This is a genomic window from Azospirillum sp. ST 5-10, assembly GCF_051225715.1.
GTDB lineage: Bacteria > Pseudomonadota > Alphaproteobacteria > Azospirillales > Azospirillaceae > Azospirillum.
The window spans coordinates 1-56,168 of sequence record NZ_JBPJSP010000009.1; the positions used below are offsets into that span (position 1 = coordinate 1).

Annotated in this window: 47 protein-coding genes (1 of these 47 running past the window's edge); 20 read left to right on the plus strand and 27 right to left on the minus strand. The window is 72.9% G+C overall.

The features are described 5' to 3' along the window. Window positions 1-207 precede the first annotated feature (207 nt). Complete coding sequence (locus ACSBPG_RS12265; RefSeq protein WP_435537453.1) at window positions 208-807, plus strand: TetR/AcrR family transcriptional regulator; 600 nt, start codon at window positions 208-210, stop codon at window positions 805-807. A 10-nt stretch (window positions 808-817) separates the two neighbouring features. On the opposite strand, the gene ACSBPG_RS12270 is transcribed toward ACSBPG_RS12265, so the two are convergent. The 7 genes from ACSBPG_RS12270 to ACSBPG_RS12300 form a co-directional block, all read right to left on the minus strand. Next, a complete protein-coding gene (locus ACSBPG_RS12270; RefSeq protein ID WP_435537454.1) occupies window positions 818-1,792 on the minus strand; it encodes a branched-chain amino acid ABC transporter permease in 975 nt (324 codons plus the stop codon). 3 nt (window positions 1,793-1,795) lie between these two features. After that, complete coding sequence (locus ACSBPG_RS12275; protein ID WP_435537455.1) at window positions 1,796-2,683, minus strand: branched-chain amino acid ABC transporter permease; 888 nt, start codon at window positions 2,681-2,683, stop codon at window positions 1,796-1,798. A 35-nt stretch (window positions 2,684-2,718) separates the two neighbouring features. Further along, entirely contained in the window at window positions 2,719-3,474 is a 756-nt protein-coding gene (locus ACSBPG_RS12280) for an ABC transporter ATP-binding protein (protein ID WP_435537456.1), read from the minus strand. Further along, complete coding sequence (locus ACSBPG_RS12285; RefSeq protein WP_435537457.1) at window positions 3,467-4,228, minus strand: ABC transporter ATP-binding protein; 762 nt, start codon at window positions 4,226-4,228, stop codon at window positions 3,467-3,469. Before ACSBPG_RS12285 ends, ACSBPG_RS12280 begins: the two co-directional genes overlap by 8 nt. A 71-nt stretch (window positions 4,229-4,299) precedes the next feature. Continuing rightward, window positions 4,300-5,517, minus strand: a complete 1,218-nt coding sequence (locus tag ACSBPG_RS12290) for an ABC transporter substrate-binding protein (RefSeq protein WP_435537458.1) — start codon at window positions 5,515-5,517, stop codon at window positions 4,300-4,302. Between the two features lie 52 nt (window positions 5,518-5,569). After that, window positions 5,570-6,349, minus strand: coding sequence for a 3-hydroxybutyrate dehydrogenase (locus ACSBPG_RS12295; protein ID WP_435537459.1), 780 nt, complete (start codon window positions 6,347-6,349; stop codon window positions 5,570-5,572). Window positions 6,350-6,424: 75 nt separating this feature from the next. After that, entirely contained in the window at window positions 6,425-7,336 is a 912-nt protein-coding gene (locus tag ACSBPG_RS12300) for a 3-hydroxyacyl-CoA dehydrogenase family protein (protein ID WP_435537460.1), read from the minus strand. A gap of 287 nt (window positions 7,337-7,623) precedes the next feature. On the opposite strand from ACSBPG_RS12300, the gene ACSBPG_RS12305 reads away from it, so the two are divergent. The 6 genes from ACSBPG_RS12305 to ACSBPG_RS12330 all read left to right on the plus strand — a co-directional run bounded on the left by ACSBPG_RS12305 (window position 7,624) and on the right by ACSBPG_RS12330 (window position 14,898). Then, a complete protein-coding gene (locus ACSBPG_RS12305; RefSeq protein ID WP_435537461.1) occupies window positions 7,624-9,048 on the plus strand; it encodes a sigma-54 interaction domain-containing protein in 1,425 nt (474 codons plus the stop codon). A 126-nt stretch (window positions 9,049-9,174) separates the two neighbouring features. Further along, the gene (locus tag ACSBPG_RS12310; RefSeq protein WP_435537462.1) at window positions 9,175-9,417 is read left to right on the plus strand and encodes a hypothetical protein; all 243 of its coding nucleotides are present in this window, start codon (window positions 9,175-9,177) and stop codon (window positions 9,415-9,417) included. A 212-nt stretch (window positions 9,418-9,629) separates the two neighbouring features. Next, window positions 9,630-11,066 (plus strand): CRISPR-associated endonuclease Cas3'', encoded by a 1,437-nt coding sequence (locus ACSBPG_RS12315; RefSeq protein ID WP_435537463.1) that lies wholly within the window; start codon window positions 9,630-9,632, stop codon window positions 11,064-11,066. Window positions 11,067-11,391: 325 nt separating this feature from the next. Next, on the plus strand, window positions 11,392-12,780 hold the full coding sequence (locus ACSBPG_RS12320) for an ethanolamine ammonia-lyase subunit EutB (RefSeq protein WP_435537464.1): 1,389 nt from the start codon (window positions 11,392-11,394) through the stop codon (window positions 12,778-12,780). Next, window positions 12,777-13,508, plus strand: a complete 732-nt coding sequence (gene eutC / locus ACSBPG_RS12325) for an ethanolamine ammonia-lyase subunit EutC (protein ID WP_435537465.1) — start codon at window positions 12,777-12,779, stop codon at window positions 13,506-13,508. Before ACSBPG_RS12320 ends, eutC begins: the two co-directional genes overlap by 4 nt. Window positions 13,509-13,674: 166 nt before the next feature. Continuing rightward, a complete protein-coding gene (locus ACSBPG_RS12330) occupies window positions 13,675-14,898 on the plus strand; it encodes an iron-containing alcohol dehydrogenase (RefSeq protein WP_435537466.1) in 1,224 nt (407 codons plus the stop codon). Window positions 14,899-14,905: 7 nt separating this feature from the next. Here the strand turns inward: ACSBPG_RS12330 and ACSBPG_RS12335 are convergent, their stop codons facing one another. From ACSBPG_RS12335 to ACSBPG_RS12350, 4 genes are all read right to left on the minus strand, one after another. Then, entirely contained in the window at window positions 14,906-18,145 is a 3,240-nt protein-coding gene (locus ACSBPG_RS12335; protein ID WP_435537467.1) for a bifunctional diguanylate cyclase/phosphodiesterase, read from the minus strand. 184 nt (window positions 18,146-18,329) lie between these two features. Beyond that, window positions 18,330-19,940, minus strand: a complete 1,611-nt coding sequence (locus tag ACSBPG_RS12340; protein ID WP_435537468.1) for a PEP/pyruvate-binding domain-containing protein — start codon at window positions 19,938-19,940, stop codon at window positions 18,330-18,332. Between the two features lie 25 nt (window positions 19,941-19,965). Beyond that, window positions 19,966-21,906: a DUF47 domain-containing protein gene (locus ACSBPG_RS12345; protein WP_435537469.1), complete on the minus strand. Its 1,941-nt coding sequence runs from the start codon at window positions 21,904-21,906 to the stop codon at window positions 19,966-19,968. Window positions 21,907-21,997: 91 nt separating this feature from the next. Continuing rightward, on the minus strand, window positions 21,998-23,170 hold the full coding sequence (locus tag ACSBPG_RS12350) for an aminotransferase class V-fold PLP-dependent enzyme (RefSeq protein ID WP_435537470.1): 1,173 nt from the start codon (window positions 23,168-23,170) through the stop codon (window positions 21,998-22,000). Window positions 23,171-23,245: 75 nt separating this feature from the next. On the opposite strand from ACSBPG_RS12350, the gene ACSBPG_RS12355 reads away from it, so the two are divergent. Further along, window positions 23,246-23,686, plus strand: a complete 441-nt coding sequence (locus ACSBPG_RS12355) for a YccF domain-containing protein (RefSeq protein WP_435537471.1) — start codon at window positions 23,246-23,248, stop codon at window positions 23,684-23,686. A gap of 130 nt (window positions 23,687-23,816) precedes the next feature. On the opposite strand, the gene ACSBPG_RS12360 is transcribed toward ACSBPG_RS12355, so the two are convergent. Further along, window positions 23,817-24,254: a CBS domain-containing protein gene (locus ACSBPG_RS12360; RefSeq protein WP_435537472.1), complete on the minus strand. Its 438-nt coding sequence runs from the start codon at window positions 24,252-24,254 to the stop codon at window positions 23,817-23,819. Window positions 24,255-24,709: 455 nt separating this feature from the next. Between ACSBPG_RS12360 and ACSBPG_RS12365 the strand changes: the two genes are divergently transcribed. Next, complete coding sequence (locus tag ACSBPG_RS12365; RefSeq protein ID WP_435537473.1) at window positions 24,710-25,066, plus strand: hypothetical protein; 357 nt, start codon at window positions 24,710-24,712, stop codon at window positions 25,064-25,066. Between the two features lie 29 nt (window positions 25,067-25,095). On the opposite strand, the gene ACSBPG_RS12370 is transcribed toward ACSBPG_RS12365, so the two are convergent. From ACSBPG_RS12370 to ACSBPG_RS12385, 4 genes are all read right to left on the minus strand, one after another. After that, window positions 25,096-26,292, minus strand: a complete 1,197-nt coding sequence (locus ACSBPG_RS12370) for an acetate/propionate family kinase (protein WP_435537474.1) — start codon at window positions 26,290-26,292, stop codon at window positions 25,096-25,098. A gap of 5 nt (window positions 26,293-26,297) precedes the next feature. Continuing rightward, window positions 26,298-27,692, minus strand: a complete 1,395-nt coding sequence (locus ACSBPG_RS12375) for a bifunctional enoyl-CoA hydratase/phosphate acetyltransferase (protein ID WP_435537652.1) — start codon at window positions 27,690-27,692, stop codon at window positions 26,298-26,300. A 717-nt stretch (window positions 27,693-28,409) separates the two neighbouring features. Then, entirely contained in the window at window positions 28,410-30,569 is a 2,160-nt protein-coding gene (locus ACSBPG_RS12380) for an ATP-binding protein (RefSeq protein WP_435537475.1), read from the minus strand. A 254-nt stretch (window positions 30,570-30,823) separates the two neighbouring features. Continuing rightward, window positions 30,824-32,206, minus strand: coding sequence for a hybrid sensor histidine kinase/response regulator (locus ACSBPG_RS12385; RefSeq protein ID WP_435537476.1), 1,383 nt, complete (start codon window positions 32,204-32,206; stop codon window positions 30,824-30,826). A gap of 268 nt (window positions 32,207-32,474) precedes the next feature. Between ACSBPG_RS12385 and ACSBPG_RS12390 the strand changes: the two genes are divergently transcribed. The 4 genes from ACSBPG_RS12390 to ACSBPG_RS12405 all read left to right on the plus strand — a co-directional run bounded on the left by ACSBPG_RS12390 (window position 32,475) and on the right by ACSBPG_RS12405 (window position 36,218). Beyond that, window positions 32,475-33,617, plus strand: a complete 1,143-nt coding sequence (locus tag ACSBPG_RS12390) for a PAS-domain containing protein (protein WP_435537477.1) — start codon at window positions 32,475-32,477, stop codon at window positions 33,615-33,617. 88 nt (window positions 33,618-33,705) lie between these two features. Next, window positions 33,706-34,146, plus strand: coding sequence for an MmcB family DNA repair protein (locus ACSBPG_RS12395; protein ID WP_435537478.1), 441 nt, complete (start codon window positions 33,706-33,708; stop codon window positions 34,144-34,146). Window positions 34,147-34,242: 96 nt separating this feature from the next. Continuing rightward, a complete protein-coding gene (gene cysS / locus ACSBPG_RS12400) occupies window positions 34,243-35,616 on the plus strand; it encodes a cysteine--tRNA ligase (protein WP_435537479.1) in 1,374 nt (457 codons plus the stop codon). Between the two features lie 122 nt (window positions 35,617-35,738). Beyond that, on the plus strand, window positions 35,739-36,218 hold the full coding sequence (locus ACSBPG_RS12405; protein WP_435537480.1) for a preQ0 transporter: 480 nt from the start codon (window positions 35,739-35,741) through the stop codon (window positions 36,216-36,218). Between the two features lie 97 nt (window positions 36,219-36,315). Here ACSBPG_RS12405 and ACSBPG_RS12410 read toward each other — a convergent pair whose 3' ends face one another. Continuing rightward, a complete protein-coding gene (locus ACSBPG_RS12410) occupies window positions 36,316-37,830 on the minus strand; it encodes a hypothetical protein (RefSeq protein WP_435537481.1) in 1,515 nt (504 codons plus the stop codon). Window positions 37,831-38,185: 355 nt separating this feature from the next. Here ACSBPG_RS12410 and elbB point away from each other — a divergent pair, with 355 nt between their 5' ends. After that, window positions 38,186-38,854, plus strand: coding sequence for an isoprenoid biosynthesis glyoxalase ElbB (elbB, locus tag ACSBPG_RS12415; protein ID WP_435537482.1), 669 nt, complete (start codon window positions 38,186-38,188; stop codon window positions 38,852-38,854). A 40-nt stretch (window positions 38,855-38,894) separates the two neighbouring features. On the opposite strand, the gene ACSBPG_RS12420 is transcribed toward elbB, so the two are convergent. From ACSBPG_RS12420 to ACSBPG_RS12430, 3 genes are read right to left on the minus strand one after another with little or no spacing between them, the layout of a single operon-like run. Continuing rightward, a complete protein-coding gene (locus ACSBPG_RS12420) occupies window positions 38,895-39,821 on the minus strand; it encodes an ABC transporter ATP-binding protein (protein WP_435537483.1) in 927 nt (308 codons plus the stop codon). Then, window positions 39,818-40,774, minus strand: a complete 957-nt coding sequence (locus tag ACSBPG_RS12425) for an HlyD family secretion protein (protein ID WP_435537484.1) — start codon at window positions 40,772-40,774, stop codon at window positions 39,818-39,820. The genes ACSBPG_RS12420 and ACSBPG_RS12425 overlap by 4 nt, the downstream gene beginning before the upstream one ends. Then, a complete protein-coding gene (locus ACSBPG_RS12430) occupies window positions 40,771-41,412 on the minus strand; it encodes a TetR/AcrR family transcriptional regulator (RefSeq protein WP_435537485.1) in 642 nt (213 codons plus the stop codon). The genes ACSBPG_RS12425 and ACSBPG_RS12430 overlap by 4 nt, the downstream gene beginning before the upstream one ends. Before the next feature lie 464 nt (window positions 41,413-41,876). Between ACSBPG_RS12430 and nifA the strand changes: the two genes are divergently transcribed. Both nifA and ACSBPG_RS12440 read left to right on the plus strand, forming a co-directional pair. Next, window positions 41,877-43,712, plus strand: a complete 1,836-nt coding sequence (gene nifA / locus ACSBPG_RS12435) for a nif-specific transcriptional activator NifA (protein ID WP_435537486.1) — start codon at window positions 41,877-41,879, stop codon at window positions 43,710-43,712. Between the two features lie 212 nt (window positions 43,713-43,924). After that, a complete protein-coding gene (locus tag ACSBPG_RS12440) occupies window positions 43,925-44,866 on the plus strand; it encodes an adenylate/guanylate cyclase domain-containing protein (protein WP_435537487.1) in 942 nt (313 codons plus the stop codon). Window positions 44,867-44,938: 72 nt separating this feature from the next. Here the strand turns inward: ACSBPG_RS12440 and ACSBPG_RS12445 are convergent, their stop codons facing one another. Then, entirely contained in the window at window positions 44,939-45,316 is a 378-nt protein-coding gene (locus ACSBPG_RS12445; RefSeq protein WP_435537488.1) for a sensory rhodopsin transducer, read from the minus strand. 138 nt (window positions 45,317-45,454) lie between these two features. On the opposite strand from ACSBPG_RS12445, the gene ACSBPG_RS12450 reads away from it, so the two are divergent. The 3 genes from ACSBPG_RS12450 to ACSBPG_RS12460 all read left to right on the plus strand — a co-directional run bounded on the left by ACSBPG_RS12450 (window position 45,455) and on the right by ACSBPG_RS12460 (window position 48,090). Then, window positions 45,455-46,447, plus strand: a complete 993-nt coding sequence (locus ACSBPG_RS12450) for an SDR family oxidoreductase (protein WP_435537489.1) — start codon at window positions 45,455-45,457, stop codon at window positions 46,445-46,447. Window positions 46,448-46,519: 72 nt separating this feature from the next. After that, window positions 46,520-47,068, plus strand: a complete 549-nt coding sequence (locus tag ACSBPG_RS12455; RefSeq protein WP_435537490.1) for a DUF3341 domain-containing protein — start codon at window positions 46,520-46,522, stop codon at window positions 47,066-47,068. Next, on the plus strand, window positions 47,065-48,090 hold the full coding sequence (locus ACSBPG_RS12460) for a hypothetical protein (RefSeq protein ID WP_435537491.1): 1,026 nt from the start codon (window positions 47,065-47,067) through the stop codon (window positions 48,088-48,090). The genes ACSBPG_RS12455 and ACSBPG_RS12460 overlap by 4 nt, the downstream gene beginning before the upstream one ends. Window positions 48,091-48,093: 3 nt before the next feature. On the opposite strand, the gene ACSBPG_RS12465 is transcribed toward ACSBPG_RS12460, so the two are convergent. From ACSBPG_RS12465 to ACSBPG_RS12490, 6 genes are all read right to left on the minus strand, one after another. Beyond that, on the minus strand, window positions 48,094-48,663 hold the full coding sequence (locus ACSBPG_RS12465; protein WP_435537492.1) for a type 1 glutamine amidotransferase domain-containing protein: 570 nt from the start codon (window positions 48,661-48,663) through the stop codon (window positions 48,094-48,096). A 153-nt stretch (window positions 48,664-48,816) separates the two neighbouring features. After that, window positions 48,817-49,926 (minus strand): BMP family ABC transporter substrate-binding protein, encoded by a 1,110-nt coding sequence (locus ACSBPG_RS12470; protein ID WP_435537493.1) that lies wholly within the window; start codon window positions 49,924-49,926, stop codon window positions 48,817-48,819. A gap of 37 nt (window positions 49,927-49,963) precedes the next feature. Beyond that, entirely contained in the window at window positions 49,964-50,896 is a 933-nt protein-coding gene (locus ACSBPG_RS12475) for an ABC transporter permease (RefSeq protein ID WP_435537494.1), read from the minus strand. Beyond that, window positions 50,893-51,969, minus strand: a complete 1,077-nt coding sequence (locus tag ACSBPG_RS12480) for an ABC transporter permease (protein WP_435537495.1) — start codon at window positions 51,967-51,969, stop codon at window positions 50,893-50,895. The genes ACSBPG_RS12475 and ACSBPG_RS12480 overlap by 4 nt, the downstream gene beginning before the upstream one ends. 19 nt (window positions 51,970-51,988) lie before the next feature. Then, a complete protein-coding gene (locus ACSBPG_RS12485) occupies window positions 51,989-53,545 on the minus strand; it encodes an ABC transporter ATP-binding protein (RefSeq protein WP_435537496.1) in 1,557 nt (518 codons plus the stop codon). A gap of 140 nt (window positions 53,546-53,685) precedes the next feature. Continuing rightward, window positions 53,686-55,119, minus strand: a complete 1,434-nt coding sequence (locus ACSBPG_RS12490; protein ID WP_435537497.1) for a mannose-1-phosphate guanylyltransferase/mannose-6-phosphate isomerase — start codon at window positions 55,117-55,119, stop codon at window positions 53,686-53,688. 189 nt (window positions 55,120-55,308) lie between these two features. Between ACSBPG_RS12490 and ygfZ the strand changes: the two genes are divergently transcribed. Then, window positions 55,309-56,168 carry the 5' portion of a CAF17-like 4Fe-4S cluster assembly/insertion protein YgfZ gene (gene ygfZ, locus ACSBPG_RS12495; protein ID WP_435537498.1) on the plus strand. The gene runs 55 nt beyond the window's last position, so only the first 860 of its 915 coding nucleotides appear in the window; it begins with the start codon at window positions 55,309-55,311; its stop codon lies off the right edge, out of view.

Here is a 56,168-nt window from a genome sequence, read left to right on the forward strand (position 1 = left end):
TTCCAGGTCGCCGACTACGGCCTCGTCGCCGACCTCTTCAAGGCGGTGCCGGAGCTCACCGACGCCCTGGGCTGAGGTGGTCGTGTCGGTCCCCCCTCCCGGCCTCCCCCCACTGCGCGGGGGGAGGAGAAAGCCCTCCCCCGCGCAGTGGGGGAGGGTTGGGTGGGGGACCGACGCGACCACGCCGCCCCTCGAGGAGACCCCGCCATGACCGCCCAAGACACCGCCGGCGAGGCCAGGGCCAAGACGCGCGAGGCGTGGCTCGGCGCCGCCTTCGCGGCGCTCGCCGAAGGCGGCGTCGAGCGGGTGCGGGTGGAGGTGCTGGCGAAGGGGCTGCACGTCACCAAGGGCAGCTTCTACTGGCACTTCCGCGACCGTCCGGCGCTGCTGGCGGCGCTGCTCGATGCCTGGGCGGAGCGGCGCATCGCCACCATCAAGACGCAGACCCGTCTCGACGGCGCCGACCCGGCGGAGCGCCTGCGCGCGCTGCTCTCGCTCTATCTCGACCGCGGCAACCCCCGCGGCATGGCGATCGAGCTGGCGGTGCGCGACTGGGCCCGCCACGACACCCGGGCGGCGGCGACCGTCGCCGCCGTCGACCGCGAGCGGCTGGCCTGCGTGTCGGAGCTGTTCGCCGCGCTCGGCCTCTCCCCGGCGGAGGCCTACGCCCGGGCCCATCTCTTCTACGCCTTCGTCTTCGGCGACAGCCTGCTGCGCCACGACCAGGCCGCCGCCCCGTTCGACGCGCCCCGCGACCTGTGCGCCCGCCTGCTGGTGCCCGACGGCGGGGAAGCCCCGCGGCGGTAGACGGCGCCGGTCAGCGCCGGCGCAGGCGGTGGGCGATCTCGCCGACGATGCCGCGGCGGAAGACGAGGACGCAGACGACGAAGATGACGCCGATGACCACGGGCACCGGCAGGCTGGTGCCGGCGAGATGGCTTTCCAGGGTGACGACGATGCCGGCGCCGACGACCGGGCCGAACAGGGTGCCCATGCCGCCCAGCAGGGTCATCAGCACCACCTCGCCCGACATCTGCCAGGTGACGTCGGTCAGCGAGGCGAGCTGGAACACCAGCGCCTTGGTGGCACCGGCGAGCCCGGCCAGGCCGGCCGACAGCACGAAGGCGAGCAGCTTGTAGCGCTCCGTCCGGTAGCCGAGCGACACCGCCCGCGCCTCGTTCTCGCGGATTGCCTTGAGCACCTGGCCGAACGGCGAGTGCACGGTGCGCCAGATCACTGCGAAGCCGAACAGGAACACCGCCAGCACGGTGTAGTACATGGAGAGCGGCTGGTTCAGGTCGATCACCCCGAACAGGTGGCCGCGCGGCACCGCCTGGATGCCGTCCTCGCCATGGGTGAAGGGCAGCTGCAGGGCGAGGAAGAAGATCATCTGCGCCAGCGCCAGGGTGATCATGGCGAAGTAGATGCCCTGCCGGCGGATCGCCAGCACGCCGAAGGCGGCGCCGAGTGCCGCGGCGCACAGGGTGCCGAGCAGGATGCTGAGCTCCGGCGTCAGGCCCCACACCTTGGCCGCGTGGGCGCTGACGTAGGCGGCCGCCCCGAAGAACGCGGCGTGCCCGAACGACAGCAGGCCGGCGAAGCCGATCAGCAGGTTGAAGGCGCAGGCGAACAGCGCGAAGCACAGCACCTTCATCACGAACACGGGATACAGCACGAACGGCGCCGCGACCGCGGCCAGCAGCCCGATGCCGAGCAGCACGGCCCGCCAGGTCGCATCGACGGCCGACGCACCGGCCGCGAACCGCGAGGGAGAGACTTGGGTGTCGGTCATGGGTCAGCGCTCCCGTCCGAAGAGGCCGGCGGGCTTGAGGAGGAGGACGATCGCCATGACGATGAACACCACGATGTTGGAGGCTTCGGGGTAGAAGACCTTGGTCAGCCCCTCGAGCAGGCCGAGCCCCAGGCCGGTGACGATGGCGCCGAGGATCGAGCCCATGCCACCGATCACCACCACGGCGAAGACGACGACGATGAGGTTGGAGCCCATCAGCGGGTTGACCGAGTAGATCGGCGCCGCCAGCACGCCGGCGAAGCCGGCCAGCGCCACGCCGAAGCCGTAGGTCAGGGTGACCATGGCCGGCACGTTGATGCCGAAGGCCTGCACCAGCACCGGGTTCTCGGTGGCGGCGCGCAGATAGGCGCCGAGCCGCGTGCGCTCGATGGCGAACCAGGTGCCGAAGCAGACCACCAGCGCCGCGACGACGATCCAGCCGCGGTAGTTCGGCAGGAACATGAAGCCCAGGTTCTGCCCGCCCTGGAACGCCGGCGGGATCGGATAGGGCTGGCCCGACACGCCGTACTGGTGGCGGAAGGCGCCTTCCAGGATCAGCGCCAAGCCGAAGGTCAGCAGCAGGCCGTAGAGATGGTCGAGCTTGTAGAGGCGCGACAGCATGGTCTTTTCCAGCGCCACGCCGAGCAGGCCGACCGCCAGCGGCGCCAACCCCAGCGCCCACCAGTAGCCGAGCCCGAAGGTGGTCAGCAGCAGCCAGGCGACGAAGGCGCCGACCATGTAGAGCGCGCCGTGGGCGAAGTTGATGACGTTCAGCATGCCGAAGATGACCGCCAGGCCCAGGCTCAGCAGCGCGTAGAACGAGCCGTTGATCAGCCCCAGCAGCAATTGCCCGAACAGGGCCTGCGATGGAATTCCGAACAGTGTGGCCATGGAGCCGCGTTTCCCTTTCCGCTGTCGTCCGGCCCTCAGACCCCGAGATAGCCGTGCAGCTTGTCCATGTTGCGGGCGAGCTGGTCGTTGGCGATCATGTCGACGACGCGGCCTTCCTCCATGACGTAGTGCCGGTCGGCGATGGTCGCGGCGAAGCGGAAGTTCTGCTCGACCAGCACGATGGTGAACCCGCGCTGCTTCAAGGTGCGCACGGCGACGCCGATCTGCTCGATGATGACCGGCGCCAGGCCCTCGGTCGGCTCGTCCAGCAGGATCAGGTCGGCGCCGGTGCGCAGGATGCGGGCGATCGCCAGCATCTGCTGCTCGCCCCCCGACAGCCGCGTGCCCGGCGTGGCGCCCCGCTCGCGCAGGTTGGGGAACAGCGCGTGGATCTGCGCCACCGTCATGCCGCCGGGCTTGACCACCGGCGGCAGGGTCAGGTTCTCCTCCACCGACAGGCTGGAGAAGATGCCGCGCTCCTCCGGCACGTAGCCGATGCCGAGGCGCGGCACCCGGTGCGGCGCCAGGCCGATGAGCTCCCGGCCGCGCAGGCGGATCGAGCCGGTGCGCTTGCCGACGATGCCCATGACCGCGCGCATCGTCGTCGTCTTGCCGGCGCCGTTGCGGCCCAGCAGGGTCACCACCTCGCCCTGCCGGACCTCCAGACCCACCCCGTGCAGCACGTGGCTCTCGCCGTAGAAGGCGTGCAGGTCGCGGATCTCCAGCATCGCCGACCCGGCGCCGCCGGCGGCCCCCCCGGTGGCGACATCCGTCACGGCGCCGTCACGCATGCCCCACCTCGCCGCTGCCCATGTACGCCTCCATGACCTCGCGGTTGCGCGACACCTGCGCGTACGGCCCCTCCGCCAGGATCTCGCCGCGGCGCAGCACGGTGATGGTGTCGGAGAGGTCGGCGACGACCGACAGGTTGTGCTCGACCATGACCACCGTGCGCTCGGCGGCGACGCGGCGGATGAGGGCGGCGGTGCGCTCGATGTCCTCGTGGCCCATCCCCGCCAGCGGCTCGTCGAGCAGCATCACCTCGGGGTCGAGCGCCAGGGTGGTGGCGATCTCCAGCGCCCGCTTGCGGCCGTAGGGCAGCTCGGCGGCGACGTGGCCGGCCCAGGGCCCGAGGTTGACCGCCTCGATCAGCTCCAGCGCCCGGCCGTGCAGGTCGTGCAGGCTCGCCTCCGGCTTCCAGAAATGGAAGCTGGTGCCGCGCGGGCGCTGCAGCGCCACGCGCACGTTCTCCAGCACCGAGAGGTGCGGGAAGACGGCGGAGATCTGGAACGAGCGCACCAGCCCGAGCAGGGCCACGTCGGCCGGCTTCATGGCGGTGATGTCGCGCCCCTTGTAGAGGATGCGCCCGCGCGTCGGCGTCAGGAACTTGCTGAGCAGGTTGAACACCGTGCTCTTGCCCGCTCCGTTGGGCCCGATCAGCGCGTGGATGGTGCCGCGGCGGACCCGCAGGTCCACCTCCTTCACCGCGACGAAGCCCTTGAACTCCTTCGTCAGCCCGCGGGCTTCCAGGATCGTGTCGTCCATGGTCGTGATGTCCGTTCCGGTGATCCGGGGCGGTCGGGCGGGGCGCCGGTCCCCGCCCGCCACGTCGCCCGTCACTTCACGAGGGCGCAGCCGCTGTGCTTCTCGGCGATGTACGCCTGGTCGCCGGGGATCGTCTTGACGACGCTGGCGTAGTCCCAGGCGTACTTGGACTGGTCCGGCGCCTTCACCTGCAGCAGGTACATGTTGTTGAAGACGCGGCCGTTGGCGCCGATGCGGACGTCCTTCATCATCATGTCGTTGACGGGCGTCTTGCGCATCTGGGCGGCGACCTTGTCGGGATCGTCGGTGCCGGCGGCCTTCACGGCCTCCAGGTAGTGCTTGACCGAGGAGTAGACGCCGGCCTGGTTCATCGACGGCTTGCGGCCGGTGCGCTCCTCGAACCGCTTCGACCAGGCGCGGGTGTCGTCGTTCATGTCCCAGTAGAAGGAGTTGGCGAACATCAGGCCCTGCGCCGTCGGCAGCCCCAGCGCGTGGATGTCGTTGATGTTCAGCAGCAGACCGGCCAGCGTCTGGCCGCCCTGGGGCAGGCCGAACTCGGCCGACTGCTTGATGGCGTTGATGGTGTCGCCGCCGGCGTTGGCGAAGCCGACGACCTGCGCGCCCGACGCCTGCGCCTGCAGGAGGAAGGACGAGAAGTCGGCGGTCGCCAGGGGGTGGCGCACGCTGCCGGCGACGGTGCCGCCGAGCTGCTTCACGGTGGTGGCCGCCTCGGCCTCCAGCGAATGGCCGAAGGCGTAGTCGGCGGTGATGAAGTACCAGCTCTTCTTGCCCTGCTCGACCAGCGCGCGGGCGGTGGCGCTGGCGACCGCGTGGTTGTCCCAGGTCCAGTGGAAGCCGTAGGGGCTGCACGTCGAGCCGGTCAGGTCGGGCGAGCCGGGGCCGGACATCAGGAAGATGCGCTTCTTGTCCCGCGTGATCTCCTGGACGGCCAGCGCGGCGGCCGAGTTCGGCACGTCGGCGACGACGTCGACCTTCTCGGTGTCGATCCACTGCCGGGCCAGGCTGGCGGCGATGTCCGCCTTGTTCTGGTGGTCGCCGACGATGATCTCGACCTTCGTGCCGTTGATGGCGTTGCCGAACTCCTCGGCGGCCAGGCGCGCGGCGATGGCGGAGCCCTCGCCGTTGATGTCGGCGTAGATGCCGGAGCGGTCCGACAGCATGCCGATCTTGATCACGTCGTCCGACATCTGGGCCTGGGCGCTGCGGGACAGGGCGGCGCCGGACACCAGGGCGGCGACGGCGGCCCCGGCGAGCAGGATGATGCGCATGTTTCACTCCCGGTGTTGTGGTTTCTGGTGGTTGGGGGACGGCACCGGCGGCTCAGTGCGTCGTGTAGCCGCCGTCCACGGGGATGGCGGTGCCGGTGATCGATCCCGCCTCCTCGGAGCACAGGAAGGCGATGGCGGCGGCGACCTCGTCGGGCGTCACCAGCCGGGCGAGCGGCATCTTCTCCAGGAACACGGCCTTGAGCACCCGCTCCTCGGGCAGGCCGGTGACCTGCGCCTGCTGGGCGATCTGCCGCTCGATGATGGGGGTCATGACCGTGCCCGGGCACACCGCGTTGCAGGTGATGCCGTGTTCGGCGACCTCGATCGCCACCGACTTGGTCAGCCCGACCAGGCCGTGCTTGGCGGCGACGTAGGCCGGCTTGTGCGGCGCCCCGACCAGGCCCAGCACCGACGAGGTGTTGACGATGCGGCCCCATTTCCGCTCGATCATGGCCGGCACGGCCGCCTTGATGGTGTGGAAGGCGGCCGACAGGTTTACCGCCAGCACGAGGTCCCACTTCTCCTCGGGGAAATCGTGCAGGGCGGCCACGTGCTGCACCCCGGCGTTGTTGACCAGGATGTCGACCGGCCCCAGGGTCGCGGCCGCCTCGGCCATCAGGGCGCGCGCCCCTTCGGGCCGGCTGAGGTCGGCGTCGGAATAGACGATCCTGGTGCCGCCGGCGGCGGCGATGTCGGCGCACGCCCGGTCGATCTCGGCCCGCTCGCCGAGGCCGTTGAGCATGACGTCGCAGCCGCGGACGGCGAGGGCGCGGGCGGTCGCCAGACCGATGCCGCTGGTGGAGCCGGTGACGACGGCGGTTCGGTTCCGCATCTGTGGTCTCTCTCTCCTCGTGGGACCCGCGCGGAACGCCGCGGGCCGGTGGAAACGGGGGCGGCACGCCGCCGGTCAGGTGCGCATGCCCTCGTCGAGGCGCCGCAGGTGGTCCGCCAGGCGGCGGTGGATCTCGTCCCGCTGCCCCTCGCTCCAGGTCCGGAAGCCGGCGCCGCTCTTCATGCCGAGACGGCCCGAGGCGACGAGGTCGCGGAGCAGCGGCGACGGGCCGGGCGTGCGGTCGAGGTCGGGCAGCACATACTCCTGCACCGCCAGGGTCAGGTCGGTGCCGACGAGGTCGGCGTTCTCCAGCGGCCCCAGCACGGCGAGGCGCCGCCCGAAGCTGGTCTTGACGACGGTGTCGACGGTCTCGGCGTCGCACACGCCGTCGGCGACGAGGGCGATCGCCTCGCGCCACAGCGCGTGCTGCAGGCGGTTGCCGATGAAGCCGGGGACATCCTTGCGGACGTGCACCGGCATCTTGCCGATCGCCGTCAGGAGGCCGATCATCGCGGCGACCGCCGAGCCGTCGGTGGCCGGCGCCTGGACGACCTCGACGAGCGGGATCAGGTGGGGCGGGTTCCACCAGTGGGTGCCCAGCGCCCGCGACGGGTTGCGCAGCGGCGCCATGATCCGCCCGATCGGGATCGCCGAGGTGTTGCTCGCCAGCAGGGCATGGGGCGGGGCCACGGACTCGACCGCCACGAAGATGCGGCGCTTGAGCTCGAGATCCTCGGGCACCGCCTCGATGACCACGTCGGCGTCGGCGGCCGCGTCGTCGAGCGTCACGCAAGGCCGGATGCGGTCCGCCGCCGCAGGATCCAGCCCGAGCGCGTCGAGGTTGGCGCGGACCCGGTCGGCGACCGCGGCGCGGCGGCCGGGGTCGGGCTCGTGGATGTCGACGCGGTGGCCGGCGACGGCGAAGGCCTGCGCGATCCCGTGCCCCATGAGCCCGGCGCCGATGATACCGATTCGTTGCTGTGCCATGCCCGGCACCGTCTCCCCTTGCGGCATGCGGGCGCCGCCCGACCGATTGTCCGTTGTGCCCGCGTTCTGTCTGACCCATCATCAGCAAGGCGCGTGCCACATGCGAAAACCGCGCAATCGCAGGCGTTTGCCGGCGACGGCGGGAGCGCCGGCGGGGAGAGTGTCCCGGATCCCGAACAGTCCGCCGCCGCCGACCGCGCAAAGTCCCGTGAATCCGCGCTGTCGCCGTGTCCTGATTTCTGACAGATAATGTCCGGGATCTTGACGGGACGCGGGAGGGCGGGACCATGCCGACGGAAGGGAACGATGCGTTCGCCGCGGCGCGCGCGCTGATGGTGATGATCGACGAGATGATCGACGGCGCCATCCTGGTCGACAAGGAGGCGCGGATCATCTGGTCCAACGACAAGCACGTCTGGTTCAACGACAAGCGGATGGCGCTGCTGGGGCTGCGCTCCTCGGCCGACCTGGTCGGCCATCCGGTCGAACGGATCATCCCGCACAGCCGGATGCGCGAGGTGGTGGAGACCGGGCGCTCGCTGCCGCTCGACATCATGCGCTACGGCGAGCACACCTTGCTGGTGAGCCGGCTGCCCCTGCGCGACGAGCGGGGCGAGGTGATCGGCGCCATCGCCTTCGCGCTCAAGAACAGCCTCGCCCATCTCCGCCCGATCGCCGAGCGCTTCGCCAAGCTGCAGTCGCGCCTGGAGCGGATGGAGCGCGAGGTGGCCGCCAGCCGGACGTCGAAATACACCGCGGAGAACCTGGTCGGCTTCGGCCCGGCGATGCGCCAGGTGAAGCGGCTGGTGCGCAAGGCCGGCCAGATCGCCTCGCCGGTGCTGCTGTCGGGCGAGACGGGAACGGGCAAGGAGCTGGTGGCGCACGCCGTGCACGCGGCGTCGGACCGGGTCGACCGCCCCTTCGTCGGCATCAACGTCGCGGCCGTGCCGGAGACCCTGCTGGAGGCCGAGTTCTTCGGCGTGGCGCCGGGGGCGTACACCGGCGCCGGGCGGCAGCCGCGGCCGGGCAAGTTCCAGCTCGCGCACGGCGGCACGCTGTTCCTCGACGAGATCGGCGACATGCCGCTGGCGCTCCAGGCCAAGCTGCTGCGCGCCCTGCAGGAGCGCGAGGTGGAACCGCTCGGCTCCAACGAGGTGGTCAAGGTCGACGTCCGCATCGTCGCCGCCACCAGCCGGCCCCTGCCGGAGATGGTCCGCGCCGGCACGTTCCGCTCCGACCTCTACTACCGGCTCAACGTCTTTCCCATCCATCTCCCGGCGCTGCGGGAGCGCAAGGAGGACCTGGAGATCCTCGCCTCGTTCTTTTCCGAGCGCGTGGCGGCGAGCCTCGACCAGCCGATGCGCGACCTCACGCCGTCGGCCCTCGACGTCCTGCGCGGCCACGACTGGCCCGGCAACGTCCGCGAGCTGGCCAACGTCGTCGAGCAGGTGTACGTGCGCACGGACGGCGAGCGCATCGAGGCCGGCGACTTCGCCGACATCCTCCCCGACATCGCCCGCCGCCCGGCGCCGGCGGAGAAGGCACGTCCGCTGGCCGAGGCGATGGACGCGCTGGAGCGCTCGCTCATCCTCGACGCCCTCGCCGCGGCCGACGGCAACAAGCTGGAGGCCGCCCGGGCGCTCGGCCTGTCGCGCACCAACCTCTACGCCAAGCTGCACAAGCACGCCATCGCCGTCGGCGATCGCCCATGAGCGCCCTGCTCCGCCGGGACGTCCGATGAACGCCGTGCCGAGGGCTTCGCGCCTTCACAGGCGGTGCCTCCGCCTCCACATTCGATCCGTGCGCAGCGCAATCGTCACCGACGCGGGGGGAGCGACATGAGCGACGAGCCGGAAAATCTCGTTCTGGTCCACCTGCGCCGGATCGATCAGCGACAGGAACCCATGGAAGGCCTGATGATCGAGATGCTGTCGCGCCTCAACGATCAAGGTCGCATGATCGCTGGCCTTCGGCGGGATCAGGCTGGGGATGCGGAAACCGTGGTTCACTTGCAAGCCCAGATGGACCGCCTGCGTGAGCAGATCGACCGCATCAACCGACGCCTCGACCTCGCCGACTGACCGCCGCGCACGCCGCCGCTGTCCGCGTCGGTGCGTCGTGTCGCCGCCGTCCACCGGTGCCGGGGGCGTCGGGACACCGAGGGGGCGGCCCGCCCCGGGCCCACCATTGGGAAAGCGCGTCATACGGGTGGATGGCGCCAGCTTTACATCCGATCCGTTGTGCTGCAACATCATCGGCACCGCTTCGTTTGTTCTGACGAGGGTCCGCTGCCGTGGCTGCCTCCCCGCTCTACGCCCATTCCGCACCCGGCCGCGACGAAGGCGCCTGGGAGCCGCTGAGCGATCATCTGCGGGCGGTGGGCGACCGGGCCGCCGGCTTCGCGGCGCGCGTCGGCTGCCCGGAGACGGTGCGGGCCATGGGGCGGCTGCACGATCTCGGCAAAGCCCTGCCGGCCTTCCAGGCCTATATCCGCGGCAAGGGCACCAGCCCCGACCACTCCACCGCCGGCGCCGCCCTGGCCATGGCACTCTATGGCCATCCCCTGGGCAAGCTGCTGGCGTTCGGCATCGCCGGCCACCACGCCGGCCTCGCCAACGGCAGCCGGGCCGGTGCGGGCGCTACGCCCCTCAAGGAGCGGCTGAAGGGATGCGCGCCGCCACGCCCGCCGGCCGGCATCGATCTGCCGCCCGCCGACGCGGTGCTGGCCGAACTGGGAGCACGCCGCCGCGATCCCGACGCAGCGCCGCTCGCTGCGTCCCTGCTCGGCCGGATGCTGTTCTCCTGCCTGGTCGACGCCGACTTCCTGGAGACCGAGCGCTACTATCTCGGACTCGACGGCCAGACGCCCGACCGCGGCAGTGTCGTCGGGCTGGCGGAGGTGCGGGATCGGCTGGCTGCGCACATGACCGAAAAGGCTGACAAGCTCGAAAAGCCCCTCAGCCCGGTCAACGCGTTGCGCGGCCGCGTCCTCGACACGGTGATGGAACGGGCGGCGCTGCCGCCGGGCCTGTTCTCGCTGACCGTGCCGACCGGCGGCGGCAAGACCCTGGCGTCGCTGGCCTTCGCATTGGAGCACGCGCACCACCATCCCGGCTTCCGCCGGGTCATCCACGTCATTCCCTTCACCTCCATCGTCGAGCAGACGGCCGACGTGTTCCGCGAGGCGCTGGGCGACGACGACGCGGTGCTGGAACACCACAGCGCCTACGATCCCGGCGCGGCGGCCAAGGGGACGGGACGCGACGACGAGGACCGCGACGGCGGCCGCAAGATCCGCCAGGCCGCGGAGAACTGGGACCGCCCGGTGGTGGTGACGACCGCCGTCCAGTTCTTCGAGAGCCTGTTCGCGGCGCGCCCGTCGCGCTGCCGCAAGCTCCACAACATCGCCGGCTCGGTCATCGTGCTGGACGAGGCGCAGACCCTGCCCCTGCCCTTCCTGCGCCCCTGCCTGGAGGCGCTGCGCACGCTGGCCGCCGACTACCGCGCTATCTCGTCGCCCTCCGTGCGAGGGCGTGGATCGAAACGATGCACCGCGGACCGGAGCGACGCACCGGCGAGGTCGCCCTCCGTGCGAGGCGTGGATCGAAACGCTTGGTCGCCACCCACGTCAACGAACCGACCACGTCGCCCTCCGTGCGAGGACGTGGATCGAAACGCCATCAGCTCGGCGAGGGTCAGGTCCGTGCTGGTCGCCCTCCGTGCGGCGTAGATCGAAACCGAGAAGCACCGGGCCTCGGTCCGGGAAGTGGAGCGTCGCCCTCCGTGCGAGGGCGTGGATCGAAACGTCACCAACGGCTACCTGATCGGCGGCGGTGCCTGGGTCGCCCTCCGCGTGAGGGCGTGGATCGAAACGTTGCCATCACCCACGACGACGCCGTCGCGGAGGCGTCACCCTCCGCGCCGGGCCGCGGATCGCCACCCCCGGCCCCGGCGGCGGCGCGCTCCGAAGGCACCCCGCCCGCCACCGCTCATCCGGCTTTGGCGCCGTGCCGCGATGCGGTAGGCTGGCGGGTCCGCGCAGCCCGGGGAGTGTCATGCACGCCACCACCGTCGGCCACACCCGCCACGTCTTTGCCGACCTCAAGGCCCTGCTCGCCGCCGCCACGCCGTTCCGCTCCGGCGACGCGCTGGCCGGGGTGGCGGCGGCGAGCGACGAGCAGCGGGTCGCCGCCCGGAGGGTCCTCGCCGACCTGCCGCTCGCCGCGTTCCTCAACGAGGCGGTGGTGCCCTACGAGACGGACGAGGTCACCCGCCTCATCGTCGACACCCACGACCGGGCGGCCTTCGCGCCGGTCGCCGCCCTCACCGTCGGCGGCCTGCGCGACTGGCTGCTGTCCGACGCCGCCGACGGCGCGGCGCTGGCGGCGCTGGCGCCGGGGCTGACGCCGGAGATGGCGGCCGCCGTGTCGAAGCTGATGCGCAACCAGGACCTCATCGCCGTGGCCCGCAAGATCCGCGTCGTCTCCGCCTTCCGCGACACGCTGGGCCTGCCCGGCCGGCTGGCCGTGCGCATCCAGCCCAACCACCCCACCGACGACCCGCGCGGCATCGCCGCCTCGATCCTCGACGGGCTGGTGATGGGCTGCGGCGACGCCGTCATCGGCATCAACCCGGCCACCGACAGCATCCCCGCGGCGATGGCGCTGCTGACCCTGATCGACGAGGTGCGCCGGCGCTACGCCATCCCCACCCAGTCCTGCGTGCTGACCCACGTCACCAACACGCTCGCCTGCATCGAGCGCGGCGCCCCCGTCGACCTCGTCTTCCAGTCGATCGCCGGCACCGAGGCCGCCAACCGCGCCTTCGGCGTCGACCTCGCGGTGCTGAAGGAGGGGCGCGACGCCGCCCTGTCGCTCGGCCGCCACACGGTGGGCGACAACGTCATGTACTTCGAGACCGGCCAGGGCTCGGCGCTGTCGGCCGACGCCCACCACGGCGTCGACCAGCAGACCTGCGAGGCCCGCGCCTACGCCGTCGCCCGCGCCTTCAAGCCGCTGCTGGTCAACACGGTGGTCGGCTTCATCGGCCCGGAATACCTCTACGACGGCAAGCAGATCGCCCGCGCCGGGCTGGAGGACCATTTCTGCGGCAAGCTGCTCGGCCTGCCCATGGGGGTGGACGTCTGCTACACCAACCACGCCGAGGCCGACCAGGACGACATGGACGGCCTGCTCACCCTGCTGGGGGTCGCCGGCGTCAACTTCGTCATGGGCGTGCCGGGGGCCGACGACGTCATGCTGAACTACCAGAGCACCTCCTACCACGACGCCCTCTACCTGCGCAGCGCGCTGGGCCTGCGGCCGGCGCCGGAGTTCGAGTCCTGGCTCGACGGCATGGGCCTGCTCGGCGACGACGGCCGGGTGCGCGAGCTGCCGGCGCCGCGGCTCCGGGCCCTGCTCGCCGGCGCGGACACCGCCGCATGACCGCCCCGGCGAACGACCCCTGGGCGCGCCTGCGCGCCGCCACCCGCGCCCGCATCGGCCTGGGCCGCAGCGGCGACGGGCTGCCGACGACGGCGCTGCTCGATTTCCAGCTCGCCCACGCCCGCGCCCGCGACGCCGTCCACACCCCCTTCGACCCCGCCGCGGTGACCGCCGGCCTGGACGGGCTCGCCGCCGTCGAGGTGCGCAGCGCCGCCCCCGACCGCGCCACCTACCTGCAGCGCCCCGACCTCGGCCGGCGGCTGGCGCCGGAGAGTGCGGCGGCGCTGGCCGCGGGGGCGTACGACGTCGCCTTCGTGATCGGCGACGGGCTGTCGGCGACCGCGGTGCACGCCCACGCCGCCCCCATGCTGAAGACGGTGCTGGCCCGCCTCGCCGGCTGGCGCGTGGCGCCGGTGGTGCTGGCCCACCAGGCGCGGGTGGCGCTCGGCGACGCCGTCGGCCAGCGCCTCGGCGCCGCCCTGGTGGCGGTGCTGATCGGCGAGCGGCCGGGGCTCAGCGCCGCCGACAGCCTCGGCGTCTATCTCACCTGGGAGCCGCGGCCCGGCCGCAGCGACGCCGAGCGCAACTGCATCTCCAACATCCACCCGCCCGACGGCCTGGACTACGACACCGCCGCCGACACGCTGGTCCGCCTGATGACCGAGGCGCGGCGGCGCCGGCTGACCGGTGTCGGGCTGAAGGACGAGGGGGCGGCGTTGCCGCCCTGAACGAAGAGGGGGCGGCGTTGCCGCCCTGGCCCACACCGTCGCGGCGGTCCCCCACCCAACCCTCCCCCACTGCGCGGGGGAGGGCTTTTCTCCTCCCCCCGCGCAGTGGGGGGAGGGCGGGAGGGGGGACCGCCGCGTCCACTCCCCTGTCCCCTTGCGAGCCGCCATGCCCCCCATCGCCCCCTTCGCCATCGCCCGCCTGCCGCGCATCGTCTTCGGCGCGGGCAGCGTCGCCGGCCTGCCCGACGAGATCGCCGCCCTGGGCGGGCGGGCGCTGCTGGTCACCGGCGGCGCCTCGTTCCGCGCCTCGCCGCGCTGGCAGGCCCTGCTCGACGGGCTGGCGGCACGCGGCGTCGCCTGGAGCGCCACCGCCATCGCCGGCGAGCCGTCGCCGGAGCAGGTGGACGCGGCGGTGGCGGCCCACCGCGGCGACGGGATCGCCGTGGTGGTCGGCATCGGCGGCGGCTCGGTGCTCGACTTCGCCAAGGCGCTGGCCGGGCTGCTGGTGCCCGGCAACTCGGTGCTCGACCACCTGGAGGGGGTCGGGCGCGGCGTCCCCTACACCGGCCCCGCCCTGCCCTTCGTCGCCGTGCCGACCACCGCCGGCACCGGCAGCGAGGCGACCAAGAACGCCGTGCTCAGCCGCCACGGCCCGGCCGGCTTCAAGAAGTCGTTCCGCGACGACGCGCTGGTCGCCCGGGTGGCGGTGGTCGACCCCGACCTGCTGGCGACCTGCCCGCCCGGCCAGCTCGCCGCCAACGGCATGGACGCCTTCACCCAGCTCCTGGAATCGCTGGTCTCCACCCGCGCCAACCCGCTGACCGAGGCGCTCGCCTGGTCGGGCCTGGAGGCCTTCGCCGCCGGCTTCTTCCCGGCCCTGGAGGGCAGCGCCGAGGGCCGCGGCCGGCTCGCCTACGCGGCGCTGCTGTCGGGGATCTGCCTGGCGCAGACCGGCCTCGGCTCGGTGCACGGGCTGGCCTCGCCGCTCGGCGCCTTCTTCCCGATCCCCCACGGGGTGGTGTGCGGCACCCTGGTCGCCGAGGCCACCGCCGTCAACCTCGCCGCCCTGCGCGAGCGCCGCCCCGACGGGCCGGCCCTGCCCCGCTACGCGCGCGCCGGCCGCCTGCTAGCCGGGCCGACCGCCGCCGGCATGGACGACACGGCGGCGCCGACCGCCGCCGCCATGGACGACACGGCGGCGCAGGACGCGCTGGTGGCCGTGCTGCGCGGCTGGCAGGAACGGCTCGCCCTGCCCCGCCTGGCGGCCTACGGGGTCGCCGAGGCCGACGTCGGCCGCATCGTCGCCGACAGCCGCGGCTCGTCGATGACGACCAACCCGGTGGTGCTGGAGGACGCCGAGATCGCCGCCATCGTGCGGCGGCGCCTGTAGCGCGCCGTCAGGCGTCGAGCCGCTCCTCGCCGGGGCGCGCCGCGAACGCGGCGAACTCGGCGAAGGGCATGGGGCGGCCGACGAGGAAGCCCTGGACCTGCTCGCACCCCATGGCGGCGAGGGCGTCGAACTGCTCGGCCGTCTCCACCCCCTCGGCCAGCGTCTCCATGCCGAGCGACCGCGCCATGCTGACGATGGCGGCGACGATCACCCCGCCGTCGGGGCCGGTGCACAGGCCGTCGACGAAGCTGCGGTCGATCTTCAGCTTGTCCGCGTGGAAGCGCCGGAGGTAGCCGAGCGACGAGTAGCCCGTGCCGAAATCGTCGATGGCCAGCGCCACCCCCATCTCGCGCAGGCGCGCCAGGGTGTCGGTCACCGTCCCGGACTCCTCCATCAGCATGGACTCGGTGACCTCCAGCTCCAGCCGCTCGGCCGGCAGCCCGTGGCGGCCCAGCGTGTCGGCCACCCGCTGCCACAGGCCGGGCCGGCGCAGCTGCACCACCGACAGGTTGACGGCCATGCGGAACGCCCCGTCCGACCCATCGGGCGGCGGCAGGGCGGCGGCGCGGCGGCACGCCTCGTCGAGCACCCAGTCGCCGAGCGCCAGGATCAGCCCGGTCTCCTCGGCGATGGGAATGAACTGGGAGGGCGGGATCAGGCGGCCGTCGGGCTCGCGCCAGCGCACCAGCGCCTCGCAGCCCACCAGGCGGCGGCCGTCGATGCGGATCTGCGGCTGGTAATGCAGCTCCATCTCGCCGTTCTCGATGGCGCGGCGCAGGTTGTTCTCCAGCCACAGCCGGTCCGACGCCCGGCGGTTGAGGTCGGCCGTGAAGAACCGGTAGGTGGCGCGGCCCGAGTCCTTGGCGGCGTACATCGCCATGTCCGCGCTTTTGAGCAGCGCGTCGACGGTGGCGCCGTCGTCGGGCGAGACGGCGATGCCGATGGAGGGCGTCACCCGCAGCTCGTGCCCGGCGACCCGGCAGGGCTCCGACAGGGCGTGCAGCAGCTTGCGGGCGACCCCGCCGGCGGCCTCGGGCACCTCGAGGTCGCACAGCAGGATCACGAACTCGTCGCCGCCCTGGCGGCTGACGGTGTCGCTCGTCCGCACCGCCCGGCTCAGGCGTGCGGCCATCTCGCGCAGCAGGGCGTCGCCGACGGCGTGGCCGAGGGAATCGTTGACCGTCTTGAAGCGGTCGAGGTCGACCACCAGCACGCCCACCCTGTGCCCGCTGCGCTGCGCCGCCGCCAGCGCCCGCTCCAGCCGGTCGCGCAGCAGGACGCGGTTGGGCAGCTCGGTCAGGATGTCGTACTGGGCGAGGCGGCGGATGCGCTCCTCCTGGGCCCGCGATTCGCTGAGATCGGTGAAGGCGGCGATGTAGTTCACCACGCCGCCGCTCCCGTCGCGCACCGCCTGGATGCTCAGCCACTCCGGGTAGACCTCGCCGGACTTGCGGCGGTTCCAGATCTCGCCGGTCCACTGGCCGTCGTCCAGCAGGGCGCGCCACAGGGCGGCGTAGAACTCGGGGTCGTGGCGGCCGGACGCCAGGATCTTCGGATCCCGGCCGAGCGCCTCGCCGCGGGCGAAGCCGGTGATGCGCACGAAGGCGTCGTTCACCGCCACCATGCGGGCCTCGGCGTCGGTGACCATCATGCCCTCGACGGCGTGGTCGAACACCTTGGCGGCCAGGCCCATCTCCCATTCGGCGCGGCGCCGCTCGGTGACGTCGCGGGCGATGGCGCAGAAATGGTCGTGGCCGTCGTAGACGAGGCGGCTGGCGGTGACCTCGAGCTGCAGGATGCGCCCGTCCGGCCGGCGGTATTCGGTGTCGTAGCGGGCGCCCTCGCCGTCGCCGACGCCCTTGAGCAGCACCGAGGGGCGGCCGACGAGGTCGTCCAGCGGCGCGCCCAGGGCGGCGCAGCCGAAGGGATTGACGGAGGTGACGCGGCGCTCCGCATCGGCCAGGACGACGATCTCCGAGACGTGGTCGAGGAAGAAGTTGGCGAGGTGAAGCTGGCGCGCGCGCTCGCGCAGCATGGTGTCGCTCTCGGCCGCGCGGGTGCGATAGCCGCCGACCAGCCGGCGGATCCACCGGGTGACCAGCCACGAGGTGGCGCTGGAGCCGGCCAGCGCTAGCAGCAGCACCCCGACCGTGGTGGCGATGCGCAGCTCGACGCCCTCGCGCAGCTCGCGGCGCTGGTCGGCCAGGTCGGCCTCGAGATCGTCGAGATAGACCCCGGCGACGAGGATCCAGCCCCACGCGTCGGGGGCGGAGACGTAGGAGAGCTTGGGCGCCATGCGCCCGGTGGCCGGCCGCCGCCAGTCGTAGCGCAGGATGCCGCCGCCCGCGTTGCCCTGCTCGACCAGCCGCTCCATCAGCCGGCGCTCCTCGGCGGACGGCAGGGCCGCCGCCAGCCGGCCCTCGGAGTCCGGCGTCATCGGCGACACCAGCACCATGCCGTCCGACCGCAGGACGGCGATGTAGCCGTCCGAGCCGAAGCGCAGCGCCCGCATCCGGGCGAGGGCCTCCTCCTGCAGCCGCTGCTCGACGAGATCGAGATATTCGCCGGCGCCGATCAGCCAGTCGTAGGGCTCGAAGCGGCGGGCGTAGGCGATCTTCTCCATCATGCGTCCGTCGCCGCCCGGCACGTACCAGCGGTAGCGCGCGAAGCCGCGGTGCCCGGGCCCCTCCACGGCGCGGATGAGGTCGCGCATGATGAAGGTCCCGGCGTCGTCCCGGTTGTCGAGCAGCGACGTGCCCTCCAGCTCGGGATTGATGGGCAGCAGGACGCAGATGCCCTGGAGGTCGTCGACGAAGAAATAGCCGCGCCCGTCGAAGAACCGCAGGGGCCGCAGCGTCTCGCGGATCATGTCCTGGACCTCCGCCGGCGGGCGGCGGCCGCTTTCGCGCTCGTGGACGGCGGTGGCGATGGCGTGGGCGAGGTCGACCTGGGCGCGGATCGCGTCCTTGAGCACCACCTCGGTGCGCGAGCGCATGAAGGCGAGATAGTCGCGCGCGTTCTCCACCTGCTGGACCAGCACCGTGCGCTGCGCCTCGATGTAGCGCGCCTCGGCGAGCGCCCGGCCGGCCTGGAAGTCGGCGACGTGCTGGTACACCAGGAACAGGCCGAGACCGAGCACGAGGAGCGCCGAGAGGATGAGGGACGCGACGAACTGCAGCCGGTACAGCCGTGTCTCGGCGGAACGATGGGAGTCGTCCAACGGCGTCTCGACGGCGGGTTGCGGCAACGGCATCTCCCGATGGCGGAGGTCGAGACCCCTCTTGCGGACGGCAAGGAGAATCCCGCAACCGCGCAGACGATGCAAGCGGCGGCGCTCGACGGCGTGCCGGGCCGCGGCGCGGCGGACCCGGACGGGCCGTCCGGCGGCGTCCGCACCGGCCGGGGCGCGGCGAAACGCCGCAGCCGCGCCGTCAGCCGCGGTCGCCGCGCCGCCAGGCGGCGACGACCGTCCGCTCGGCGTCCGGCCGCTCGCGCACGAGGGACACCGCGCCGGCGCGGACGGTGCCGCCGTCGGCGTCGAGGGTCAGCACGTCCCCTTCGGCGAAGCGGCGGCCCCACAGGGTGCAGGTCCGCGCCTCCCCGTCGACGGACAGCCCCTCGCAGCCGACGAGGCACACCTTGTCGAGCTGGCGGGCGATCACGGCGGCGTGCGAGGTGCGCCCACCGACCGCCGTGAGCACGCCGGCCGCCGCGGCGATGCCGGCGATGTCGGCGGTGGCGATGTCGGGACGCACGAGGATGGCCGGGCGCCCCTGGGCGGCGAACTCCCGCGCCGCCCGCGCGTCGAAGGCGATCGGCCCGACGGCGACGCCGATCCCGGCCGGCACCGCCCGGCCGAGGCACAGCCCGTCGTCGGCGCCGACCAGGCGGACGCGCTCCAGCCGGTCGAGGTCGATGCCGTCGAGCAGGCGCAGCCCTTCCCCGGGCGTCAGCCGGCCCGCGCCGACGAGATCGACGGCGATGCGCAGGGCGGCCCAGGGCGTGCGCTTGCCGGTGCGCGTCTGCAGCAGGTGGAGGCGGCCCTCCTCCACCGTGAACTCGAACTCCTGCATGTCGCGCATCTCGGCCTCCAGCACGCGGCGCACGCGGGCCAGCTCGGCCGCCACCTCGGGCAGGACCGCCGCCAGGTCGGAGTCGCGCACCGCGCTGCGGCCGGAGACCACGTCCTCGCCCTGGGCGTTGAACAGGAAGTCCATGTAGAGCCGGTCCTCCCCCGTGGCCGGGTCGCGGGTGAAGGCGACGCCCGAGCCCGAGGTGCCGCCGGCGTTGCCGAACACCATGGCCTGCACGGTGACCGCCGTGCCGGCGCGATCGTCGAGCCCGTGCAGGCGGCGGTAGGCCACCGCCTTCTCCGCCGTCCACGAGCGGAACACGGCGGTGATCGCCTGCATCAGCTGGCGGTGCGGATCCTGGGGAAAGGCATGGCCGACCCGCTCGCGGTAGACGGCGAGCGCGTCGCCGGCGAGCGCCGCCAGAGCCTGCCCGTCCAGCTCGGCCGGGGTGTCCACGCCGTCGCGCCGCACCGCCCGGTCCAGCAGGGCGGCGAAGGGCTCGTGCGGACAGCCGTGCACCACCTCGGCGAAGGTGCGGACGAGGCGGGCGTAGCTGTCCCACACCAGGCGCGGGTTGCCGGTGAGGCGCAGCAGGCCGCCCAGGGTCGTCTCGCACAGGCCGACGTTGAGCACGGTCTCCAGCATGCCCGGCATGGACACCGCGGCGCCCGAGCGGACCGACACCAGCAGCGGCCGGCGCGGGCTGCCGAAGCCGCGCCCGCTCGCCTCCTCCAGCCGCCGCACGTGGCCGGCGACGCGCGCCTCCAGCTCCGCCTCGTCGACCGCGCCGGCGAGGACGGCGCGGCAGTAGCCGGTGCCGAGCACGAAGCCCGGCGGCACCGGCAGCCGGAGCGCCGCCATGCGCATCAGGTTGTAGGCCTTGAAGCCGACCTCCTGCGGCGTCGGCGGCGGGCCCTGGCCGGGCACTCCGAAGTCCCAGATCTGCAGCGGGCGGTCCGAAGCGGACATGGTGTCCCTCCCGATGTGCGGCGGCTCAGGCCTTCATCACGTCGCCGAGGACGTGGTCGCGCAGGATCAGGGCCGCCCGCATCAGCGCGTCGGCGGCCTCCTCCAGGGTGCGGGCGGTCTCGGTGAACAGGTGGAGCTGGCGGAAGTCGGCGGCGTCCCTCAGCAGCCCGGCCTTGACCCGCCGGTGGACGTCGTCGGTCCGGCGCTCCAGCGTGACGATGCGGTCCACGGCCTCCAGGAAGTCGGTCAGGTCCTCGCGGGCGCCGCCACGGCGGACGTGGCGCGCCGCCTCCACGGCCTTGACGTACTCCTGCGCCGCGTCGACCAGCAGCCCCGCCAGTTCCTGCTGCACCGGGCACAGGGCGGCGGCCGGTCCCACCTCGGGCAGCAGCGTGAGGAGGAAGGCCGTCTCCTCGAGCCCGTCGATGGCGTCGTCGGCGTTCTCCAGGAGCGGGCGGAAGGCGCCGTGGCCGCGGCCGCGCTCGAGCAGGGCCCGGGTCTGGGTGACGCAGCGGTCGGCCCGGCTCTCCCACGTCTTGGCCCGCCGCGCCAGCCGTACGGCCACCGTCCCGGCCGGGTCGTGGGGCGCCCGCAGCAGGGCGTCGCGCACCGCCTGGGCGCACTCGACGATCAGGGCGGCGTGCTCGGCCACCAGCCCGACCAGCCCCTCCTCGACCGACTTGAAGCAGGTGATCAGCTCGGCCGTCACCTCCTCGCGGATCAGCGCCTCGGAGCGGCCGCGCAGCAGCCCCTCGGCGCAGATGCGCAGGACGAACTTCAGGAACTCCACGGCGCGCGCCTCGCCGACCATCCCCGCCAGGGTCTCGCCGTACTGCAGCGGCGTGTCGGCGGCGGCGGTGATGGCGTCGTACAGCAGGCGCTCGCCGCCCATCTCCAGAAAGCCGCGGTGGCCGACGTCGTTCTCGGCGGCCCACGCCAGCACGGCCACCGCCGCCTTCTTGCCGACGAACGGGCGCAGGCGCTTGCGGGCGCGATTCCAGTCGATGAGGAACACCAGCCGCGACGCCAGGAAGGCGAGATAGCTCTCCAGCCCGTCGCGGTCGGCGGCGCGGTGGGTTCCCACCGTCAGGTGGAACAGCCCCTGGTCCTCCAGCCCCTCGGCCCGGCGGGTGCGGGCGTCGTCCCAGGCGACGGCGAAGCGGCCGAGCAGGGACTGCAGGAACAGCAGGCGCTCGAGGTGCACGTCGGTGTAGGTGACGGTGACCGCGAGGTCCTCGACGTGGACGACCAGGACGTGGGCGTCGGTGGTGCCGATGTCGTTCTGCAGGATGAGCCGGCCGCCGCTGCGCGTCGCCGTGGTGCCGAGCCCGGGATGGTCGAACTTGAGGGCGCCCGTCCGGTGCAGGCCGCGCATGAAGGCGCGCACCAGAGGCTCGTCGTCGGGCAGCAGCCCGTAGACGCTGGCGCCGTCGACGTCGCCGCCGGCGATGCGCGTCTGCAGCGCGTTCAGCGCCTTGTGCAGGTCCATCACGAGGAGGTGCAGGCTGTCGCCGTGCGCCCGGTCGGTGGAGGCGATGGCCGGCACGTAGCCGGCGTCGAGGGTGTCGCCGCGGGGTGCCGGCAGCGCCGCCAGCAGGCGCTCGCAGCGCTGGCGCAGGGCCGCGGCGTCGGCCGTTCCGGCGCGCTCCAGCGGCGCCAGCATGCGCGCCACGTCGGCGACCAGGCGCGCGTGCAGGCCCGCCGCGCCGGGCAGGAGGAAGCCGCCCTCGGCCTGGCGGCACGCGGCGACGACGCCGTCGAGGGTGTCGTCGTCGATGCCGGCGGCGACGCGCTCGGCGGCCAGGGTCGGCGCCTCCGGGTCGGGGCGGGCGGCGTTGGCGACCGCCGTCTGGAACAGGGCGAAGCCGTACTTGGCGCGGTCGTTCGCGGCGAGCGCCTCGTTGAGCATCCCGGGAAGACGCAGCGCGTCCTCGCCGAGGACGTCGATGATGCGTGTCTTTTCCATGGCTGCACCGTCGGCCGGTGGGGAAGCCGCCCGGGCGATCCTACTCCCTGCCGCGACGCCCGGCCGATGACCGTTTCGTGAACCCCGGGCGTCACCCTGTCGCAGGGCGCACCGCCGCCGCCAGCCGCCCGGCGTCGGCGGCGGTGGTGTAGGCCTGGGCCGACAGCCGCACCCACAGCCGGCCGCCGAGCGCCAGGACCGGCACCTCGATTCGGGCCTCCTCCCACAGGCGGCGGCGCAGCGCCGCCGCCGCTTCGGCGGTGGCGGGCGCGTCGCCGGGCAGCGGCACCAGCCGCATCGCCGCGGTCATCGCCTCCGGCACCGGCGCCCGCACGCCCCAGGCCTCCTCCAGCAGGCGGGCGGCGGCCAGCACGCGGGCGCGGTTCTCCGCCATCAGCCGGGCGCCGCCCAGCCGCTCGTGGAAGGCGATGCCGGCCGGGGCCGCCAGCCAGGGCGTCGGGTCGCGGGTGCCCATCCAGTCGAACGCCGCGGTGTAGCCCTGGCCGTAGCCCCACGACACGACCGGCGGGACCAGCCCGTCCTGGCGGTGCGGCGCCGCCCACAGCACGCCGCAGCTGCGCGGCGCGAAGGCCCATTTGTGCAGGTTGGCGGCGTACCAGTCGGCCCCCACCGCCGCGACGTCGAGCGGCACCTGCCCCGGCGCGTGGGCGCCGTCGACCAGCACCGCCACGCCGCGCGCCCGCAGCCGTGCCGCCAGCTCGGCGACCGGAAGCACCTGGGCCGTCTCCGAGACGACGTGGTCGATGACGGCGAGCCGGGTGCGCGGCGTCAGCGCCGCCTCGAGCGCGGCGGCGACCGCCTGCGGACCGGACGGCGCCAGGGGCAGGACCGCCTCGACCACGCGGGCGCCGGGCGCGGCGGCGGCGAAGCGGGCGGCGGTGCGCACCGCACCGTAGGTGGTCGAGGTCACCAGCAGCTCGTCGCCCCGCTCCAGGGCGAAGGAGCGCAGCACCGCGTTGACCGCGGCGGTGGCGTTGTCGACGAACACGAGATCCTCGCCGCGGCCGCCCAGCCAGCCGGCGACGGCGGCCGCGGCGGCCCGCAGCAGGGCCGGATGCTCGTGGGCGAAGAACGGGCCGGGCGCCGCCTCGATGCGCTCGCGCAGCGCCGCCTGGACCTCCAGCACCGCGGCGGGGGTGGCGCCGAAGCCGCCGTGGTTCAGGTAGGCGACGTCCGGCGCGAGGCGCCACAGGCCGCGCGCCGCGGCCTCGCCGCCGGTGAATCCGCTTTCGCCCACGTTCACGCTTCCTCCCGCCCGGCGGGGTCTGGTCCGCGGCCCGCCGCCTCCCCACATGTGGGCGAAACGGGAGAAGAAGCCATGTCCTTGCTGAGCCTGGTGCTGAACATTCTCTGGGTGCTGACCGGCGGCATCTGGATGGCGGTGGGCTGGCTGATCGCCGGCGTCGTCATGATCATCACGATCGTCGGCATTCCCTGGGCCCGCGCCGCCTTCACCATCGCCTGGTACACGCTGCTGCCGTTCGGCCAGCAGGCGGTGCGCCGCGACGCCCACAGCGGGCGCGAGGATATGGGCACCGGCGCGCTCGGCACGCTCGGCAACGTCCTGTGGTTCGTCTTCGCCGGCTGGTGGCTGGCGCTCGGCCACCTCATCACCGCGGTCGGGCTGGCGCTGACCATCATCGGCCTGCCCTTCGCCTGGGCCCACCTGAAGCTGGCCGGCCTCGCCCTGTGGCCGATCGGCATGGACATCGTCCCGGCCGACGAGGCCGAGGCGCGGCGCCGCGCCTTCGGCCGGTAGAGCGGGATCACTCCGGGTGGAATCGCCTGGAGTGTGAATCCCGCTCTCAATTCAAATGGTTAGAGCAAGATCGCTTTTGGCCGGATCGGCCAAAAGCGATCTTGCTCTAGGCGCGGCGCCGGGCGGCGGCTCAGATGACCTCGGTCAGGCTGTCCGCCAGCTCCTTCTCGCGGTCGAGCCGGGCGAGCTCCTCGCCCACGACGTCGCGCACGGACAGGACGCCCACCACCCTGCCGTCCTCGACCACCGGAAGGTGACGCAGCCGGTTGCCGGCCATGCGGCGCAGCGCGTCGCGCACGGTGGTGCCGCGGTCGACGGCGATGGGACAGGGCGTCATCACCGCGGCGAGCGGCGTGGTGTCGGGATCGAGGCCGCCGGCGACCACCCGCGCGGTCAGGTCGCGCTCCGTGAAGATCCCCTCCAGACGGTCGTCGGCGCCCGCCGTGACGACCACCGAGGCGACGTGCGCCGCCGCCATCTGGACGGCGGCCTGGCGGACGGTGGCACCGGGCGGCAGGGTGACGACACGGCGGTTGCCGAGCAGGTCCCCGACATGGCGCTGCATCATGGCGGCTCTCCTCTCCTGGGCGCCGGATCGTCCGCACACGGCCGCCTCCGGCGGCATCCCGAACTGCAAGCGTTCATGCGTCGCGTCCAAGCCCTGGTGCGGCTCCCCTCCGCCGCGCCGACGCGCGGGGCCCGCGAGCGGGCACGGGAAACGGCCGGGACCCCGTCTTGCACGCGGTCCGCGGAGACTGGACACCGTGTCGGACGAGACTAATCCCATCCGGGCGGACGGACGAGCGCGCCGGCGTCGGCCGGCGGGCATGGGGGCCATGCTCGCCCCACATGCGGCCGATCGTCCCGGTCGGGCCCGGCGCGGCCGATGTTGGCATGCCAATTGTGCGGCAGATCGAACGGTTCGCCGCTTCGTTAACGGTTGTTCAACCGGCTGCCGCGGACAGTGGTGGAGGTATGGCTTTTGGTCGGGGTTCCCCTTCCGGCACGCGAGGTCTGGCGCACATGTCGCTCCTATCGATGTTTCGCGGCCGCGGCAAGGCCGCCGCTCCCGGCGCGACGGCGAAGAAGACGAGTGCCGCGGCCCTGCCGCGCATCATCATCGACCGGCACCAGTATCAGCCGGAAGAGTTCGCCCTGGGCTCGTTCCGCATCCGCCCCTACGACGGCGACCTGATCGCCCGCCAGATGTTCGATTTCCGCATCGCCTTCGAGATCGGCGAGGAGAACATCGACTTCCAGTGCCGCGGCATCGTCGTCCGTCTCGACGAGGAGCATGGGCTGGTGGCGCGCTACCAGTCGCCGCAACCCTTCTACCAGCGCAAGCTGCAGACCTTCCTGCAGGGCGGCCGCGGGGTGTAGCGGCCGCCGCCGGCCGGCCGCCGGTCCCCTCAGCCCGCCGTCATCGCCTTCAGGGTGTGGAGCGCGATCATCCGCTCCTCGTCGGTGGGGATCACCCACACCGGCAGCCGGCTTCGCCCGCTGCTGATCCTCGGCCCGTTGGCCGCGTTGGCGGCCTCGTCGATGGCGACTCCGAGCCAGGCCAGCTTCTCGCCGACGCGGGCCCGCACCGGCGCCGAGCGCTCGCCGATGCCGGCGGTGAACACCAGCGCGTCGATGCCGCCCATCGACGCGGCCAGCGCCCCCGTCTCCTTGGCGACGCGGAAGCAGAACAGCTCCACCGCCTCGGCCGCGTGCGGATCCGCGGATTCCAGCAGCACCCGCATGTCGTTGGAGATGCCGGACACGCCGAGCAGCCCCGACCGGTAATAGAGGAGCTGCTCCAGGGCGTCGGCGTCCATCCCCTTCTCGCGCATGAGATAGACCAGCACGCCGGGATCGAGGGCGCCGGTGCGCGTGCCCATGGGCAGCCCGTCGACGGCGGTGAAGCCCATGGTGCTGTCGACGCTGCTGCCGGCGCGGATGGCGCACATGCTGGCGCCGCTGCCGAGATGGCAGACGACGACGCGGGCGTCGGCCAGTTCGGGCGCCACCTGCGGCAGGCGCCGGGCGATGTACTCGTAGGACAGGCCGTGGAAGCCGTAGCGGCGGATGCCGGACTCGGTCATCGCCCGCGGCAGGGCGAAGGTCTGCGCCTGCCATGGCTGGCTGCGGTGGAAGGCGGTGTCGAAGCAGGCCACCTGGGGCAGGTCGGGATACCCCTGCGCCAGCGCCCGGATGGCGGCCAAATTGTGCGGCTGGTGCAGCGGCGCCAGCGGCACCAGCCGTTCCAGCTCCGCCATCACCGCGTCGTCCAGCAGGATCGGCGCGGCGTACGCCGCGCCGCCGTGCACCACCCGGTGCCCGGCGGCCAGCAGCCGAGCACCGTCGAGGTGGTCCTCGATCCATTCCAGCAGGAAGGACAGGAGCGCCGTGCGGTCGGCCGCCTCGCCCGGCACCCAGGCCCGGTCGGCCAGCGGACGCTTGGCCGCGTCCCTGGCCTCGAACCGCGGTTGGGTGCCGATCCCGAAGATCTGGCCGGTGATCGCCGCCGTCAGATCGTCGCCGCTGCCGCGGAACACCGAGAACTTGAGGCTGGAGGAGCCGGCGTTGATCACCAGGATGGCGTGATCCGTCGACATCTGCATGCCGACTACTCCGCCGCCGCGGCGCCGCGCCGCCGCGCCGCGGCGATCAGCGAGGCCAGGGCGCAGGACGCCAGGCGGGTGCGGACGTTGTCGGCGCGGCTGGTCAGGATGATCGGCACGCGGGCGCCCAGGACGATCCCGGCGGCGTCGGCGTTGGCCAGGAAGGAGAGCTGCTTGGCCAGCATGTTGCCGGCCTCCAGGTCGGGCACCAGCAGGATGTCGGCCTGGCCCGGCACCTCGGAGACGATGCCCTTGGTGCGCGCGGCCTCGGCCGAGATGGCGTTGTCGAAGGCGAGCGGGCCGTCGAGGATGCCGCCCTTGATCTGGCCGCGGTCGGCCATCTTGCAGAGCGCCGCCGCCTCCAGGGTCGAGGCGATCTTGGGATTGATCGTCTCGACCGCCGAGAGGATGGCGACCTTGGGCGTCTCGACGCCCAGCACCTTGGCCAGGTCGATGGCGTTCTGGACGATGTGGACCTTGTCCTCGAGGCTCGGGTAGATGTTGATCGCGGCGTCGGTGATCAGCAGGGCCCGCGGATAGGTCGCCACGTTCATGACGAAGACGTGGGACAGGCGCCGGCCGGTGCGCAGCCCGGTGTCCTTGCGCACGACCTCGCTCATCAGTTCGTCGGTGTGCAGCGAGCCCTTCATCACCGCCTCGGCCTCGCCGGACCGGGCCAGCGCCACGCCGGCCTCGGCCGCGGCGTGGGAATGCGGGACGTCGACGATGCGGTAGGTGCGCAGGTCGAGCCCGAAGACCTCGGCCTGGGCACGGATCTTCGCCTCCGGCCCGACCAGCACCGGGGCGATCAGGCCCGCTTCCGCCGCCTCGACCGCGCCCCGCAGCGAGCTTTCGTCGCAGGGATGCACCACCGCGGTGGGCACCGGCGGCAGGGCCTCGCACTTCTTCAGCAGCAGCTCGTGCTTGTCGTGGCGCAGGAACTGCACCTGCGGCAGCTCGTGGGCGGCGCGGCGCACCTTGCGGGTGGGGGCGATCACCTCGGCCGTGCCGGTGACGACCTCCTTGCCCTCCTGGTTGAGGCACTGGCAGTCGAAGACCACCACGTTCTTGTCCGCGCGCTTCTCCTTGGCGGTCACCGTGGCGGTGATGATGTCGCCGACGCCGACCGGCCGGCGGAACCGCAGGTCCTGCCCGAGATAGATGGTGCCCGGGCCGGGCAGCAGGGTACCCAGCACCGCCGAGATCAGCGCGCCCGACCACATCCCGTGGCCGATCACCTTGTGGAACAGGCTGTCGGCCGCGTACTCCTCGTCGAGGTGCGCGGGATTGATGTCGCCCGACACGGTGGCGAACAGCTCGATGTCGGACATGGTGAGACGGCGCGACAGGCTCGCCGACCGGCCGATCTCGATCTCGTCGAAGGTAAGGTTCTCAATCATTCCGGCGGGCCCGGCCTTGCCGGCCTCGATGGCGATGTCCATGGCGTCCGTGCTCCTAGGGATGCGGCGCGGGGTGGTCCTGGCCGAATCCTCCCGTCCGTCGGCCCCGCCCGGCGGGCGCCTCCGGCGCGTTGTCGTTGTTGGCCTCCCGCCGGGGTCGGCGGGAGGCGTTGCCGTCGATGCCGCCGGCGTCCGTCTCCCGGGCTTCATACTCCGCCACGGTGACTCCGGTGTGACAGCGCCGGCCGGCACCCGCGTCCGCCCCCCTTGTGCACCGCGCGCTCCAAGACTCGATCCGGGGCCAGGCAAATCGCCTTGCACACAAATCGTGACTGCCGGCTCTCCATGACTAGGTTTACTGGCCATGCGCTCGGAGCGTCAAGTCGCACCGGGATGACGCGGGGTGGGACGGGAAGTCCTTACAGGTCATTGACTAAAAAGGTATTGATTCAGGTCAATTCCCTCGCACCGCAACAACGGTGCGTACACTTGCCCTGCCGACGCCGCACGGCACCGCCGAGGCGACGGACCCTGCGCCCACCCGCTGCAACAGCGGCGGTCCGGCGGCGTGCCGCGGCAATTCGACGCCGCCGCCCGGTCTAAGCAGGTTTTCCGAACTCCGCCCACCTTTGGGCGGGCTCGGAAAACCTGCAAAACCATAGAGTCCGCAGGTTTGCCCAGGCCGGGGCATCTGTGGCCCGGCCTGGGCAAACCTGCTCAGGGTGCCACCGTCGACGCCGGCCGGGCGACGCTGCCGGCCGGACAGGCGGGCGTCGCCGGTCCGCCGGAGCGGCCCGAGTCGACGAGCGGCACCGAGACGGAGAAAACGGTGCCGCGCCCGACGCGGGAACGGACGTCGACGGGATGGTCGAGGATGTCGGCGGTGCGGCGGACGATCGACAGGCCGAGGCCGAGGCCGCGCCCGCCGTCGGCCCGGTCGGCCTTGCCGCGGTAGAAATCCTCGAAGATGCGTTCCATCTGGTCGTCGGGGATGCCCGGGCCGGTGTCCCACACCTCCACCCGGAGCCGGCCGCCGCGCACGCGGCAGCCCAGCAGGATGCCGCCCTGGCGGGTGTAGCGCAGGGCGTTGACCAGCAGGTTGCGCACCACCCGCTCCAGGAGGACGGGGTCGCTGCGGATCACCGCGGCGGTCGCCACCATGCGGAAGCGCAGCCCCTTCTCGGCCGCCTGGTCGGACACCTCGGTGGCCAGGCGTTCGGCGATGGTGCGGAACGGGAACTCGACGACGCGCGGCGTGACGTTGCCGACCTCCAGGGCGGAGGTGTCGAGCAGCGCCGTCAGCAGGGCGTTGCCGGCCGCCAGCGCCTCGCCCAGCTTGCCGGCGATCTCCTTCTGGCCGTCGTCGGTCAGCCGCGCCATCAGGATGTGATGGAACAGGCTCATGGCCTGGAAGGGCTGGCGCAGGTCGTGGCTGGCGGCGGCGAGGAAGCGGCTCTTGGCGCGGTTCGCCCGCTCCGCCTCGGCGTGGGCCTCCGCCAGGGCGCGCTTGATCCGCGTGCTCTCGGTGATGTCGATGGAGGCGCAGATGACGCCGACCACGGCGCCGTCGTCGTCGTGCAGCGGCTCGACGACCAGGTCGATGACGACTTGGCGGTCCCCCACCGTCAGCGCCACCTCCTGGCGGTCGCCCAGTCCGGAGTCCATCACCCGCCGCTTGATGGCGTCGAGCCGGGCGGCGTCGGCGGGCGTGAAGAGGTCGGCGTGGCGCCGGCCGATGAAGCGCTCGGCGGGCAGCGGGGTCTGGGGGTTGTAGACCCAGACGTAGCGCAATTCGCGGTCCTGGCTGAACACGGACACATGGGAGTAGCGCAGGGCCAGCCGGAACCGCTCCTCGCTCTCGCGCAGCATGCGCGCCATGGCCGACCGGGCGCGCGCCTCGGCCTGCAGCATGTCGCGCGCCCGGCCCTCGCGGTGGAGGTGGACCGCCAGCAGCGCGGTCAGCAGCAGGCCGATGCCGAGGGCGCCCCAGGCGGCCGGATCGCCGGGAACGGGCGCTCCTGGCGGGAAGGGGACCGCCACCGCCCAGCGCCGGCCACCCAGCGGCAGCGGGCGGACCACCGCCGCCGCCGCCACGGTGTCGGCGGCCGCCAGCGCCGGGTCGCTGGCGGCCAGCACCATCGGCCGGCCGTCGCCCGTCGTGTCGAGCAGCAGCACGTCGGGACGCGGCGGCGGCAGCGAGGCGACGACCACCGCCATCATCCGGTCGACCGCCACCTCGGCGGTGAGATAGCCCGACACCGCGGCGCACCGCGCCTCGGCCGCGGCCGGCACGGGCGACGCGCGGTAGACCGGCAGGAACAGCCGCAGCCGCTCCGGCCCGGCCATCGCCGCGGTGATCCGGTCTCCGGCACAGGCCCGCCGCAGCGCCTCGGCGTGGCCGGGCAAGCGGCCGAGGTCGAGGCCGAGCGCCGACCGGTCGGCGTAGGCCGGCTGCTGATGGAACAGCACGAAACGGTCGCCGCCGGGGGGATCGACGTCGCCCGCCGCGCCGGCGGGCCCATGCACCGCGAAGCCGTCGACGCCCTCCATCCGGGCCTCGCGCTCCAGCCGGGCCTCGTCGCCGGGCGTGACCCGGAGCACCCAGCCCACCGCGGTCAAACTGGTGTAGAGCGGCAGCATCGGCTCCACGGCGGCGGCGAACGCCTCGTCGGACACCATGGCGGTGCGCGCGAACAGGCCACGCAGGGCGGTCAGCAGGAAGATCTTGTTGTCGATGCGCTCCTGCAGCGCCTGCTCGTACTGGATGGCGGCGCGTTCCAGCAGCCCGCGCGTCGCGTCCCGGGCCTGAAGCTGCAGGAAGACGAAGAGGACGAGCGACAGGGAGACACCGGCCCCCACCAGCCCTGGAACGGCCAAGGATCGAGTGCCCCCGCGAGGTCCAGCGAAACGCATGGTCCGGTCCGCCCTCCGGAACAATTCACTCGGAAAATGTCGTCATCCTTAGCAGATTTCCGCCACAGCCGCGAACGAAAACGGCACATCCGCCGAGCCGGCCGAAGATCTGTCCAAAATGCGGGCATTGCTGAGTGTTTTCCACGAGCACCCCACCTTCCGAGAATTTATTTGTCGTCATACGAACATGCGGCGGTCTTTGCTTGGCCGGGCGGTCATCATGGGGCGAGACGGTCGCGTCCCAGCAGCTTGCCCAGCACCGCCCGCAGCGCCAGCGGCGCCACCGGCTTGTGCAGGATGGGATAACCCGACAGCCGTGCCTCGCGCAGCCGCGTCGGGTCGGTGTCGCCGGTCAGCACGAGGCCGGGAACGGCGGCGTTCAGCGCCTTGGCGATCTGCCGGATGGCGACGATCCCGTTGGCCGCCCCCTTCAGGCGCAGGTCGGCGACGACGAGGTCGGGCGGGACGGGATCGGGGCCGAGGCGGGCCATCGCCGCGTCGTAGGAATCGGCGCCGATGACCGCGCAGCCCCACTGGCTGAGCAGAACGCCCAGCGCGTCGAGGACCATGCGGTCGTCCTCGATCACCAGCACCCGTGCCCGGCTGACGTCGGCGGCGGGCGGCTCCTCGGGCACGATGGGGGCGGCCGCCTCCTCGGACCCTTCGGCGGCGCGCGGCACGACGACGCCGAACAGCGAGCCGCGCGCCGGAGCCGACTCGACCACCGGGCGCAGGCCGAGCCGGCGGGCCAACCGGCCCGCCAGGGTCAGCCCGAGGCCGAGCACCCGGCCGGCGGAGCCGCCCAGGGAGGGATGCTCCATGGCCTCGCGCAGGGCCTGCAGCTCTTCGGGCGGCAGGCCGCGGCCGCTGTCCCACACGCCGACCAGGAGCCCGTCGCCGCGGCGGCGGCAGCCCAGCAGCACCCGCCCCCGGCCCATGTGGCGCAGGGTGTTGGACAGCAGCGCCTGGAGGATGCGCTCGAGCAGGGCCGCGTCGCTTTCGATCATGGCCGAGCACGGCATCACCGTGAAGCGCAGGCGCCGCCCCTCGAAGCGCGGCGCGAACTCCAGGGCGAGCCGGGTGAGGATGCCGTTGACGGCGATCGGCGCCGGCTCCGGCTCGATCAGGCCGGCTTCCAGCCGGGCCAGGTCGAAATGGCCGTCGACCATGCTCTTCATGGACTGCACGGCGCTGCCCATGGCCTTGAGCACCTCGCGCGCCGCCGGATCGCCGACCCGGCCGTCCATCGCCCCGACCAGCAGCGAGAGGGCCGCCAGCGGCTGGCGGAGATCGTGGCTGGCCGCCGCGAACAGGCGGCTGCCCCGTTCCGGGGTCAGGCCGCCGCGGCCGCCGACCAGGCAGACGGTGCTGCCGTCGGTCAGCCGCTGGTCCACCACCTCGCGGTCGGCCAGGCGGCCAGAGAGAGCCCCCCGATCGACCCCGGTGCGCAGGCCGCCGGCCAGCGCCGGCAGCGCCGCCGCCGCGGCGTTCCATGCGTTCAGCAGGCCGTCCGGGCCGAACACCAGCATCGCCGGTCCGTCGCCGGCGTCGCCCTCCCCCGCCCCGCCACCAGCCCTGCCGCGTCCGTCTCCGGCCTGCACCTGTTCCGGCCTCCTCCCGTCGCCTCCCGCGCCCTCTCCCTGCAACCCTTACGGATTCCCCGCGTTCCTTCAACCCTGGCGTTCGTCCGAGTCGGCCGTCGACCGGGCGTCCGGCGAACCGGAGGTTGCGGCGCGCCGCTGCGCCCGCTTGCCGGGCCGTCGCCGTCCCGGCGGCTCCGCCCCCGTCCCGCGGTCCCTTGTCCCCGAACGCCACGGCCAGGCTGACGTCTTCACCGATTTTTCACCGGCGGACCGCGACCATGGGCGCATGACCTTGCCCGCAGACCACGACCGGCCGCCGGCGACCGACACGCTCCTTGCGGCGCTCGAGCTCAGCGGCGAGAGCTTCGCCGTGTTCGACGCAGCCGACCGGCTGGTCTACGCCAACGCCCGCACCCGGGAGTTCTTTCCGGAGATCGCCGACCGCCTCGATGCGGGCCGGGGATTCGAGGAGCTGCTGCGCCTCTTCGCCGACCGTTCCGCCGCCACACCGCCGCCCGGCCCGGCGCGGGAGGCCTGGGTGCTCCGGCGCCTCGCCCGCCACCGCGCGCCCGGCGCGCCCCTCACCGTCCGCACCGCCGACGGGCGCTGGCTGCAGGCCAGCGAACGGCGGCTCCCCGACGGCGGCACGGTCTGCGTCCACACCGACGTCACCGCCCTGAAGCGATCGGAACGGCGCCTGCGCGCCGCCACCGCCCGGACCGCCCGGCAGGAGGCGGAGCAGACCGCCCGCGGCCGCATCGCCTTCCTGGGCCAGGTGGGCGACGCCCTGCGCACCCCCCTCCACGCCATGCTCGGCGTCACCCGCATCCTGGTGGGCGAGACGCTGGGCCCGCTCGGGCACCGGCGCTACCGCGAATACGCCCAGGACATCCAGGACAGCGGCGCCCACCTCCTGGAACTCATCGACGATCTGCTGGCGCTGACCCGCGTCGAGACCGGGCGCCTGCGCCTCGCGGAGGAGCCGGTGGACACCTCGGCCGCCATCGCCACGGCGGTGCAGGCGCAGCGGGACGCGGCGGAAGCGCGCGGCGTGCGGCTGGAGACCGACACGGCCGGCGACCTGCCGCTGCTGCTGGGCGACGGCACGGCGGTGCGGCAGATGGTCGGCCATCTGCTCAACCGTGCGGTGGAGCACACGCCGGCCGGCGGGCGCGTCGCCGTATCGGCGGCCCGCTCGCCGGACGGCGGCGTCTGCATCATGGTCGCCGACACCGGCGGGCTGCAGGCGGGCGCCGACCAGGACAGCGGCCCCGGCCTCGTCCTGGTGCGGCGGCTGGCCGAGCTGCACGGCGGCCGTCTGGAGCTCGACCGGGATCCCGGCGCCGGGACCACGGCGGTCCTCCTGTTCCCTCCCCTGAGCAGCCTGCCGCGCGTCTTCCCGCCGCCTCCGGCCGCCTTCGGCCGCTGAGAGGGCGTGCCTTTTCCCCTGGCGCCGCGCCCCCCGCCGCGCCATCTTTGCCGGCATGTCCGAACCCGTTTCCCCGACGCCGGCCGCGATGGCGGGAGCCGCCGCCATCACCCGCGGCGTGCGCCGCGCGCTGGCGCAGCGGGGCTTCGCCACCCTGACGGAATTCCGCCTGACGACGGGCCGGCGCGCCGACGTTCTGGCGGTGGACGAGGCCGGCACCGTGCTGATCGTCGAGGTGAAGAGCGGCGTCGCCGATTTCCGCTCCGACCAGAAATGGCCCGAGTACCGCGAATGGTGCGACGCCTTCTACTTCGCCGTGGACGAGGACTTCCCGACGGGGCTGCTGCCCGAGGACTGCGGCCTGTTCGTGGCCGACGCCTTCGGCGCGGCGCTGCTGCGCGACGCCCCCGCCGCCCGCCTCGCCGCGGCGCGGCGCAAGACCCTGCTGCTGCGCGCCGCGCTGACCGCCGCCGGACGGCTGCACCGGCTGGAGGACCCGGCCTTCGCGCCGGACCAGATGGGCGGCTGACGCCGCGCCGGCAACCGTGGACCGCGGCCGCCGAACCTGCTACGCCTCTGACCGCCGCGACCGCAAGACGGGCCCCGCCGGAATGGAGCCGCACCGATGCCCCTCGACCTCTACAACACCTTGACCCGCCGCAAGGAGCGGTTCGAGCCGCTGACCCCCGACACGGTCGGCATGTACGTCTGCGGCCCCACGGTGTACGACACGGCGCACATCGGCAACGCCCGTCCGGTGGTCGTGTTCGACGTGCTCTACCGCGTGCTCCGGCGCCTGTACGCGACGGTCACGTACGTGCGCAACATCACGGACGTCGACGACAAGATCATCGACCGGTCCCGGGAGTCGGGGGAGTCCATCGACGCGCTGACCGAGCGCACGGCCCGCCTCTACCACGCGGACATGGACGCCCTGAACGCGCTGCGTCCGGACGTCGAGCCGCGGGCCACGCACCACGTCGGCGAGATGATCGCGATGATCGCCCGGCTGATCGACACCGGCCACGCCTACGCCGCGCAAGGCCACGTGCTGTTCTCGGTGCCGTCGATGCCGGAGTACGGCCAGCTCTCCCGGCGCAGCGTCGACGAGCTGATCGCCGGCGCCCGGGTCGACGTCGCGCCCTACAAGCGCGACCCGCAGGACTTCGTGCTGTGGAAGCCCAGCGCCGACGACGTTCCCGGCTGGGACAGCCCGTGGGGCCGCGGCCGACCGGGCTGGCACATCGAGTGCTCCGCCATGTCGGAACGCCACCTCGGCGCCACCTTCGACATCCACGGCGGCGGCCTCGACCTGATCTTCCCGCACCACGAGAACGAGATCGCCCAGAGCCGCTGTGCCCACGCCGGCGCGCCGCTGGCCCGCTACTGGGTGCACAACGGCTTCGTCACCGTGGAAGGCGAGAAGATGTCCAAGTCGCTGGGCAACTTCTTCACCGTCCACGAGCTGCTGGACGAGCATCCCGGCGAGGCCATCCGCCTGACCCTGCTGTCGGCCCACTACCGCCAGCCCCTGGACTTCACCCGCGACGGGCTGCGCCAGGCCAAGGCGACCCTCGACCGCTGGTACCAGGCCCTGCGCGGCGACCCGCTGCCGGCCGAGGCGGAGCTGCCCTTCGACGTGCTCGCCGCGCTGGAGGACGACCTCAACACCCCGCTCGCCGTCGCCCACCTGCACGAGCTGGCGTCGGCCGTCCACAAGGCGGAGACGCTGGGCGCCAAGGCGGCGGCCAAGGGCGCCCTGCTCGCCGCCGGGCGGCTGATGGGGCTGCTCGAGCAGGAGCCGGAGGCATGGTTCCGCTGGGCCCCCAAGGGGGCGGCGACCCTGTCGGACGCCGACGTCGAGCGGATGATCGAGGAGCGCCGGGCGGCCCGCAAGGCGAAGGACTTCGCGACCGCCGACCGGCTGCGCCGGGACCTCGCCGACCAGGGGATCGTGCTGGAGGACGGCCCCCAGGGCACCAGCTGGAAGCGGTCGTAACCATCCCCTCTCCCCATCCGGGGAGCAGGGTGCCGCCGGGGCCCCCGCGATCATGCGGGTCCGCCCCGTTCGTTTCATCGGTCGCGCCCGCGTTCAGGCGGGTGGCAACGAGGATCTTGGACATGCTTTGGCTTGCCGCCTACATCGGCAGCGTCGTCGCGATCAACGTCGCGTTCAGCGCCGCCCCTCATCTCGACATGCTGTGGTCCTGCTGGGCCGGTCTCATCTTCGTCCTGCGCGACATGGTGCAGGTGCGCTACGGCCATTGGTCGCTGGCGGCGATGCTGGCCGCCTGCGTGGCCTCCTACGCGCTGGCCGACCCGTATGTGGCGACCGCCAGCGTCACCGCCTTCGCCGCCTCGGAGCTCATCGACTGGGCGGTCTTCACCGTCACCCGCCGGCCGCTGCGCGACCGGCTGTGGATCAGCTCGGCCCTGTCGGTGCCGGTGGACACCGCCCTGTTCTTCGGCATGATCGGCATCTGGTCGCCCGAGGTGTGGACGGTGGCGCTGGCCTCCAAGCTGGCCGGCATCACCGCGGTGTGGCTGATCATGCGGGCGCGGGACGGCCGCATGGCCGCCGCGGACCAGGCGCGGGCGTAGAGCAAGATCGCTTTCGGCCGATCGGCCAAAAGCGTGAAACTTGCTCTAAACAGTCGAATCTGGAGCGGGAGGCGCCGCCCGACGGCGGCGCCTCCCGCTACGGGATCGCCGGGGCCGTGGTCTCCCCGCGCGGCCGCGCGCGCCACGCTCCGGACCAGGCGGCTCCCAGGACGAGGATCGCCAGCCCCTGCACGCCGATGCCGAAGCACAAGGCGAAGGCGTGCTTGTTCACTTCGTAGAGGCCGTCGCCGAACACCGAGGACAGGAGGGCGTAGACGACCAGCGCTCCCCCCAGCCCGGCGAGGACGAGCCCGTCCTGCGACCGCCCCGGCCCGAAGCGGCGGCGCACCGCAAGAAGCGCGCACGCCGCACCGCCGAAGCCGACCGAAGCGCAGACGAGCCACCGGAAGACGGCGGCGGGGAGCGCGTCCAGGACGGTCGACAGGGAGGTGGCGACGGTGGCCCTGTAGCGGAAGCGCTTCGCCGTCCGCGGCTCCTCGAACAGCCCGACATGGTCCAGCCGGATCGGCCGGGCGCCGTCCACCGCCCGCGCCAGGGGGCCGAAGAAGGTTCGCGGCTGGCGGACGAACAGCGCGATCAGGTCGAGCCGGCTGAGGCCGAGCACCTCCGGACAGGGATGCGCATCCTGGACTCCCGGCGTGTACCAGGTCACGCCGATCGCCCCGACGCAGGACGCCGGCAGGCCGAGGAGGGCGACGGCCTCGCCGGGCTCGGTCGCCTCGGGCAGCACCGCGCCGAGGATCGTGTTGGTCGTGTTCGCCGCGACGATCCCCCGCTGCAGCCCGTCGTCACGGGAATGGAGCGCCTGGAGCGCGGCGGCGGCACCGATGCCGGCCAGCACGAGCACAAGGGCCCGCCCAGGGGAGCGCCACCGCGCCAGGCACACCACCGCCAGCAGGAGGGCGAACACCGGAGCCAGGGGGGAGTACTGGGGTTTCGCGAGGCCGAGCCAGACGATTCCCGCGACGGCCCCCCAGAACGCGACGGCCGAGGGCCGTTCGTCGGCGGTGACGAACAGCCAGGCCATGAACACGCACATCAAAAGCCCGATCAGCACGGAAAACTCGGCGTACAGCGTGTTCAGATAGCCGAGATAGGCGATGTCCCCCAGCGCGAGGGCGAACAGGGATGCGGCGACCAGGCGATGGTGCGTACGGGGCGACGCCTTCAGGATCACGACGAGCACGGCGCCGATCAGCACCATCCGGGCCAGCGAGATCTCCCAGAACCGGATGACGTCGCCCACCTCGTGGAAGGACGCCGCGAGGTAGGGAAACACGATGTCGATCGACGGCACGCACAAGGGCGGGTTCAGCCATCCGTTCAGGACCAGCCGGTCGACCGGCGCCGAGGGATGGGCGGGAACGGGCGCCCCATAGTCCTGCCACAGCCCGAGGCAGCTGGACGTACGGACGAAGTCCCAGTTGTTCGCATAGCCGATGACCGGCGACGCCATGGCGATGGCGGCGATCTTCGCGACGGTCGCCGCCACGAGGAGGAGGACCAGGGTCCTGCCCAAGTTCGGCAGCCCCGTCGCCCAGGCCCCGACCGTCCGGCGGGCCTGCCCGCGCGCTGAGGTGATCGTCCGCACCGCCGGCTTCCGTCAGACCGATCGATCGGCGTGCAAGGCGACCGGCAGGTCACGGCATGCGGCGGTTGCACGGCGACGCCGTACCCGATGGGCTCCCGATTCCGTCATGGAACGTTCGTATCCCGTTGGTCGCAGCAGAAAAGCGCGGATCATCTTGCGGTTGGAGATTGGCCCGTGCACGAACCGATGTCAACACCGCAAGGACGATGAGCCCGGAGGATGGCAGGGCGCCCCTCGCGGGTGGCGACGAGGGCGGCCTGGGCGCATACAGGCCGTCGGGGACACGTGACCATGCCCGGCGGCTGCGCTACGCTGCCGGCCAATCGTGCGGCTCTACCACCAGGAGGAAGGACCAATGGCGGACAGGACGTTCCGGTTCGGCGTCGTGCTCTCCGGCTGCGGGGTGTTCGACGGCACCGAGATCCACGAGGCGGTGTGCACGCTGCTGGCGATCGACCGTGCCGACGCCGAGGCCAGGTGCTACGCACCCGACATGGACCAGGCCCAGGTCGTCAACCACATCAGCGGCGAGGTCGCCGCGGAACGGCGCAACGTGCTGGTCGAGGCGGCCCGCATCGCCCGCGGCAAGATCGCCGATCTCGCGACCTTCACGGCGGACGACGTCGACGCCCTGATCATCCCCGGCGGCTTCGGCGCCGCCAAGAACCTGTGCGACTTCGCCTTCAAGGGCGCCGACTGCACGGTGCATCCCGACGTCGAGGCCGCCGTGCGCGCCATGGCGGCCGCGGGCAAGCCGATCGGCGCGCTGTGCATCGCGCCCGTCATCCTCGCCCGCCTGTTCGGGCGCGAGGGCGTGGAGCTGACCATCGGCTCCGACGCCGGGACCGCCGGCGCGCTGGAGAGCATGGGCGCCCGCCACACGGCGACGACCCACTGCGAGGTCGTCGTCGACCGCACCCGCAAGGTGGTGACGGCGCCCTGCTACATGCTGGACGCGACGGTCTCGCAGATCGCCGACGGCGCGGCCAACGCGGTGAAGGCGCTGATGGAGCTGGCGGACTGAGCGACGCACCGGGGGGATCGCGGGCCGAGGGGCGCCGCCCTCACCCGAAATTGTCGGTCGACCGTCCCATCAGGTGGATGAAGACGTCCTCCAGGGTGGGTTCGGCCGCCTCCACCCGCATTCCCGGCGCGTCGCGCCAGGGCGCCAGGGCGGCGTCCAGGGCGGCGCGGTCGGGACCGCTCACGTGCAGGCGGGCGCCGAAGGCGGCCACCATCTCCACCCCGGGCCGCCCCTGCAGCGCCCGCGCCACCCGGCCGAGGTCGGGCCCGGCGACGGTCAGGGTGTGCAGGCCCGACGCCGCCACCACCTCGTCCACCGAGCCCTGCGCCATCAGCCGCCCGTAGGCGAGGTAGGCGATGGCGTGGCAGCGCTCCGCCTCGTCCATGTAGTGGGTGCTGACCAGCACCGTCAGGCCCGACGCGGCGAGCTCGTGGATCTCGTCCCAGAACTCGCGCCGCGCCTTCGGGTCGACGCCGGCGGTCGGCTCGTCCAGCAGCAGCAGCTTCGGCTCGTGCAGGATGCAGGCGGCCAGCGCCAGACGCTGCTTCCAGCCGCCCGAGAGCTGGCCGGCGAGCTGGTCCTTGCGGTTGGCGAGGCCGAGCCGGTCGAGCGCCGCGGCGATCCGCGCCGGGCGGTCCGCCAGGCCGTACATGCGCGCGACGAAGTCCAGGTTCTCGCGGATGCTGAGATCCTCCCAGAAGCTGAAGCGCTGGGTCATGTAGCCGACCTGCCGCTTGATCGCCGCGCTCGCGGTGCGGATGTCCAGGCCGAGGCAGGTGCCCTCCCCCTCGTCAGGGGTGAGCAGGCCGCAGAGCATGCGGATGGTCGTCGTCTTGCCGCTGCCGTTGGGCCCGAGGAAGCCGTGGATGTGGCCGCGCGGCACCTGGATGGAGAAGCCGTCCACCACCGTCTTGGCGCCGAACCGCTTGACCAGGCCGCGCACGTCGATGGCGAGGTCGGCGGTCACGGCGCGCCGCCCCCCAGCACGAGGTCGACCGGCAGGCCGGGATTGAGGCCCGCGGCGGCATCCGGCTGCGCCTCGATGCGGAAGACCAGCTTCTCGCGGCTGCCGACGCTGTAGATCACCGGCGGCGTGTACTCGGCCTCGCTGGCGACGAAGACGACCCGTGCCGCCAGGTCCGCCGGACAGCCGTCGCAGCGCACCCCGACCCGGTCGCCGGGCCGCACCGCGGCGACCCACGGCTCCGGCACGAAGGCGACGATCTTGACCGCGCCGGGCGGCAGCAGCGACACCACCGGGGCGCCCGCCGGCACCCACTCCCCGGCGCGGTAGAGCGTGTCCTCGACCCGCGCCGCGGCGGGGGCCGGCGGCGCCAGGTCGGCGAGCAGCCGGTCCTGGCGGGCGAGCGCCGCCTCGGCCATCGCCACCGCCTGCTCGGCGGCGCGGATGCGCTCGGGACGGGCCGGCAGGGCGGCGACCTCCAGCTCGGCCTCCAGCTCGGCCAGGCGCGCCGTGTCGCGCCGGAACGCCGCGCGGGCGGCGTCCAGCGCCTCGGCGGCGGCGACGCCCCGCTGCGCCAGCGCCTGCTGGCGCTTCAGATCGGCCTCGGAATAGCGCAGCGACGCCTCGGCCTGGCGGCGCTGCTCGTCGATCACCCGCACCTCCGCCGGACGCTTGCCGGTCACGAGGTCGGCGAGGTCGGCCCGGGCCTGGGCCAACGCCGCCGCCAGGCGGTCCCGCTCGGCGCGCGCCGTCGCCGTGTCGAGCGCGAACAGCGGCTGCCCCGGCACCACCCGGTCGCCCCGCGTCACCGCCAGCGTCTCCAGGCGCCCCGCCTCCGGCGCGGCGATCCGCAGATACTCCCCCTCGACATAGCCGTGCACCACCGGCGCTCCCGGCGCGCCGAGCAGGCCCAGCGCCGCGGCGGCGGCCGTCAGCGTCTCGCGCAGCCAGTTCATGGCGGCGGCCCTCCCTCGGCGGCGAAGGCCCGGGCGAGATGGTCGAGGTGCGCCCGGATCAGCCCTTCGGCATCGGTGGGAACGCCGGTCACCGGCTCGAACGTGGTGCGCCAGATGCCGATCAGCAGCAGCGGCGCCACCACCAGACGCACGGCGTGGCCGACGTCCAGGGGCCGGAACTCGCCGCGGGCCACCCCACGCTCCAGGATGCCGGCGATCAGCGCGAAGCCGCGGCGGATCACCTCGTCGTGGTAGAAGCGGGCGAGGTCGGGAAAGTTGCCGGCCTCGGCGACCACCAGCTTGGGAATGGCACCGACCCGCGACGCCATGACCCGGCCGCCGATCGCCAGAAGCAGCTGTTCCAGGATCGCCATGGACGGCCCGGCGTGGGCCGCCAGCAGCCGCTCGGCGTCCTCCAGGTTGGCGACGATGGCGGAGCGCACCACCGCCTTGAACAGCTCCTCCTTGGTCGGGAAGTAGAGATAGAGGGTGCCCTTGGCGACGCCGGCGCGGCGCGCCACCTCCTCGATCCGGGCGGCGGCGAAGCCCCGCTCGACGAAGACGTCGAGAGCGGCGGCGACGATCTCCTGGGGTCGCGCCTCCTTGCGGCGGCGCCAGCGGGGGGCCTCGACGGACATGGGCCGGCCGGGTTTAATGACTGACTGGTCGGTAATTTACACCGTTCCGCCGCCCTCGCCAAGCGGCCTCGGCCCCCGGCCGGCGATGGCGTTTTTGCGCTGCATCAATCTTTTCCGAAAGGGCTTGCGTTCGCCTACGATGTCTCGGAAAATTCGGGCCGTCCGCCCAACGCGACGGGGCCGGCCGCGGCAGCGGCCGCACGTTCGGCCACCGGCGCTGGGACGCCATCGGGACCCCGGACCGGCCGATGCCGCACACCGGGGCCATGCGTCGATCCGTCGGCGCAGATGCCCGGCTCCGTCGTCTCCGACCGGGGGACGGGCATCCGCAACCGGGGCAGGAGTTCGCTCGGAAGGCGACGAACCGCCGCGCCGCCGCGGCGGCCGACGTGACTGTCCGTCACGGGATGTCCGCCATGGCGATCCGCTCTCGAGGCGGCTGGGTGGAAGAGGGGGTGTCCGGTATGCCGTCAGCGTCGCGCCACGCCACGTCCAACCTGGAACTGCTGGCGATCTACGAGGTGAGCAAGATCCTCGGCTCGTCCCTCGACCTTCAGCAGACGCTGCGCGAAGTGCTGCGCGTTCTTTCCTACCAGCTGCAGATGCACCGCGGGCGCGTCTGGCTGCAGGGCGAGGACGGGGTGCTGCGCCTCGTCGCCCTGAACGGCTCGGCCCCCGGCGAGGGCGCCGCCGCCGAGTGCCGCGAGGGCGAGGGCATCATCGGCCGCATCCTCAAGACCGGCATGCCGGCGGTCGTCCCCAACCTGGCCGAGGAGCCGCTGTTCCTCGACCGCACCGGCGGACGCGACGACCTGGACGAGGTGGTGGCGTCCCTGGTGGGCGTGCCGATCAAGGTCGCGGGCGGCGTCGTCGGCGTGCTCAGCATCGACCGCATCAGCGACGACGGGCCGACCACGCATTTCGGCAACGACGTGCGGTTCCTCACCATGGTGGCGAACCTGATCGGCCAGACCGTGCGCCTGCACCGCACGGTGGCGGAGGAGCGCCGCCACATGATGCGCGAGACGTTCCGCCTGCAGAAGGAGCTGCGCGCGCCCCAGCCCATCGCCGACATCGTCTGCTCCAGCCCCAACATGATGGACGTGCTGGCCCAGGTGCACCGGGTGGCGCCCTTCAAGTCGAGCGTGCTGATCCGCGGCGAGAGCGGCACCGGCAAGGAGCTGATCGCCCGGGCGATCCACAACCTGTCGCCGCGCAAGGACGCCCCCTTCATCCGCGTCAACTGCGCCGCCCTGCCGGAATCCCTGCTGGAGTCGGAGCTGTTCGGTCACGAGAAGGGGTCCTTCACCGGCGCCCAGAAGGACCACAAGGGACGGTTCGAGCTGGCCTCGGGCGGCACCCTGTTCCTCGACGAGATCGGCGACATCTCCTCCAACTTCCAGGCCAAGCTGCTGCGCGTGCTGCAGGAGCAGGAGTTCGAACGGATCGGCGGCACCAAGACGATCAAGACCGACGTCCGCCTGATCTGCGCCACCAACCTCAACCTCGAGGAGGCGGTGGGCCTCGGCAAGTTCCGCGCCGACCTCTATTTCCGCATCAACGTCGTCAGCATCTTCCTGCCGCCCCTGCGCGAGCGGCGCAGCGACATCGCGCCGCTGGCCCGCCACTTCGTCGCCAAGTTCGCCAAGGACAACGGCCTCAACCTGATGATGGACGAACCGGCGCTGGAGGTGCTGTCCCGCTGCACCTGGCCCGGCAACGTGCGCGAACTGGAGAACTGCATCGAGCGGGCGGCCACCCAGTGCCGCAACGGCACCATCGGCGTCGCCGACCTGTCGTGCAGCCAGAACCTCTGCAACTCGTCGATCCTGCTGCAGTACCGCACCGCCGGCATGGCGGTGGGCGGCCTCGCCCCGGCGGTCCACGCCCCCGGCACCGTCCTGCCCGGCATCCTGCCGCCGGCCGTCCCGGCGGTGGCGCCGCCGGCCGGCTGCGCCGCCTGCGGCGCCGCCCCCGGCCAGCCCTGCCAGTCGTCGTCCGGCCACGCCGTCGCCATGCCGGTGCCCTCCCCCCGCCCGGCGGCGGCACCGGCCGTCCCGGCGGGCGCCGACCGGGCCGCCGCCAGCGTGCCGGCGGCACCGGCGGACCGCATGGCCGACGACGCGCCGGCCGGCGACCTGCCGGACGAGCCGGACGCCGGCTCCCTGCGCGAGCGTCTGGTCTGGGCGATGGACCGCACCGGCTGGGTGCAGGCGAAGGCGGCGCGCCTGCTCGGCATGACGACGCGCCAGGTGAGCTACGCGCTGCGCAAGTACAACATCGAGATCAAGCGCTTCTGACGGTCGCCCGGCGCCCGGTGCCTCTCCCGTCCTCCCACCGCCCTGGGCGTCGAGGGCGAACGGCTGCGCCTCAACGTGCGCGCCAACTGCTCCGACTACGAGGGTTGCTACTACGGCGACCGCGGGACGGTCCTGGCCACCGTGCGGTGTGCGTGGTGAGCGCACGCGTCGCGACATGGCCCACGATCCAACGCTGTGATATGGTACCGGGCATGTCCCGCCTGCGGGTCATGAAGACCGCCCTGCTCCATGGCCGTCCGGCACGGATGATGGAAAAGCCTCTCGCCATCCTGTTCGTCGACATCGTCGATTCGACGCCGCTCTACGAGCGGCTGGGCAACGTCCGGGCGGCGGCGCTGACGCAGAAGATGCTGCTGCTGCTGCGACTCGCCATCGAGGCCAACGGCGGGACGGTGGTGAAGCTGCTGGGCGACGGGCTGCTGGGCTCGTTCCCGACCGCCGACGACGCCGGCTGGGCCTCCGGCACCATGATGGAGTTCCAGGACGTGCTCGGCCTGCGGCTGCGCGTCGGGCTCCACTACGGACCGGTGGTGCAGCGCCCCGAGGACCTCTACGGCGACGCCTGCAACGTCGCCGCCCGAGTCGAAGGCCTGGCCCGGCCGGGCGAGGTCCTGGCGACCGGAGACTTTGCGGACCGGCTCGAGCCGCGGCTGCAACGGCGCACCAAGCTGCTCAACAACGTCTCGGTCAAGGGCCGCACGGTGCCGTTGCGCATCCACCAGATGCGCAGCGCCGAGGAGGAGGAGCCGATGGACACCACCACCATCGGCCTGACGATGACGGACGCCCTGGCGGCGGCCCCGGCGGTCATGCGCCTGCACGTGACCTACCAGGGGAGCGAGCTGACGATCGACCGCGCCACCCCCCGCCTGACCATCGGCCGCGGCGACGGCTGCGGCCTGCGCATCCTCTCGCGCCAGACGTCGCGCCAGCACGCCACCATCGACTTCAGCCGCGAGAGCTTCCTCCTCACCGACCAGTCCACCAACGGCACTTTCGTGCGTACGGGGGATTCCCTGCCGGTGGCGCTGCGGCGCGATTCCACCAAGCTGGCGGGCAGCGGCCTCATCGGCTTCGGCGCCGAACCCGCCGATACCGCACAGGACCACGTCGCCGCCTTCCGCTGCGAGTAGGCGGCCGCTGCTCTATACATTTGAACTTGGTGGGGGTTCCCTCCAGGCGGAATCACCTGGAGGGATCCCCCTCTAGTCGGACGCGTACGCCATGGTGCTGAGCAGCGCGTTCTCCGCCTGCCGGCTGTCCAGCCGGGTGTGCTGGACGACGATCGGACGGTCGGACTCGATGACGCTGGCGTACGGCGTCTCGCGCGGGATCGGCTCCGGGTCCGTCATCTCGTTGAAGCGCAGGTGGCTGGTGCGCCGGCCCGGCACCGTGAAGCGGTAGGGCCCGGCGGGCCCCCGGTCGGCGTAGTAGACGGTGATCATGACGTGGGCGTCCTCGTCGCCGGCGTTGAGGATGCAGACCGCCTCGTGGCTCTCCATGGCCGGGGCCGGCCCGTGGCTCCAGCCGGGGATGTAGCCTTCGGCGATGGCCCAGCGTGTCTTGCCGATGGGTCCGGGCATGACGTCCCCTCCTTTCCTGCGCGAGCGGCGGTATGCGCGGGACAACCGCCGGCCGGCGGTGCGGTTCCGCGGGACCATCGGCCGGCCGCGCCGGTTAAGCCCAGGGGAACGCAGTCCAGCCAGGGAGCAGCGAGAGCGATGAGAGCGAACCCGACCGTCGTCATCACCGGAGCCTCGGCCGGCGTCGGGCGCGCCACGGCGCACGCCTTCGCCCGGCGCGGGGCCAGTGTCGGCCTGCTGGCGCGCGACGTCGGCGCGCTGCGGGACACCGCCCACGAGGTCGAGCGCCTGGGCGGCCGCGCCCTGGCGCTGTCCACCGACGTGTCCGACTTCGGCGCCGTCGACGGCGCCGCCGCCGCCGTGGAGGAGGCGTTCGGGCCCATCGACGTGTGGGTGAACAACGCCATGACCACCGTCTTCTCGCCGGTCCGGCAACTGGCCGCCCACGAGCTGCACCGGGTGACGGAGGTGACCTACTTCGGCTACGTCCACGGCACCATGGCGGCGCTGCGCCGCATGGGGCCGCGCAACCGCGGCGCCATCGTCCAGGTGGGCTCGGCGCTGGCCTACCGCGGCATCCCGCTGCAGGCGGCCTACTGCGGCGCCAAGCACGCCATCGTCGGCTTCACCGACAGCCTGCGCTGCGAGCTGCTGCACGAGAACAGCGCCGTGCGCCTGACCGTCGTCCACATGCCGGCGATGAACACGCCGCAGTTCCAGTGGGCGCGCACCCGCTTCCGGCACCGCCCCGCCCCCGCCGGCCCGGCGATGGCCCCGGAGCGGGCGGCGCGGGCCATCCTCTGGGCGGCCGAGCATGGCGGGCGCGAGCTGTGGGTCGGCACATCGACGTTCCAGACCATCCTCGGCCAGATGGCGGCGCCGGCCCTGATGGACCGCATCCTCGCCGGGCGCGCCTGGGACGGCCAGTTCCGCCGCGAACCGCTGCCACCCGGCTACCGCGACAACCTGTACGAGCCGGTGCCGGGCGTCCACGCCGTCGACGGACCGATGCCGGAGACGCTGCCTGGCCGTTTCGCCCGCGCCGGCATGGCCCGCGCCTCCCTGGCCGCCACCGGCGCGCTGGTCGCCGCCGGCCTGATGCTGGGCGCCGCCGCCCTGGCGCGGCGGTGACGGCGCCGGGAAACCTCCGCCCTCCGCCGGCGTTGTCCTGAGGACAGCCGCCCCGCACCCGAAGGACCGACGATGGCCGAAGCCGCCGGACACGCCGCCCCCTGGGGCCTGCTGGCCGAGTTCCGCGACCCCGAGTCCCTGGTGGCCGCCGCCGCCCGGCTGCGGCGGGACGGCTACCGCGCCATCGACGCCTTCACCCCCTTCCCCGTCGAGGAGTTGGCCGAGCCGCTGTCGCTGCCGCGCCGGCCGCTCGGCACGGTGACCGCCGCCGGCGGCGTCCTGGGGGTGGCGGCCGGGTTGGCCGTGCAGTGGTACGCGAACGCGGTCGACTACCCCCTCGACGTCGGCGGCCGCCCGCTGGCCGCCTGGACGGCCTTCGCCCTGCCGGCCCTGGAGGTGGGCGTCGCCGGCGGCACCCTGGCGGCGCTGCTGGCGCTGCTGGTGCTGTGCCGCCTGCCCCGCTACCACCACCCCCTGTTCGAGGTGGAGCGCTTCTCCCGGGCCGCCGGCAGCGGCTTCCTGCTGGCCGTCGAGGCCCGCGACGCCCGCTACGACGGAACGGCCACGCGCGCCCTGCTGCAGCGGCTGGGGGCGGTGTGGGTCGGCGAGGTGCCGCGATGAGCGGACACCACACGAGCGGGCTGGCGTTCCTGGCGCTGGCGGTCGGCGTCGCCGGTTCGGCGGCGCTGGTCGCCCTGGGAGCCGGGGCGCCGCGGCCGGCGGCGGCGGCCTACCTCACGGCGCTGGCGGTGTGGAGCGCGGTGCCCGCCGGGGCGCTCGCCCTGCTGATGGCGGCGCGGCTGTTCGGCGGCCGCTGGGTGCTGGTGGTCGACCGGCCGCTGGTGGGGGCCGGACGCACCCTGGTGCCGACGGCGCTGCTGTTCGTGCCGCTGGTGCTGTTGCTGGAGCCGCTCTATCCCTGGGCCGCGGCGGGGTGGCGCGAGGCCAACCCGCTCCGCGCCGTCTATCTCAACGAGCCGTTCTTCACGGTGCGCACCGCGGCGATCGTCCTGCTGTGGGTGGCGTGCTTCGTCTGGCTGCGCCGCTCCGACGCCCGGACGCCGGCCGCCCTCGGCCTGGTCGTCTACGGGCTGACGGCGTCGTTCGCCGGCGTCGACTGGCTGATGTCGCGCGATCCCGCCTTCAACTCCGCGGAGTTCGGCCTGTACTTCATCGCCCACCAGCTCCTCGCCGCCTACGCCTTCGCGATGCTGGCGGCCCGCCTCGACCACGCCACGCCGCACCAGCTCCGCTCGCTGGCCGGCCTGCTGCTGGCCGGGGCGCTGGCCTGGAGCTATCTCGCCTACATGCAGTATCTGGTGGTGTGGTCCGGCAACCTGCCGGAGGAGGCGGCGTGGTATCTGCGCCGCCAGGGCGCTGGCTGGGACGCGGCCTTCTGGGCGGTCGCCCTGCTGCAGGCGGTGCTGCCGATCCTCGCCCTGCCGCTGCCGGCGGTGCAGCGCAGCCCGGCGGCGCTCAAGGCGCTGGCCGCCGGGGTGCTGCTGGCCCGCGTGATCGAGGCCGCCTGGCTGGTGCTGCCGGACGGCCCCGCGACCGCCGCGCCGCTGCTGCTGACCGCCACCGCCCTGGCCGCGCTGGGCGGGCTGTGGCTGGCCCTGTTCCTGGCGCTGCGGCGGGTGTAGCGCCTACTCCGCGGCGGCGCGCCGGCCGTGCCGGCCCTCGCGGAACTCCTCGATCATCTTGCGGCAGAAGTCCGGGATGTCGTCGGGCTTGCGCGAGGTGACGAGGCCGTTGTCGGTGACCACCTTTTCGTCGACCCAGGTGGCGCCGGCGTTGGCCAGGTCGGTCTTCAGGGAGGGCCAGGACGTCATGCGCCGGCCCTTGACGCCGCCGGCGTCGATCAAGGTCCACGGGCCGTGGCAGATCGCCGCGATCGGCTTGCCCGCCTGGACGAACGCCTTCACGAAGGCGATCGCCTTGGGCTCCAGCCGCAGCGCGTCCGGGTTGATGACGCCACCCGGCAGGACCAGCGCGTCGTAGCGCTGCGGGTCGGCCCCGTCGAGGACGACGTCGACCGGGATGGCATCGCCCTTGTCGTGATGGTTGAAGCCCTGGATGCTGCCCGACTTGGGCGCCACCACATGGACGGCGGCGCCAGCCTGCTTCAGGGCCTTGACCGGCTCGGTCAGCTCAACCTGCTCGACACCGTCGGTCGCCAGGACGGCGATCGTCCGCTTTTCCAGTTCGGCTGCCATGGAAGTGCCTCCTTCGCTCGTTTCCTCCTCCAACCGGAGGGGGCGGACGGTCGTTCCGCCCGCCCGGTGCATGGCACCGTTGAGCAGGAGGAGGCACTGAAGCGGCGGAGGCACGCCGGCCGGCCGCACGTCCGGCCCGGCGCGCGGACGCCGTCACTTCGGCAGCTTGCCGGTGACGCCCTCGACGAACCAGTCCATCTTGAGGATCTCCTCGTCGCTGGCGTTCTTGCCCTCGGCGATCACCACCTTGCCGGACTGGTCCTTGACCGGCCCGGCGAAGGGGTGGCGGCGGCCCTCCATGATGTCGACGCGGGTCTTCTCCGCCATCTCCACCACGTCCTTGGGGATCGCCGGGTTGTAGGGGGCGAGGTAGAGCATCTTGTCCTTCAGGCCGCCCCAGGTGTCCTTGGATTCCCAGGTGCCGTTCAGCACCGCGTTGACCCGGTCGATGTAGTAGACGTCCCACTCGTCGACGATGGCCGTGAGGTGCGCCTTCGGCCCGAAGCGGGTCATGTCGGAGGACTGGCCGACCGCCCATTTGCCGGCCTCCTCCGCCACCTGGATCGGCGCCGGGCTGTCGGTGTGCTGGACGATGATGTCGGCGCCCTGGTCGATCAGCGCCTTGGCCGCCTCGGCCTCCTTCGGCGGGTCGTACCAGGAGTTCACCCACACCACGCGCACCTCGGCCTGCGGGTTGAGCTGCCGCAGGGCGATGGTGAATGCGTTGATGCCGCTCACCACCTCGGGGATCGGGAAGGAGGCGATGTAGCCGATGATGTTGCTCTTGGTCATCTTGGCGGCGATCTCGCCGATGACCGTGCGGCCCTCGTAGAAGCGGGCGGAATAGGTGGCGACGTTGTCGGCGCGCTTGTAACCGGTGGCGTGCTCGAACTTCACGTCCGGGTGCCGCTTGGCGACCTTCAGGGTCGGGTTCATGAAGCCGAAGGACGTCGTGAAGATCAGCTTGTGGCCGGTCGAGGCGAGCTGGTCGATCACCCGCTCGGCGTCGGCCCCTTCCGGCACGTTCTCGACGAAGGTGGTGGTCACCTTGTCGCCCAGCGCCTTCTCCACGGCGCGCCGGCCGATGTCGTGCTGGTAGCTGTAGCCGTGGTCGCTGACCGGACCGACATAGACGAAGCCGACCTTCAGCTTCTCCTTCTCCTGCGCCGCCGCGACGCCGGGGAAGCCGCCGATGCCGACCGACAGGGCCACCGCCGCCGTCGCCAACCCGAAGATGCCCTTCCCGAAGGTCCGTCTGTTCACGTGATTGCTCCCTGGTTGGTCTTGCCTGAAGACGCCCTCAGGCGTCCGGATGGAACACCTTGCCGAGGCTGGCCGGCGCGTTCAGGCGGATGCGGGTGACATCCCGCGAGATCGCCACCAGAACGAGGACGGTAGCCAGATATGGCAGCATGGACAAGAGCTGCGACGGCACGGCGAAGCCCAGTCCCTGGACGTGGAGCTGGACGATGGTGACGCCGCCGAACAGCCACGCCCCCAGCAGCACGCGCGCCGGCCGCCACGTCGCGAAGACCACCAGCGCCAGCGCGATCCAGCCGCGCCCGGCGGTCATGTTCTCCGCCCACATCGGCGTGTACATCAGCGACAGGTAGGCGCCGGCGACGCCGCTCATGGCGCCGCCGAAGAGCACCGCCAGGAAGCGGATGCGCAGCACCTTGTAGCCGAGGGCGTGGGCCGCGGTGTGGTTCTCGCCGACCGCCCGCAGCACCAGCCCGGCACGCGTGCCGTAGAGGAACCACGACACCGCCGGCACCGCCGCCAGGCCGAGATAGACCAGCGCGTCCTGGTGGAACAGGGCCGGCCCGAGGATCGGGATCTCGGCCAGCAGGGGGATGGCGATCTCCTCCGCCTTGGTCAGCGGGATGCCGACGAAGTCCTGGCCGACCAGCGCCGACAGGCCGACGCCGAACAGGGTCAGCGCCAGGCCGGTCGCCACCTGGTTGGTCATCAGGAACAGCACCAGGACGCCGAACAGCGCCGCCAGCAGCGCCCCGGCCGCCGCCCCGCCGAGCACACCCAGCGTGACGCTGCCGCTGCCGTAGGCGGCGGCGAAGCCGCAGACCGCCCCGGTGAGCATCAGCCCCTCGACGCCCAGGTTGAGGACGCCGGATTTCTCCACCACCAGCTCGCCCAGCGCCGCGAACAGCAGCGGCGTCGCCGCGACGACCATCGAGGCCAGCACCGGCCCGAGGATGAGCAGATCGCCGGTCATGCCGCGGCCCTCCGCCGGCCGATCCGAACGCGGTAGCGGATCAGCACGTCGCAGGCCAGCAGGAAGAACAGCAGCATGCCCTGGAACACCCCGGTGATGGCCTTGGGCAAGGCCAGCGCGATCTGCGCCGCCTCGCCGCCGATGAAGGAGAGCGCCATCAGCAGGCCGGCCAGCAGGATGCCGAAGGGGTGCAGTCGGCCGAGAAAGGCGACGATGATGGCGGTGAAGCCGTAGCCGGGCGAGATCGTCGGGTTGATCTGGCCGATCGGCCCCGCCACCTCGCCCAGCCCGGCCAGGCCGGCGAGGCCGCCGGAGATCAGCAGGGTCAGCCAGACGATGCGCTTCTCCTTGAAGCCGGCGTAGCCGGCGGCGGCCGGCGTCAGCCCGATGACGCGGATCTGGAAACCGATGAAGGTGCGGGCGATCAGCACCCAGCCCGCCGCCACCGCCAGCAGCGCGAACAGCGCGCCGAGATGGATGCGGGTGCCGGCGATGATCACCGGCAGCAGCGCGTCGTCCTCGAACAGGCGGGATTCGGGGAAGGAATAGCCTTCCGGATCGCGGTAGAGGCCGTGGGTCAGGTACTGCAGCAGCAGCACCGCCACGTAGGTCAGCATCAGGCTGGTGAGGATCTCGCTGGCGTTGAAGCGGGTGCGCAGGAACGCCGGGATCGCCGCCCACAGCATGCCGCCGGCGGTTCCGGCGAGGATCATCAGCGGCAGCAGCCACCAGCCGCCCTCGCCGTAGAAGGCCAGCGCCAGCCCGCCGCCGGTGATGGCGCCGAGCGTGAGCTGCCCCTCCGCCCCGATGTTCCAGACGTTGGCGCGGAAGCCGATGGCGAGACCGACGGCGATCAGCACCAGCGGCGTCGCCTTGACCACCAGCTCGCCGACGCCGCGCAGGCTGGTGACCGGCTGGACGAAGAACGCGTAGAGCGCGTCCAGCGGGTCGAAGCCCATCAGCCAGAACAGCACGAACCCGCTGGCCAGGGTCAGCCCGACCGCCAGCAGCGGCGTCAGGTAGACCATGGCCGGCGACGCCTGGCCGCGCGGCTCCAGACGGACGACGCTCATCCGCGGCACTCCCTCACCCTCATCGTCCCCCCTCGTCCTCCGGCGCCCCGAACAGCCCGCCCATCAGCAGGCCGATCTCCTCCACGCTGGTCTTGTGCGTGGGGCGGCTCTCCGACAGCCGGCCGTGGAACAGCACGGCGATGCGGTCGCTCAGCACGAACAGCTCGTCCAGGTCCTGGCTGACCACCAGCACCGCGGCACCGCCGCGCGCCAGGTCGATCAGCGCCTGGTGGATGGCCGCCGCCGCCCCGGCGTCGACGCCCCAGGTCGGCTGGCCGACCACCAGCAGCCGCGGCTTCTGCAGGATCTCGCGGCCGATGATGAACTTCTGCAGGTTGCCGCCCGACAGCGAGCGCGCCTCGGCGCGGTGGCCGTGGGCGACGACGTCGAACAGCTCGATGATGCGCTCGGCGTAGCCGCGGGCGCGGCCGAAATGGACCAGGCCGCGGCGCACCAGCGGCTCGCGCGCGTAGCCCGACAGGAGCGCGTTCTCCGACAGGCTGAGCTCCGGCACGGCGCCGCGCCCCAGCCGCTCCTCCGGCACGAAGGCGAGACCCAGCTCGCGCCGGCCGCGCGGGCCGAGGTGCCCGACGGCGCGGCCGTCGATGCGCACCGCCCCCTCGTCGGCCAGCAGCGTCTCGCCGCTCAGCGCCGCCAGCAGCTCCGCCTGGCCGTTGCCGGCGACCCCGGCGACGCCGAAGATCTCGCCCGGCCGCACCGCGAAGCCGACGTCCTTGAGGTTGGTGGCGAACGGGTTGTCGGAGGTGGTGGAGAGGTGGCGCACCTCCAGACGCGGCGCCCGCTCGTCGCCGTCGGCGAGGAACGGCGCGCGCTCCGGCGAGGACAGCTCGGCGCCGATCATCATCTCCGCCAGTTCGCGGGCGCTGCGGGCCCGCGGGTCGCAGGCCGCGACGACCCGGCCGCCGCGCAGCACCGTGGCGCGGTCGCAGAGCGTGCGGATCTCCTCCAGCTTGTGCGAGATGTAGAGGATGGTGCGCCCCTCCGCCGCCAGCCGGCGCAGGGTCTCGAACAGGCGCAGCACCTCCTGCGGCGTGAGGACCGAGGTCGGCTCGTCCATGATCAGCAGGCGCGGGTCCTGCAGCAGGCAGCGGACGATCTCGACCCGCTGGCGTTCCCCCACCGACAGGTCGAAGACGTGGCGCTGCGGGTCGAGCGCCAGGCCGTAGCGCTCCGACACCGTCCGGATGCGCGCCTCCAGCGCCTTCATCGGTCCGGCCTCGTCGAGGCCGAGCGCGATGTTCTCCGCCACCGTCAGCGTGTCGAACAGCGAGAAATGCTGGAACACCATGCCGATGCCGAGCCGCCGCGCGGCCGCCGGATCGGCGACCCGGACCTCCCGCCCCTCCCACAGCATGGTGCCGGAGTCGGCGTGCTGGACGCCGTAGATGATCTTCACCAGGGTGCTCTTGCCCGCCCCGTTCTCGCCGAGCAGCGCATGGATCTCGCCGGGCAGCAGCGTCAGCTCGACCGCGTCGTTGGCGAGGCAGCCGGGAAAGCGCTTGGTGATGCCGCGCAGCGCGAGGCGGGGCGTGAGATCGGTGGACAAGGGCGGCACGGATCCAGGGGTGGCGGGCGGAAAACCGGCAATGCCAGCGGCGTGCCAGCTCGCCCGTACAGTAGGCCGGGGGGCGCCCCGTCCGTCAACTCTCCGGAGACGCCCCGATCGCAGGCAGATGCCGCTTTTGCCGGCGGCCGTCAGCCGCGGCCGTAGGTGTCCTCGAGGCGGACGATGTCGTCCTCGCCGAGATAGGCGCCGGACTGCACCTCGATGATGGAGAGCGGCAGCTTGCCCGGGTTCTCCAGCCGATGGACGGTGCCCATGGGGATGTAGACGGACTGGTTCTCGTAGACCATCAGCCGCTCGTCGCCGCGGGTGACGAGCGCCGTGCCCTGCACCACCACCCAGTGCTCGGCACGGTGATGGTGCATCTGCAGCGACAGGCGGGCGCCGGGGACCACGGTCAGGCACTTCACCTGGAAGCGGTAGCCGGTGTCCAGCGAGCGGTAGGTGCCCCACGGACGGTGCACCGTGCGATGGCTCACCGGCTCCGGCCGGCCCGCCGCCTTCAGGCGCTCGACCACCGCCTTGACCGACTGCACGCGGTCGCGCCCGGCGACCAGCACGGCGTCGTCGGTGACCACCACCACCGCGTCGTCGACGCCCACCACCGCCGTGAGATGGCGGTCGGAGCGGACGTAGCAGTTGCGCGCGCCCTCGGTGACGACGTCGCCGACGCTGACGTTGCCGTCCGCATCCTTGGCGCCGATCTCCCACAGGGCGGACCAGGCGCCGACGTCGGTCCAGCCGAGCTGGCAGGGCACCACCGCCGCCATCGCCGTCTTCTCCATCACCGCGTAGTCGACGGAGATCGCCGGTGCGTCGGCGAAGGCCGCCGCGTCGAGGCGCAGGAAGTCGAGATCGCTCTGGCCGCCCTCCAGGGCGCGCCGGGCGGCGTCGAGGACGGCCGGGGCGTAACGCCCCATCTCTTCCAGGAAGCGCCCGACGGGGAACAGGAACATGCCGCTGTTCCAGACGTGCTCGCCGCCGGCGACGAACCCCTCGGCCACCGCGCGGTCGGGCTTCTCGATGAAGGCGGCGACGCGGAAGACGCCGTCGTGGCCGGCCAGCGGCTGGCCCTGCCGGATGTAGCCGTAGCCCGTTTCCGGCGCCGTCGGGGCGATGCCGAAGGTGACGAGGTACCCGTCCGCCGCGGCGGCCGCGGCGCGGCCGACCGCCGCGGCGAAGGCGTCGACGTCCTGGATCAGGTGGTCGGCCGGCAGCACCAGGATCACCGCGTCGGGATCGTCCGCCGCCAGCGCCGCCACGGCGCAGGCGGCGGCCGTGTTGCGGCCCACCGGCTCGAGGACGATGGCGCCCGGCGCCACGCCGATCTGGCGCATCTGCTCGGCGATGACGAAGCGGTGCTCGTGGTTGCACACCACCAGCGGCGGCGCGAACAGCGCCGGGTCCGCGATGCGGCGGGCGGTGTCCTGGAGCATCGAGCGGTCGGAGCACAGCGGCAGCAGCTGCTTCGGGTACAGCTCGCGCGACATCGGCCAGAGGCGGGACCCCGAGCCGCCCGACAACAGGACGGGAACGATGCGGCGGCGGAGGGAGGAAGCGCTCATGACACGGAGGGTCCGTCGGTGATGCGGGGTTGCGGACCGCACTCTGCCGCGTCCGGCGGGGCAAAGGGAAGAGCCCGATGCGCCGTCCCGTCCGATTCGTGCGCCGCAGGGCTGCGTCCTCCGGCCCTTGCCCCGGCGCCGGCGTCCGCACACCTTTGTCGCCGGAACGATCGATCGGGGAGGTCCGACATGGGCGAGGGGACGGCGGGTTACACGATTCTGGAGGAGCGGGGCGTGCTCGCCGTCGGCGGCGACGACCGGGTCGCCTTCCTGCAGGGGCTGGTGTCCAACGACGTGCGCCGGGCCGGGCCGGAGCAGGCGCTCTACGCCCTGTTCCTCACCCCCCAGGGCAAATTCCTCCACGATCTCTTCCTGATCGGCGGCGACGCCCTGCTGCTGGACGTCGAGGCGCCGCGCCGCGACGACCTGCTGCGGCGCCTCAAGATCTACAAGCTGCGCTCCAAGGTCGCACTGGAGGACCGCAGCGACCGCCACGCCGTCGCCGTCGCCTTCGGGCCCGGGGCGCTGGCCCGCCTCGGCCTGCCGGCCGAGCCCGGCGCCGCGCGTCCGTTCGCCGGCGGCGTCGTCTACACCGACCCGCGCCTGCCGGCCCTCGGCGCGCGGGCGGTGCTGCCGGGCGGCGACGCCCGCGCCGCGTCGGAGGAGGCGCTCGCCGCGGCCGGGCTGGAGCCGGCCCCGTACGACGCCTACGACCGCCTGCGCCTCGAGCTCGGGATTCCCGACGGCAGCCGGGACCTCGAAGTGGAACGGGCCATCCCCCTGGAGAACAACCTGGACGCCCTCCACGCCATCTCCTGGGACAAGGGCTGCTACATGGGGCAGGAGCTGACCGCCCGCACGCGGTACCGCGCGCTGATCAAGAAGCGGCTCATGCCGGTGACGGTCGACGGACCGCTGCCCGAACCGGGCACGCCGGTGACCCTGGGCGACCGCACGGTCGGCGAGGTCCGCAGCGGGCGCGGCGGGCGGGCGCTCGCGCTGTTGCGCCTGGAAGACGTCGAGCGGGCGGCCCAAGACCAGCAGCCGCT

Excerpts from the sequence above, each read along its gene's own strand:
- ACSBPG_RS12265 (WP_435537453.1), top strand. The coding sequence starts at position 208 with ATGACCGCCCAAGACACCGCCGGCGAGGCCAGGGCCAAGACGCGCGAG.
- ACSBPG_RS12270 (WP_435537454.1), bottom strand. The coding sequence starts at position 1,792 with ATGACCGACACCCAAGTCTCTCCCTCGCGGTTCGCGGCCGGTGCGTCG.
- ACSBPG_RS12275 (WP_435537455.1), bottom strand. The coding sequence starts at position 2,683 with ATGGCCACACTGTTCGGAATTCCATCGCAGGCCCTGTTCGGGCAATTG.
- ACSBPG_RS12280 (WP_435537456.1), bottom strand. The coding sequence starts at position 3,474 with ATGCGTGACGGCGCCGTGACGGATGTCGCCACCGGGGGGGCCGCCGGC.
- ACSBPG_RS12285 (WP_435537457.1), bottom strand. The coding sequence starts at position 4,228 with ATGGACGACACGATCCTGGAAGCCCGCGGGCTGACGAAGGAGTTCAAG.
- ACSBPG_RS12290 (WP_435537458.1), bottom strand. The coding sequence starts at position 5,517 with ATGCGCATCATCCTGCTCGCCGGGGCCGCCGTCGCCGCCCTGGTGTCC.
- ACSBPG_RS12295 (WP_435537459.1), bottom strand. The coding sequence starts at position 6,349 with ATGCGGAACCGAACCGCCGTCGTCACCGGCTCCACCAGCGGCATCGGT.
- ACSBPG_RS12300 (WP_435537460.1), bottom strand. The coding sequence starts at position 7,336 with ATGGCACAGCAACGAATCGGTATCATCGGCGCCGGGCTCATGGGGCAC.
- ACSBPG_RS12305 (WP_435537461.1), top strand. The coding sequence starts at position 7,624 with ATGCCGACGGAAGGGAACGATGCGTTCGCCGCGGCGCGCGCGCTGATG.
- ACSBPG_RS12310 (WP_435537462.1), top strand. The coding sequence starts at position 9,175 with ATGAGCGACGAGCCGGAAAATCTCGTTCTGGTCCACCTGCGCCGGATC.
- ACSBPG_RS12320 (WP_435537464.1), top strand. The coding sequence starts at position 11,392 with ATGCACGCCACCACCGTCGGCCACACCCGCCACGTCTTTGCCGACCTC.
- eutC (WP_435537465.1), top strand. The coding sequence starts at position 12,777 with ATGACCGCCCCGGCGAACGACCCCTGGGCGCGCCTGCGCGCCGCCACC.
- ACSBPG_RS12330 (WP_435537466.1), top strand. The coding sequence starts at position 13,675 with ATGCCCCCCATCGCCCCCTTCGCCATCGCCCGCCTGCCGCGCATCGTC.
- ACSBPG_RS12340 (WP_435537468.1), bottom strand. The coding sequence starts at position 19,940 with ATGTCCGCTTCGGACCGCCCGCTGCAGATCTGGGACTTCGGAGTGCCC.
- ACSBPG_RS12345 (WP_435537469.1), bottom strand. The coding sequence starts at position 21,906 with ATGGAAAAGACACGCATCATCGACGTCCTCGGCGAGGACGCGCTGCGT.
- ACSBPG_RS12355 (WP_435537471.1), top strand. The coding sequence starts at position 23,246 with ATGTCCTTGCTGAGCCTGGTGCTGAACATTCTCTGGGTGCTGACCGGC.
- ACSBPG_RS12360 (WP_435537472.1), bottom strand. The coding sequence starts at position 24,254 with ATGATGCAGCGCCATGTCGGGGACCTGCTCGGCAACCGCCGTGTCGTC.
- ACSBPG_RS12365 (WP_435537473.1), top strand. The coding sequence starts at position 24,710 with ATGTCGCTCCTATCGATGTTTCGCGGCCGCGGCAAGGCCGCCGCTCCC.
- ACSBPG_RS12370 (WP_435537474.1), bottom strand. The coding sequence starts at position 26,292 with ATGCAGATGTCGACGGATCACGCCATCCTGGTGATCAACGCCGGCTCC.
- ACSBPG_RS12375 (WP_435537652.1), bottom strand. The coding sequence starts at position 27,692 with ATGATTGAGAACCTTACCTTCGACGAGATCGAGATCGGCCGGTCGGCG.
- ACSBPG_RS12390 (WP_435537477.1), top strand. The coding sequence starts at position 32,475 with ATGACCTTGCCCGCAGACCACGACCGGCCGCCGGCGACCGACACGCTC.
- ACSBPG_RS12395 (WP_435537478.1), top strand. The coding sequence starts at position 33,706 with ATGGCGGGAGCCGCCGCCATCACCCGCGGCGTGCGCCGCGCGCTGGCG.
- cysS (WP_435537479.1), top strand. The coding sequence starts at position 34,243 with ATGCCCCTCGACCTCTACAACACCTTGACCCGCCGCAAGGAGCGGTTC.
- ACSBPG_RS12405 (WP_435537480.1), top strand. The coding sequence starts at position 35,739 with ATGCTTTGGCTTGCCGCCTACATCGGCAGCGTCGTCGCGATCAACGTC.
- elbB (WP_435537482.1), top strand. The coding sequence starts at position 38,186 with ATGGCGGACAGGACGTTCCGGTTCGGCGTCGTGCTCTCCGGCTGCGGG.
- ACSBPG_RS12425 (WP_435537484.1), bottom strand. The coding sequence starts at position 40,774 with ATGAACTGGCTGCGCGAGACGCTGACGGCCGCCGCCGCGGCGCTGGGC.
- ACSBPG_RS12430 (WP_435537485.1), bottom strand. The coding sequence starts at position 41,412 with ATGTCCGTCGAGGCCCCCCGCTGGCGCCGCCGCAAGGAGGCGCGACCC.
- nifA (WP_435537486.1), top strand. The coding sequence starts at position 41,877 with ATGCCGTCAGCGTCGCGCCACGCCACGTCCAACCTGGAACTGCTGGCG.
- ACSBPG_RS12440 (WP_435537487.1), top strand. The coding sequence starts at position 43,925 with ATGTCCCGCCTGCGGGTCATGAAGACCGCCCTGCTCCATGGCCGTCCG.
- ACSBPG_RS12445 (WP_435537488.1), bottom strand. The coding sequence starts at position 45,316 with ATGCCCGGACCCATCGGCAAGACACGCTGGGCCATCGCCGAAGGCTAC.
- ACSBPG_RS12450 (WP_435537489.1), top strand. The coding sequence starts at position 45,455 with ATGAGAGCGAACCCGACCGTCGTCATCACCGGAGCCTCGGCCGGCGTC.
- ACSBPG_RS12455 (WP_435537490.1), top strand. The coding sequence starts at position 46,520 with ATGGCCGAAGCCGCCGGACACGCCGCCCCCTGGGGCCTGCTGGCCGAG.
- ACSBPG_RS12460 (WP_435537491.1), top strand. The coding sequence starts at position 47,065 with ATGAGCGGACACCACACGAGCGGGCTGGCGTTCCTGGCGCTGGCGGTC.
- ACSBPG_RS12465 (WP_435537492.1), bottom strand. The coding sequence starts at position 48,663 with ATGGCAGCCGAACTGGAAAAGCGGACGATCGCCGTCCTGGCGACCGAC.
- ACSBPG_RS12475 (WP_435537494.1), bottom strand. The coding sequence starts at position 50,896 with ATGACCGGCGATCTGCTCATCCTCGGGCCGGTGCTGGCCTCGATGGTC.
- ACSBPG_RS12480 (WP_435537495.1), bottom strand. The coding sequence starts at position 51,969 with ATGAGCGTCGTCCGTCTGGAGCCGCGCGGCCAGGCGTCGCCGGCCATG.
- ACSBPG_RS12490 (WP_435537497.1), bottom strand. The coding sequence starts at position 55,119 with ATGAGCGCTTCCTCCCTCCGCCGCCGCATCGTTCCCGTCCTGTTGTCG.